The sequence below is a fragment of the Streptomyces hiroshimensis genome, from assembly GCF_014650335.1.
GTDB lineage: Bacteria > Actinomycetota > Actinomycetes > Streptomycetales > Streptomycetaceae > Streptomyces > Streptomyces hiroshimensis.
The window spans coordinates 700219-757889 of record NZ_BMUT01000002.1 but is presented as its reverse complement, the minus strand read 5'-3'; the positions used below and the strand labels follow the sequence as shown (position 1 = coordinate 757889).

Annotated in this window: 42 protein-coding genes and 2 pseudogenes (1 of these 44 running past the window's edge); 31 read left to right on the top strand and 13 right to left on the bottom strand. The window is 70.7% G+C overall.

The genetic code is table 11. From position 1 onward, the window contains the following. A protein-coding gene (locus IE241_RS08755) for a DUF4191 domain-containing protein (protein WP_190021025.1) crosses the window boundary here: on the top strand, nt 1–623 show its 3' portion. It extends 73 nt beyond the left edge of the window; only the last 623 of its 696 coding nucleotides appear in the window; its start codon lies off the left edge, out of view; the stop codon is at nt 621–623. A 101-nt stretch (nt 624–724) separates the two neighbouring features. Here the strand turns inward: IE241_RS08755 and IE241_RS08750 are convergent, their stop codons facing one another. Further along, nucleotides 725–1192: an RDD family protein gene (locus IE241_RS08750; RefSeq protein ID WP_190021024.1), complete on the bottom strand. Its 468-nt coding sequence runs from the start codon at nt 1190–1192 to the stop codon at nt 725–727. A 254-nt stretch (nt 1193–1446) separates the two neighbouring features. On the opposite strand from IE241_RS08750, the gene glnA reads away from it, so the two are divergent. The 3 genes from glnA (at nt 1447) to IE241_RS08735 (ending at nt 5292) form a co-directional block, all read left to right on the top strand. Next, complete coding sequence (gene glnA / locus IE241_RS08745) at nt 1447–2856, top strand: type I glutamate--ammonia ligase (protein ID WP_190021023.1); 1410 nt, start codon at nt 1447–1449, stop codon at nt 2854–2856. 458 nt (nt 2857–3314) lie between these two features. Next, complete coding sequence (locus tag IE241_RS08740) at nt 3315–4814, top strand: RNA-directed DNA polymerase (protein WP_190021022.1); 1500 nt, start codon at nt 3315–3317, stop codon at nt 4812–4814. Then, nucleotides 4801–5292, top strand: coding sequence for an SLATT domain-containing protein (locus IE241_RS08735; RefSeq protein ID WP_190021021.1), 492 nt, complete (start codon nt 4801–4803; stop codon nt 5290–5292). Before IE241_RS08740 ends, IE241_RS08735 begins: the two co-directional genes overlap by 14 nt. A 95-nt stretch (nt 5293–5387) precedes the next feature. Here IE241_RS08735 and IE241_RS08730 read toward each other — a convergent pair whose 3' ends face one another. Then, nucleotides 5388–5921, bottom strand: a complete 534-nt coding sequence (locus IE241_RS08730; protein WP_190021020.1) for an NUDIX domain-containing protein — start codon at nt 5919–5921, stop codon at nt 5388–5390. 1 nt (nt 5922) lies between these two features. Next, entirely contained in the window at nt 5923–7278 is a 1356-nt protein-coding gene (locus IE241_RS08725) for an NsdA family TPR-like regulatory protein (RefSeq protein ID WP_058044734.1), read from the bottom strand. 252 nt (nt 7279–7530) lie between these two features. On the opposite strand from IE241_RS08725, the gene IE241_RS08720 reads away from it, so the two are divergent. The 4 genes from IE241_RS08720 (at nt 7531) to IE241_RS08705 (ending at nt 11581) form a co-directional block, all read left to right on the top strand. Next, nucleotides 7531–7716: a hypothetical protein gene (locus tag IE241_RS08720; protein WP_058044733.1), complete on the top strand. Its 186-nt coding sequence runs from the start codon at nt 7531–7533 to the stop codon at nt 7714–7716. 1 nt (nt 7717) lies between these two features. Beyond that, the gene (locus IE241_RS08715; protein WP_190021019.1) at nt 7718–8884 is read left to right on the top strand and encodes a hypothetical protein; all 1167 of its coding nucleotides are present in this window, start codon (nt 7718–7720) and stop codon (nt 8882–8884) included. Beyond that, the gene (locus tag IE241_RS34780; protein ID WP_308433651.1) at nt 8881–10932 is read left to right on the top strand and encodes a lactate/malate family dehydrogenase; all 2052 of its coding nucleotides are present in this window, start codon (nt 8881–8883) and stop codon (nt 10930–10932) included. The genes IE241_RS08715 and IE241_RS34780 overlap by 4 nt, the downstream gene beginning before the upstream one ends. A 259-nt stretch (nt 10933–11191) precedes the next feature. Further along, on the top strand, nt 11192–11581 hold the full coding sequence (locus IE241_RS08705) for a hypothetical protein (RefSeq protein ID WP_190021018.1): 390 nt from the start codon (nt 11192–11194) through the stop codon (nt 11579–11581). Between the two features lie 60 nt (nt 11582–11641). Here the strand turns inward: IE241_RS08705 and IE241_RS08700 are convergent, their stop codons facing one another. After that, nucleotides 11642–14875, bottom strand: coding sequence for a type ISP restriction/modification enzyme (locus IE241_RS08700; RefSeq protein ID WP_229898928.1), 3234 nt, complete (start codon nt 14873–14875; stop codon nt 11642–11644). Nucleotides 14876–15088: 213 nt separating this feature from the next. Here IE241_RS08700 and IE241_RS08695 point away from each other — a divergent pair, with 213 nt between their 5' ends. The 3 genes from IE241_RS08695 to IE241_RS08685 all read left to right on the top strand — a co-directional run bounded on the left by IE241_RS08695 (nt 15089) and on the right by IE241_RS08685 (nt 17146). Beyond that, complete coding sequence (locus tag IE241_RS08695) at nt 15089–15421, top strand: site-specific integrase (RefSeq protein ID WP_190021016.1); 333 nt, start codon at nt 15089–15091, stop codon at nt 15419–15421. Next, nucleotides 15418–15660, top strand: a complete 243-nt coding sequence (locus tag IE241_RS08690) for a tyrosine-type recombinase/integrase (protein ID WP_190021015.1) — start codon at nt 15418–15420, stop codon at nt 15658–15660. The genes IE241_RS08695 and IE241_RS08690 overlap by 4 nt, the downstream gene beginning before the upstream one ends. Nucleotides 15661–16984: 1324 nt before the next feature. Next, nucleotides 16985–17146 (top strand): hypothetical protein, encoded by a 162-nt coding sequence (locus tag IE241_RS08685; protein ID WP_190021014.1) that lies wholly within the window; start codon nt 16985–16987, stop codon nt 17144–17146. A gap of 417 nt (nt 17147–17563) precedes the next feature. On the opposite strand, the gene IE241_RS08680 is transcribed toward IE241_RS08685, so the two are convergent. From IE241_RS08680 to IE241_RS08670, 3 genes are all read right to left on the bottom strand, one after another. Further along, complete coding sequence (locus tag IE241_RS08680; RefSeq protein ID WP_308433650.1) at nt 17564–18445, bottom strand: DUF8017 domain-containing protein; 882 nt, start codon at nt 18443–18445, stop codon at nt 17564–17566. Nucleotides 18446–18574: 129 nt separating this feature from the next. Beyond that, on the bottom strand, nt 18575–19330 hold the full coding sequence (locus IE241_RS08675) for an SDR family oxidoreductase (RefSeq protein WP_190021012.1): 756 nt from the start codon (nt 19328–19330) through the stop codon (nt 18575–18577). A gap of 98 nt (nt 19331–19428) precedes the next feature. After that, the gene (locus IE241_RS08670; RefSeq protein WP_190021011.1) at nt 19429–19710 is read right to left on the bottom strand and encodes a hypothetical protein; all 282 of its coding nucleotides are present in this window, start codon (nt 19708–19710) and stop codon (nt 19429–19431) included. Nucleotides 19711–19829: 119 nt separating this feature from the next. Between IE241_RS08670 and IE241_RS08665 the strand changes: the two genes are divergently transcribed. Continuing rightward, on the top strand, nt 19830–20204 hold the full coding sequence (locus IE241_RS08665) for an arsenate reductase family protein (protein WP_190021010.1): 375 nt from the start codon (nt 19830–19832) through the stop codon (nt 20202–20204). A 112-nt stretch (nt 20205–20316) separates the two neighbouring features. Beyond that, nucleotides 20317–22236, top strand: coding sequence for a glycoside hydrolase family 15 protein (locus IE241_RS08660; RefSeq protein WP_229898926.1), 1920 nt, complete (start codon nt 20317–20319; stop codon nt 22234–22236). A gap of 61 nt (nt 22237–22297) precedes the next feature. On the opposite strand, the gene IE241_RS08655 is transcribed toward IE241_RS08660, so the two are convergent. Further along, nucleotides 22298–22924, bottom strand: coding sequence for an HAD-IA family hydrolase (locus IE241_RS08655; protein WP_190021009.1), 627 nt, complete (start codon nt 22922–22924; stop codon nt 22298–22300). A 294-nt stretch (nt 22925–23218) separates the two neighbouring features. On the opposite strand from IE241_RS08655, the gene sph reads away from it, so the two are divergent. The 11 genes from sph (at nt 23219) to IE241_RS08600 (ending at nt 37466) form a co-directional block, all read left to right on the top strand. Beyond that, complete coding sequence (gene sph / locus IE241_RS08650; RefSeq protein WP_190021107.1) at nt 23219–24223, top strand: sphingomyelin phosphodiesterase; 1005 nt, start codon at nt 23219–23221, stop codon at nt 24221–24223. Nucleotides 24224–24256: 33 nt separating this feature from the next. Further along, nucleotides 24257–25300 carry a S66 family peptidase gene (locus IE241_RS08645; RefSeq protein WP_190021008.1) on the top strand — a complete coding sequence of 348 codons (1044 nt, stop codon included), beginning with the start codon at nt 24257–24259 and terminating at the stop codon, nt 25298–25300. 124 nt (nt 25301–25424) lie between these two features. Next, complete coding sequence (locus IE241_RS08640; protein ID WP_190021007.1) at nt 25425–26408, top strand: DUF6891 domain-containing protein; 984 nt, start codon at nt 25425–25427, stop codon at nt 26406–26408. Nucleotides 26409–26772: 364 nt separating this feature from the next. Continuing rightward, nucleotides 26773–27375: a winged helix-turn-helix domain-containing protein gene (locus IE241_RS08635; protein WP_190021006.1), complete on the top strand. Its 603-nt coding sequence runs from the start codon at nt 26773–26775 to the stop codon at nt 27373–27375. A gap of 154 nt (nt 27376–27529) precedes the next feature. After that, the gene (locus IE241_RS08630; RefSeq protein ID WP_190021005.1) at nt 27530–28834 is read left to right on the top strand and encodes a sensor histidine kinase; all 1305 of its coding nucleotides are present in this window, start codon (nt 27530–27532) and stop codon (nt 28832–28834) included. Nucleotides 28835–28971: 137 nt separating this feature from the next. Further along, complete coding sequence (locus IE241_RS08625) at nt 28972–29634, top strand: LuxR C-terminal-related transcriptional regulator (RefSeq protein ID WP_190021004.1); 663 nt, start codon at nt 28972–28974, stop codon at nt 29632–29634. Between the two features lie 151 nt (nt 29635–29785). Then, entirely contained in the window at nt 29786–32962 is a 3177-nt protein-coding gene (locus IE241_RS08620) for an alpha-N-acetylglucosaminidase (RefSeq protein ID WP_190021003.1), read from the top strand. Nucleotides 32963–33192: 230 nt separating this feature from the next. Then, nucleotides 33193–33789, top strand: coding sequence for a rhomboid-like protein (locus tag IE241_RS08615; RefSeq protein WP_229898978.1), 597 nt, complete (start codon nt 33193–33195; stop codon nt 33787–33789). A gap of 70 nt (nt 33790–33859) precedes the next feature. Further along, nucleotides 33860–34663 (top strand): tyrosine-protein phosphatase, encoded by an 804-nt coding sequence (locus tag IE241_RS08610; protein WP_190021002.1) that lies wholly within the window; start codon nt 33860–33862, stop codon nt 34661–34663. Between the two features lie 67 nt (nt 34664–34730). Further along, complete coding sequence (locus IE241_RS08605; protein WP_190021001.1) at nt 34731–36677, top strand: hypothetical protein; 1947 nt, start codon at nt 34731–34733, stop codon at nt 36675–36677. Nucleotides 36678–36761: 84 nt separating this feature from the next. Beyond that, nucleotides 36762–37466 carry a TetR/AcrR family transcriptional regulator gene (locus IE241_RS08600; RefSeq protein WP_190021000.1) on the top strand — a complete coding sequence of 235 codons (705 nt, stop codon included), beginning with the start codon at nt 36762–36764 and terminating at the stop codon, nt 37464–37466. An 11-nt stretch (nt 37467–37477) separates the two neighbouring features. Here IE241_RS08600 and pulA read toward each other — a convergent pair. Together pulA and IE241_RS08590 are read right to left on the bottom strand one after the other, a co-directional pair. Further along, nucleotides 37478–40051 (bottom strand): annotated as a pseudogene (gene pulA, locus IE241_RS08595) (pullulanase-type alpha-1,6-glucosidase); the annotation flags it as partial. A gap of 295 nt (nt 40052–40346) precedes the next feature. After that, nucleotides 40347–41723 (bottom strand): annotated as a pseudogene (locus IE241_RS08590) (alpha-amylase); the annotation flags it as partial. A 259-nt stretch (nt 41724–41982) separates the two neighbouring features. Between IE241_RS08590 and IE241_RS08585 the strand changes: the two are divergent. The 6 genes from IE241_RS08585 (at nt 41983) to IE241_RS08560 (ending at nt 48830) form a co-directional block, all read left to right on the top strand. Beyond that, nucleotides 41983–43284 (top strand): extracellular solute-binding protein, encoded by a 1302-nt coding sequence (locus IE241_RS08585; protein WP_190020997.1) that lies wholly within the window; start codon nt 41983–41985, stop codon nt 43282–43284. Nucleotides 43285–43290: 6 nt separating this feature from the next. Beyond that, the gene (locus IE241_RS08580; protein WP_190020996.1) at nt 43291–44232 is read left to right on the top strand and encodes a carbohydrate ABC transporter permease; all 942 of its coding nucleotides are present in this window, start codon (nt 43291–43293) and stop codon (nt 44230–44232) included. Further along, on the top strand, nt 44229–45095 hold the full coding sequence (locus IE241_RS08575) for a sugar ABC transporter permease (RefSeq protein WP_190020995.1): 867 nt from the start codon (nt 44229–44231) through the stop codon (nt 45093–45095). The genes IE241_RS08580 and IE241_RS08575 overlap by 4 nt, the downstream gene beginning before the upstream one ends. Before the next feature lie 140 nt (nt 45096–45235). Next, on the top strand, nt 45236–46867 hold the full coding sequence (locus IE241_RS08570; protein WP_190020994.1) for a glycoside hydrolase family 13 protein: 1632 nt from the start codon (nt 45236–45238) through the stop codon (nt 46865–46867). A 25-nt stretch (nt 46868–46892) separates the two neighbouring features. After that, complete coding sequence (locus IE241_RS08565) at nt 46893–47945, top strand: LacI family DNA-binding transcriptional regulator (protein ID WP_190020993.1); 1053 nt, start codon at nt 46893–46895, stop codon at nt 47943–47945. Nucleotides 47946–47981: 36 nt separating this feature from the next. Further along, on the top strand, nt 47982–48830 hold the full coding sequence (locus IE241_RS08560) for a phosphatase PAP2 family protein (RefSeq protein WP_190020992.1): 849 nt from the start codon (nt 47982–47984) through the stop codon (nt 48828–48830). A gap of 46 nt (nt 48831–48876) precedes the next feature. On the opposite strand, the gene IE241_RS08555 is transcribed toward IE241_RS08560, so the two are convergent. Continuing rightward, complete coding sequence (locus IE241_RS08555; RefSeq protein WP_190020991.1) at nt 48877–51942, bottom strand: bifunctional [glutamine synthetase] adenylyltransferase/[glutamine synthetase]-adenylyl-L-tyrosine phosphorylase; 3066 nt, start codon at nt 51940–51942, stop codon at nt 48877–48879. A 189-nt stretch (nt 51943–52131) separates the two neighbouring features. On the opposite strand from IE241_RS08555, the gene IE241_RS08550 reads away from it, so the two are divergent. Beyond that, nucleotides 52132–54330, top strand: coding sequence for a hypothetical protein (locus IE241_RS08550; protein WP_190020990.1), 2199 nt, complete (start codon nt 52132–52134; stop codon nt 54328–54330). Nucleotides 54331–54392: 62 nt separating this feature from the next. Here IE241_RS08550 and glnA2 read toward each other — a convergent pair whose 3' ends face one another. Further along, nucleotides 54393–55754: a gamma-glutamylpolyamine synthetase GlnA2 gene (gene glnA2 / locus IE241_RS08545; RefSeq protein WP_058044708.1), complete on the bottom strand. Its 1362-nt coding sequence runs from the start codon at nt 55752–55754 to the stop codon at nt 54393–54395. A gap of 232 nt (nt 55755–55986) precedes the next feature. Next, the gene (locus tag IE241_RS08540) at nt 55987–57339 is read right to left on the bottom strand and encodes a cytochrome P450 (RefSeq protein ID WP_190020989.1); all 1353 of its coding nucleotides are present in this window, start codon (nt 57337–57339) and stop codon (nt 55987–55989) included. Nucleotides 57340–57671: the final 332 nt, after the last annotated feature.

Here is a 57671-nt window from a genome sequence, read left to right as displayed (position 1 = left end):
AGCTGACGCGAGAGGCCGACCCTAAGGTCGGTCTGGTCGTCGCCGGCGTGGGCATCGTGACCCTTGGTGTCCTGCTCGCCGTGGGCTTCGCGATCGGCCACCCGGTCTACCTGGGCATTCTCGGCGTCCTGCTGGCGTTCCTCGCGATGGCGATCGTCTTCGGACAGCGTGCCCAGCGCGCCTACAACAGCAAGATCGAGGGCATGCCGGGCGCCGCCGCCTCCATCCTGGAGCAGCAGATGGGCCGGCAGTGGACGACCACGCCCGCCGTCGCCTTCAACCGCGACGAGGACATGGTCCACCGCGCCGTCGGCAAGGCCGGCATCGTCCTCATCGGCGAGGGCAACCCCGGGCGGGTCAAGGGCCTGCTGGCGGCCGAGAAGCGCAAGATGGCGCGCATCGTGACGGACGTCCCCGTGCACGACTTCATCATCGGCAACGGCGAGGGCCAGCTGCCGCTGAAGAAGCTGCGCACGACGCTGGCCAAGCTGCCGCGCGTGGTCCCCGGCGACAAGGTCACGGCGACCACCGACCGGCTGCGGGCCATGGGCGACCCCATGAAGAACATGCCGATCCCGAAGGGTCCGATGCCCAAGGGCATGCGGATGCCGAAGGGCCGCTGAGGCACCGACGGGAGCAGACGCGTACGAAGAGGGCGGGGCGGATCCTTCGAAGGATCCGCCCCGCCCTCTTCGTACGTCTGCGTGCTTCCTACGCCTGCGGGCTAGATCCGCACCTGCACGGCGCGGGAGAGGCGGTCGTGGAGGCCGCGGGTGTCGCGGTCCCAGATGACGGCCGGGATGACGAGGACGAGGAGTACGCTGCGGAGCAGGACGCGGGGCAGCGAGAGGCGTCCGCCGCCCTCGCCGATGACGCGCAGCCCGAGGAGGCGCTTGCCGGGGGTGCAGCCGACCGTACCGACAGTGACGACACTGAGTACGAAGAAGATCAGCAGAGCCCAGTTCCCCGCCCGCTGGGGCTCGCCGTCCGCGAGGAGGGCGTAGGCGATGAGCATGCACAGCGCCCAGTCGATGAAAACGGCGCCGAAGCGCCGTCCGAGCGGGGCGATGGAGCCGGGACCCTCCGCCGGGAGCCCGAGGCGCTCGCCCCGGTGCCCGAAGTCGACGCCCATCTCCTCGGCGGCCGCGCGCGGGCCGGAGAGCCATGAGCCGATTGCTTGCCTGTTGTCCACCCGTCCACGGTACTGCGCCCGCATTCGTTCCCTTCGGCCCGGGGTCGCACCGTGTTTCACGGCACGTCCCGGCCGCATCCCGGTTAACCTCGGCGAAACAAATGGGTCATGCCCGGGAAATCCCGTCTCTCTAGGGTCGGCCCCAGCGCGCACCACTGCATGGGAACTGCATCTGCGGAGCCTGCACGAATCCGCACAGGGACCGCGCCACCGAAACAACCCCGGCCGCTCGCGGACGGGCTAGGAGGAGTTGGATGTTCCAGAACGGCGACGACGCCAAGAAGTTCATCGCGGACGAGGACGTCAAGTTCGTCGACGTCCGGTTCTGCGACCTGCCCGGCGTGATGCAGCACTTCACGATCCCGGCTGCGGCGTTCGACCCGGCCGAGGAGCTGGCCTTCGACGGCTCCTCGATCCGCGGTTTCCAGGCCATCCACGAGTCCGACATGGCGCTGCGCGCGGACCTGTCGACGGCCCGTCTCGACCCCTTCCGCCGGGACAAGACGCTCAACATCAACTTCTTTATCCACGACCCGATCACGGGCGAGCAGTACAGCCGTGACCCGCGCAACATCGCGAAGAAGGCCGAGGCCTACCTCGCCTCCACCGGCATCGCGGACACCGCGTACTTCGGCCCGGAGGCGGAGTTCTACGTCTTCGACAGCGTGCGCTTCAACACCGCGGCGAACGAGTCCTTCTACCACATCGACTCCGAGGCCGGCGCCTGGAACACCGGTGCGGTCGAGGACAACCGCGGTTACAAGGTCCGCTACAAGGGCGGTTACTTCCCGGCCCCGCCGGTCGACCACTTCGCCGACCTGCGCGCCGAGATCTCCCTGGAGCTGGACAAGGCCGGCCTGCAGGTCGAGCGCCAGCACCACGAGGTCGGCACCGCCGGCCAGGCGGAGATCAACTACAAGTTCAACACCCTGCTCGCCGCCGCCGACGACCTGATGCTCTTCAAGTACATCGTGAAGAACGTCGCCTGGCGCAACGGCAAGACCGCCACCTTCATGCCGAAGCCGATCTTCGGCGACAACGGCTCGGGCATGCACGTCCACCAGTCCCTGTGGAGCAACGGCGACCCGCTCTTCTACGACGAGCAGGGCTACGCGGGCCTCTCGGACACCGCCCGCTACTACATCGGCGGCATCCTCAAGCACGCCCCGTCGCTGCTGGCCTTCACCAACCCGACGGTGAACTCCTACCACCGCCTGGTCCCCGGCTTCGAGGCCCCGGTCAACCTGGTCTACTCCCAGCGCAACCGCTCCGCCGCGATGCGCATCCCGATCACGGGCTCCAACCCGAAGGCCAAGCGCGTCGAGTTCCGCGCCCCGGACCCGTCCTCGAACCCCTACCTCGCCTTCTCGGCCCTCCTCCTGGCCGGCCTCGACGGCGTCAAGAACAAGATCGAGCCCGCCGAGCCGATCGACAAGGACCTCTACGAGCTCGCCCCCGACGAGCACGCGAACGTCCCCCAGGTCCCGACCTCCCTGCCGGCCGTCCTCGACGCCCTGGAGCAGGACAACGAGTACCTCCAGGCCGGCGGCGTCTTCACCTCCGACCTGATCGAGACCTGGATCGACTACAAGCGCACCAACGAGATCGCCCCGATCCAGCTGCGCCCGCACCCGCACGAGTTCGAGATGTACTTCGACATCTAAAGGGCGGGGTCGGGTGACCTTGACTGGAGGTCCGGAAACTTGATGTGACCTGCGGAAACACTCTCCAGTGTTTCTCATTGGTACCGTTCGATTTCCAGGCTGTTGTGCACCGGGTGTGCACCGGTCCGGCAGTTCCCTGGCTGTGCATCAGAGCTATCGGTGGGGGCTGCTTCCCTGGTACCAGGGAAGCAGCCCCCACCGTTTTGAAGACGTCCGCGATGGACTCACAGTCATGTCGCGTTTGCCATTTGCCACCCGAGCCCGGAGACGACAACGGCGGCCACGTCCCCAGCGGGACGCCATCACAACGGCAACCGGTGGGCCATGCGCTTCATCGCCCGCGCCTCCGCCATCACTGGCTGGTGGGAGACCAGTCACACGGTCTCAGACCGCAGGCCAGTTCACGCCCCGCCCCGGTAGCATCCCGGCGGGGCGACTTCATTCGGCAAAGGGGGACGGTGGATCTTTCCGGCAGGCTCACCAAGGCCAAAGATCTGCTGCTAGCTGGAGAAGACGAATCGGAGGTGCCCGATGTCATCGGGTACCAGGACGTCCGGCACCAGTGGGAACGCGGCTACCGTGAGACGCTGGAGCAGGCCATTGCAGACGGCGCATGCGGCCCAGACAGCACCAACATCATCGACTTCCCCAAGACAGACCTGACTGTGCGCCCCTTGGCTCGTTTCTCCACACGAGACCGGCTTATCTACGACGCTCTTGTCTTCACGGTCGCCGATGAGATCGACCGCCAGCTTCACCCCGGCGTCTCCAGTTACCGATGGAACCGCTTCAGGGGCGAGCCCATCCGATGGTGGTCCAACTGGACGTCCTACCGGGCAAAGTCGCTACAGGCCATCCGCTCCGACACTTCGCTCAGGGTCGCCTACCTCGACATCGCGGCCTTCTACGAGCACATCGACGTGGCCATCCTCGGAGACGATCTAGAAGCCCTCGGCGGCGACCAACGAGCTGCCGGTCACATCACCAACTTCCTCAGCCGGTTTCAGACCATCAATCATGCTTGGGGCCTGCCTCAAGGACCGGACGCCTCCGGCATACTTGCCAATCTCTACCTCACTCCTGTCGATTCCTACCTGGCCCGGAAAAGTGCCCGGTTCCTGCGCTACTCCGACGACATCAAGGTTTTCCACCCCGACTGGAGCGAGCTGCGCGATCTCTTCCTCGGCGTGAACAGTCAACTGCGCTCCAGAAGACTCTCTATCTCCTCCAGTAAGACCGTCATCCTCGACCCCCAGGACGCCCGGGAACGCGAAACCGATATCCGGCATGACTCCCTGGCTGGCGCCATCAGGTATGGCCGTCCGCGCGCTCGGGAGGATCTCGTGAACTACTTCGAGAGGATCGCCAAAGAGGGAGCGTTCAACGGTAACCAGGTTCGTTTCGTCCTCGGGCAGCTCAGCAGGATCAGAGATGATCGCGCGGTCGGCTGGTGCCTGGATAATCTCACCCGCCTCCCCCACGCCATCACTCATGTGTTCAAGTACCTCAACGCGGCCCAGAGTAGAACCCCCGAGGTAAAGAGCGCCTTGGTCCACTTTCTGCACTCCACCCAAAGCGCCGCCCACCCGTTGATCGAGCAGCGCGTCCTGCGCTACTTCATCGCCATGGGCATCAAGGACGAACGAGTGAAAGAAGCAGCGTGGAACATTCTCGAAGACCGTAACCGGGTCGACTACGCTCGCGAGTTCGCCGCCCGCTACATCGGAGAGAACGCGTCCATTGCCGAGGCTCAGATGCTCCGCCACCGCTTCGAGGGGGAAACTAACACTGCCGTCCGACGCGCCGTACTCGTCGCGCTGTACGAGGCGGGCTACCTCACCACCCGCTATCGCAACGAGATCAGAGCCTCCGTCCCTGGTATGGAATGGCTCTGTAACTTCCTTGCCACTACCCCTCGCATAAGCCGACCCCGGATTGGACCCTATGCCTACTTCTGACACGCAGTTCGAGAGCACTAAGACCGAGCTGAAGCGCATCCAGAGCAATTGCCTTTACACCGCTCAAGGCTACTTCGAAGCGGCCAAGAGCGCCGCGATGTGGGGGCGACTGATGGTGTTCATCCCCGCCTGCGCGACCGCCATATGTAGCCTCCTGGTCGCGGTCAAGGTCGGCCCCGAAGTGTTCTTCAGCGGGCTCGGTGCCGTCGCCGGAGCCATCGCTGCCACCGCGGCCTTCTTGGGCTCCCCAAAGACGGCTGCTGACCACCTCGCGTCCGCCCGCGCCTACACCGCGCTTAAGCACCGCGCGGACACTGAGATCAGCCTCATGAACGAGGCATCCGACCCGGCGGCCCTCGAAGCCCGAACCCGAGAGCTGAGCGCCGAATACGTACGCATCACCTCCACCGACACCCCAATGGCGAACAAGTTCTACGAGAAGGCCCGCCAGCGGATACAACGGGGCTCGGCCGAGTAACACGCCAAGCCTCTGTGTTTGTGGCCGCGCGGTCGGTCTCAGCCATGTCCACTCAGAGGCTTCCCTCGCCGTCGTACGCCATGGCCTACCCCCTTTTAACGCCAGCCGTCGAGAGAGACCTGCGGTCCGCCGTCGAGATAGCGGTGAAGGGCACTGGCTGTGGTATCCACGAACTCCTCGGGGATGGCGTCGGCGGCGACCCAGCAGACCTGGGCGTGCTTGCGCGGCTCGCGGTTCTCGGGCTCGCCGGTCCACTCGTGGGCTGCGAAGACTACGGTGAGGAAGCCATTCGGGGCTTCAACCCCCCAGGCGCCGTGGATGACGTGGGCGACCTTGAGCGCGTCCGGCTTCACGACCAAGCCGGTCTCTTCGTACAGCTCGCGGACGGCCGTTTCGGTGATCGGCTCGCCGGGCTCGCTCTTGCCGACGGGGAGGTCCCACTTGCCCTTTGCGAATTTGGCCTGGTCGCTGCGCTGGAGGAGGACCACGCGATTGGTGGCCTTGTCGTGGACGATGACGGCGGCGACCAGCAGGGTCATGGATTCCAGGGCGGGCTTGAGCGCCTTGGGCTGGTCATCGGTTGTCGGCTGAGCCACGGGGGTCCCTTCGTCGGCCGGGTTGGTGGGCATGTTAGGCGAGCGCCTCCCGGGCGCGGCGGGCGAGATCGGCTGCGCCGGGCACTTTGCGCCGTTGGTAGATCACCAGGGTCGATCGGATGGAGGTGATCGCCTTGCGGGTGCGGTCGGAGGTCATGCCCTCCATCAGCGTGAGGGCCTGGTTCCAGGCGGCGACGGCCTCATCGGCACGGGCCTGGGCGGCGAGGCTGTCGCCGAGGTCGGCATAGGTGAGGGCGTGGACGCGCTTGTACTTCTCGGGATCCCAGCGGACGAGCGCATCGCGGTGCTGTTGCTCGGTACCGAGGTGATCGGCGAGGTCGGTGAGCGTACGGGCCGTGTGGCTTGCGACGGTGCCGGCGGCCGGCCCGCTGACGAGGGAGAAGCTGGGTTGGGGGCAGTCGTCGCGGAGCAGGGCGTCCTCGGCTGCGAGCAGGGCGCGGGCCGCTGCGGACCTCGCGTCGACTGCGGCGAAGGCGCGGGCGTGAGTGATGTGGAGCAGTGCCTCGGTCTGGCCGTCGACGTGGCCGAGGCCGCGGCTGAGGGCTCCTTCGACGAGGTCGACGCAGTGGTGGGGCTGCTTGAGGCTGAGGGCCTGGTGAGCGAGGGCGCGCATCATCCAGGCGGCGTGGCCGTGCGGGTCGGCTTCGCAGGCGAGCTGGTAGCCGACCTGGTAGTAGCGCTGGGCGGCGCCTTCCTGGCCGAGGTCGTGGTGCTTCCAGCCCGCGAGGTATGCCAGCTCTGCGACGGCGCCGAAGGCGGCACGGCGTAAGGCATCAGAGGGGAAGCGGGCGCGGAGCATGGGGGAGGCGGTGTCGGCGAGGTAGGCGGTGACGGTGGTGAGCCCGTGGCCACCGCCCAGGCGTTCGTCGGCCGCGCTGAACGCGGCGGTGATCTGGCGGACCACCTCGACGTCCTCCGACCCGACCAGGGACCTACCGGTGCGTGCGCGAAGCATGCGGGATGCCGCCTCGTGGTCGTAGGCCAGGGGCATCGCCACGCCTGCGGTGGTAAAGGCGGCCACAGCCAGGAAGCGGCGTCGCTCGACGTCGGCGCGGCCGAGGTCGGTCGCTGTGACGACGGGATCGGGGTCGTCGGGGACAGTGACTTCGGGGTCGCGCAGGCCGATCTCGGTGAGGGTGATGGTGCGGCCGGCCCTGCGCGAGAGAGCTTCCGCCAGGTAGTGACCGGTCTGACCAGTGGGCTGCCGGGTGCCGTTCACCCAGTGGGAGATCGCCGACTTGTTGGTTTGGATGATCTCGCCGTTCTCCGCAGCGATCCGGCGCACATCCCTGGCCAGTGCTTCGTACGTGCAGCCGATCGCGTCGATGACCTCGCGCAGACGGATATTGGGTCTGTTGGGTGCCGCCATGACCTCCTCCGTCCTGGGGCTGTAAACCGCGTATACCGCTTGGCCTCGCCTTCACCGTACCCACTGTGCGTGACCGCCGGTTCACTTAATCGCAGCCGCCTGGAACTGCCCGAACGCATCCTGGCTCTCCCCTCGGCAGCTCCCTGCCCGACTGACTGGCGGCCTATGAAGCCGCAGCGGGCCCCCGGCGCCCACCAGTTGTCTCCTCGCCGTGCCGGCGGCCCGCTGCATCCATTCCCGAAGGAGACGACGGTGACGTACAAGTCCCGTACAACCAGCGACAGGAAGCCCCGTGGCGACTGGCTGGGCGTGACGCTCGGCTGGATCTGGGCTCTCGGCACGCTCGCGGCGGCGAGCGGCCTGACCACCATCGTGGGCCATGACCTGACCCATCGTGCGGATGGTGTCGCGGCGGTGTCGTGGCCGGAGGTCCACTGAGATGGCGGAAACATCGAGCGCCTCCCTGGCGGCCGCGGATGTCTTCGCCTACGCGGACCGGCAGATCGAGCAGGCCGCGGCCAGGCTGTGGCCGGGGGCCGCGGTGCGGCTCGGGGTGCACACGCCGAGCGTGACGGCCTACGTCCGTCGAGTTCAGGTGGATGAGCGGGACCTGTTCGCCAAGGTCTCACTGCTGGGCCTGTCGCTGGTGTCGGTGCTGCGAGGTACGGCCGGGGACTGGGCCCAGGTCCGGGCCGCCCAGGCGGCTTACCAGGGCTCGCCGGGCACTCTGCTGGAGCGGGAAGCCCGGGGACTGGACATCCTGCGCGAGGAGGCCGGAGTGCTGGCCTGCCGCGTCGCCGGGCTCCAGAGTGGCGTGCTGTTCACCGAGCAAGTGACGGGCCCGACGCTGGCCGACCTGCTGGCCAAGGAGCCCCACCGCAGTGGCGAGCTGATGACCCGCGTCCTGGTGGAGCTAGCGGGTCTGCAGCGGCCCGCGATCGCCAAGTCCGTGGACGAAGTGGCGATCGTCGAACGGGGCATTGGGCCAACCTTTCACCGCAAGTTCAACGGCATCAGCGGCCCGACCTACCTGCGTAAAGCGGGGCAGACGGGTGAAGTGCTGGCGGGCATGGTGGGCAGACTGCGACGGCTGCGACCGGCTCCGGCGGCCGGGCGGCGGCCGGTGGTCTACGGCGACCTCAAGCCGGACCACGCGGTCTTCCCCGGTGGCCCCGAGGACCGTCCGGTCTTCCTCGACCCGGCCCTCGCCCGCGGCCGGCCCCAGACAGATGCGGCGAAGCTGGTCTCGCGGACGGTGCTGAACCTGGTCGCCTCACCTCCGGACCGGGCAGCGGCCAAAGCGGTTGTTGGCGGCATCGAGGTCTTCGTCGACGTGATGACCGCCGACCTCGGGCCCGACGAGCGAGCCGCATGGATCAAGCACCTGGTGGTGTTGTGGCTGATGGACACCACCAACATCCTCAGCACCTACCTGACCTGCCCAGCCGACCTGCCCTTGCCCGAGCACGCCGTCAAAATCACCCATCAGGCCATGTCGGTGTGCACCCTGCTCGACCGCACCACCGCGAACCTGCTCGCCGGGGCAGACCCGCGGGCGGTGTGGCGGCTCGCCCTGGCTGACGTGGCGAAGGCGGCCGACCGGTGACGCCACCGCTGACGCCACCGCCGGTCGGCGCGGTCGGAGTAATCGGCGCCGGAGCCGTCGGCCAGAGCGTGGCCATGCTGTTGGCCGCCGGAGGCTGGTGCGAGTCCGTCCGCATCGTCTCCCGCACCGGGCTCTCGGCCCGGGCCCTGGTGACCGATCTGGAGGACATGTGCCAGGTCACCGCCTCCTCCGTCCGGGCGGTCCACGTCACCGACGCCGGACAGCTCGCCTCCTGCGAAGCGGTGGTCGTCTGCCCGCGGGGCGATTTCACCAACACCACCCGCACCGACATCCGGATGGCCGGCCTGAACGCCAATGCCCCCGTCATCGCCGACCTCGCGCGGAAACTGGACCAGTACCAGGGACTCGTGGTCATGGTGACCAACCCCGTCGACGTCCTCACCCGCCTGTTCGCCGAGGTCTCCGGCTGCCCCCACGTGTACGGGGTCGGCTCGAACACCGACACCGCCCGCTACCGCCTCGCCCTTGCCCGCCTCCTGGACGTGCCCCCGCAGGCCGTGGTCGGCCACGTGATCGGCGAGCACGGCGACCAGGCCGTGGTGTGCGCGTCGGCTACCCGCGTCGGTGACCTGCCCGTGCCGGTGCCCCTGCGGCACGTCCGCGACGAGCTGAGCGACCGGCCCCGGCGGATCAACGCAGGGCTGGGCCGTACCCGCTGCGGCCCGGCCGGGGCGGTGATCGCTGCCCTCCGCGCAGGCCTGGGCCTGGACGACGCGGTTACGGAGTTGTGCGTCAACCACGAGGGGAGGTGGAGGGGAATTCCGTTGCGCTTCACCGCCGGAACCCCGACCGTGTGCCTCCCCCGGCTGGACGCCGCCGAGGCCCGTCAGCTGATAGCCGCCGACGCCAAGCTCCGTGATGCCTACGAGCCCCTGGCCCGCCTGTACCTCCCTGCGCACCCCCGACAGAAGGAGAAGACCGCAGTGCCTCAGACCGCTGTCCGTATCGCCACGGCCACCCAGGCCGCGACCGTCACCAGCAACAGCCCGGTGGTCACAGACTGGGCCCTTCGCTACTTCGGCCCCTGGTGGAATGCCACCAGCACCGCCCCGGACACCAACGCAGCAGTGATCACCGACGTCAACGCCGGCCGGGTCACCGAGATCGCCCAGCGCGTGGCCGACCACCCCCACGAGAAGACCGTCTACGCGAACTCGAACATGCTCTTCGACCAGGACGACGACGGCACCGTGGCCGCTTCCCAGCCCGACGAAAAGCTCGTCTACCGGGCCGAGCCCGGCGGGCCCCTGCGCATCTACGGGTGTGAAGACATTCCTGTCGCCCTGGCCACCGCACGGCTCACCCGCGAGGTCGTCCGCGGGCAGCTCCTGGCGGACGGCTGGTCGATCCTGCACGCCTCCGCCGTCGTCCGCGACGGGCAGACCGTGCTGACCCTGGGCGACAAGGGCGCAGGGAAGACCACCACCGCCCTCCTCCTGGCCCGTGCCGGCTGGCAGCTGCTGGCCAACGACCGCGTCTTCATCCGTCGCGAGGACGACCGACTGCGGGTCCTGCCCTGGCCCTCGGCCGCCGCCATCGGCCTGGGCCTCGTGGACGCCCTCGACTGGTACGAGACCGTCCGCGAACGTCTCCTCGGCGGCGAACAGCTCCACCCCACCCAGCACCAGAAGGTCACCGGTGCCCTCCACTCCGGCAACTGCACACCCTTGTGGAACGAGTCCGGCAAGGAGCTCAAGCCCCAGTTCTTCCCCGACCAGCTCCACTCCTGGCTCGGCCTGACCCTGGCCACCGAAGGACACGCCGCCCGCATCCTCTTCCCCGAGATCACCCCCGGCACCAAGCCCGCCCTCCTCGACGAGGACCGAAGCGTAGGGGCCGGCGACTTCTTCACCGCCGGTACCGAAGACCGCTACCCCGACGTCTTCGGCCTCCTGCCCGCCGACCTCCCCAGCACTCAGCCTCTGCTCGAACTCCTTGGCGAACTTCCCCGGAACGCCCTGACCCTGGGGCACGACGTGAAGGCGAACACCGACTTCCTCGCGCAGGTCACAGGCCCGACCACATGAACGAACGATGGCGGGGATGCCCCACGGCATCCCCGCCATCGTCGCCATCCGAGAGATCAACTGCCTGGACGCCATCCCCGGATCCCCGTGTGATGTCGTTGGGCGCACATGTGCCGCTAGCGACGTCCTCGGCGTTCCTCAGCCCTCGCATTCGCCGCGGCGGGCGGCGGGACGCACATGCCCTTCGACCCGCTTATGGGATACTTGAGCATCTTGGGGGGGGAGAACTGCCCGCTTCACCCGTCCGAGGACCGCCACCATGCCAGTCCCCATCCCCGCTCTCACGTCTTCCGAGAGACAGATACTTGGGCATCTTGCTCTCGCAGACTTCCCGCACCCGGACGTCGAGCCCAAGTCGGCTGCCGCACGGGGCCTGGACGAGCGCCAGCTGCGTTCGGACATCGAGGAACTGCGCAGGACCGGGCAGGTGACGGTGACCGAGGGGCGACTGTCGATCACCGAGCTCGGGATGGTCGCGTACCTGGCTGCCGAGCGGGACGAGCTTAAAGCGACCCTGACCGATGTGTCTGCGCTCGCCGATGAGCTGCAACACCGAGACCCGGTCAGCCCGGTGCCGCACAGTCTGCGCCAGCTCGCGCAAGGCGCTTGGGCCGTGGACCAAGCGCTCGCTCACCTCGACCGGACCTGACCGGGCAGACAGAGGGACGGTACATCCGGGACGCGCCGACGGCCAGGGCCGCCGACTCCATCACTCCTCGGCAGGATCGGCCTGGCGATCGGCGTCATCCGTTGCCTCGAAGATGTCGAAGGTCACCGAAAGACGCGGTTTGCGGGCCTTGTCGGTGACCGGAAGAACTCCCTCAGCTTTGAGAGCTTCCTCAGTGATCAGCGGTGCGGCGAGAATCCGCTCCAGCAGGGACCCCTGGGCGGGAGCCAGCTCGACCAGACGGCGCAACACCGTGAGCAACTCGATGAGTTCGGTGCTCCATTCGCTCGGCCACTGCTCGGCGTGGATATCGTCCAGCGGGCTGGACCTTTTGCTGTCCGGGCGCGCCTTGCGATAACCGAACCATTTCTTGAGGATGCCCATCCCGCCTACGTCGTAGGTCCACACCTCCTCGGGTACCGGTCCGAAGGATCCGGTGCCAAGGTGGAGGGTCTGCGTGGCAGCCTCGTAGCGCATTTCATGAGGGACTTCGTTGCCGATGGGAGTCAGGTAGCGGACCTGCCGGGGGTCATCGGGCGCGTAGGTGATGGAGCCAGGCATACGTCCGACTCCCGGGTCGGCGAACGCTTCGCCGTATGTGGAGGCCCACAGCACCTCCTCGCCAAGCCCCACCGCTTCCTTCCAAAGTACGGAATCACCGCTCAGCGGCATCCGTACTCCGGGGGTGAGGAGTTCCTCCTTAAAGCGCTTCGTGAATCCCGGGTGGCCGGCCACGGCCATAACGTACGCGGTGAGATCTTGGACGGTCACTTTGGCGAGTCCCAACCGGGAGGCCAGGGTGGCGAGCAGTCCTGTAGGCACGTTGCCGGTGCCGTCCGGGTGCAGCATAGGCATCACCCGGCCCGCGCGCCCATTGAAATGGTTCGTGTCCGGCAGGAGGCCGGTGGCGACGACGGCCGGGCCGGACTCGATGGGGCGGGCGGACTGCTGATTGAGGAAGACCTGCCCGGGCAGCAGTGCCTCCCACAGTTCGGGGCGCGGGAAGTCGATCACCCTCCGGTCCGCGATCAGCCACTGCCGGTCAAAACTCCGAAAGCTGATGCGCAGGAGGTCAGGGCGCTGGGCTGTCTCCTGCCCGATCGGCACATCGTGTGGGCTACGGCCCGGCAGAGCGTCGAGCTTCTTGCCCAGGGTCCGGTCGCGGGTTTCCTTGAACAGTTCCGCCTTCCGCTCGGGGTCCTCCTCGCCGATCAGCCCGTTCCAACGCCGTTCGAGGATCTGCCGTCCGGACGAGTGCACCCAGCCCCGGTTCGTCTTGACACTGGGGCTGCCCCAGGGGAAGAGGTCGTTAAGCAGCGGGTATGCATCCCAATCCAACTGTGCGGGGGTGAAGGGGGCATCACTGTCCGTGCGGGCCACCTGCCAGGCGTCGTCGTCCAGGCGGATGTTCTTGAGTTGCTGGTACTTCTCGGCTTGGCGGCCGTGTACCTCGCGGTAGTGGATGACGGCCGGGCGGGTGTGGTCGGCGTCCGCGCAGCGCAGGAAGATGCAGATCGCCAAGGGCTGGGCAACGCCGGGGAAAATACGGGTCGGCACATCGGGCCGGTGGCCCTCCGGGGAGACGTTAATGATCCAGCCTTCATCGCAGGTGTCGCGCAGGTAGGCGCGCATGCCCCGTCCTCCGGGCCCACTGACGAAGGCGTTGGGGGTGATGAAGCAGACCACTCCGTGCTGGTCCTCGGGATGTGCGTCGAAAACCTTCCACGCGGCCCAGCGCCAGAAGTAGATGTAGAGGTTCTTCAAGAGGTGCTCGTGCCGGCCGTTTCCCGCGAGGCGGAAGTCGTCCAGCAGCGGCCTCCCCTTGCCTTCCGCACCGTGTTCCACCCAGCCGCCCCGTCCCTCGGCCTTGCCGCCGTAGGGCGGATTGCCGATGACAGCGTTAACGGGCACCCGGGCCTTGACCTTGTTGGCACGGTCCCGGGACTCCGAGATTGCCCCGTAAGTGGAGGCGATCGCCTCCTCCTTGACGTACGGGTTGTCCAGTGTGTCCGTCACATAGAGATTCGCCCCGCCCTCCGGCAGCGCCGCACCGTATTTCTTCAGCAGGTCCGACGTACGCAGTTCGGCGACCGCGGAAGGCCCCATTTGCAATTCGAAGCCGACGAGGCGGGCCGCGAGGTCGCTGATGGCCTGGGGGGCCATGCCCGGGCCATACCGCTCGGCAGCCCGCTGGGCCACGCGCTCGATGATCGCATGTAGGTACGTGCCCGTCCCCATGGCCGGGTCGACGGTGAAGACAGTCCGGTCGGCAAACCCCTCCACCTTGCCCAGCTGGGTACGCAGCACGTCCTCTGTAAGCCGGACCATCTCTTCCACGACTTCGCGCGGCGTGTAGTACGAGCCGCTTCTCTGTCGCAGCTCGTCGTCGTAGACCTCCAGGAAAGACTCGTACAAGTGCAGGTAGGCGTCCTTGCGGTCTTTGCGGATCGGATCCCAGTCGACGGAGGCCACGATCCGGACGAGAAGGTCGAGGGTCACCTCGAACCGGTCGTCGACGTTGTCGGTGAACAGCTGAAGCGCCTTGCCCATCAAGGAGTGTCCGGCATGCAGCTTCCTGCCTATCTCGTGGAGCGAGGTGCCCGTCAGGGCGATGTCCTCGGTACGGGCGAGCAGGAGCGCGAACGTGACGGCCTGCGCGTATCCGTCGGCGAAGGTGGCATCGTCCGCGGTGGGGAACAGCAGCTTGCGCCAGTCCCGGGCCAGACCGGTGAACGGCAGCTTGCTCAGGCTGGCGCCATCCTTCACGGCCTTCTTTTCGGCGGCAAGCTGTTCCAGGACTGCGGCGCGCAGCAGCCGGCACAATGGCGCGATCCGCTGGACGAGGGCCGACACGGACCGGATGGGCTCCGGCTCCCAACCAAGGAAAGTGCGCAGCAGGCTGTCCAGATTGGTGGGCGTCGGTACAGACAGCTTGCCGCCCGCGTTCTTGAGGGAGCCCTCAAAGTGGACTGGCTCCCGAGCTTCCTTGCCTCCGCGGAAAAGCCGCCAGGTGGTCCCGTTGGTGTAGAGAAGGTTCGGCAGATCGCGCAGCCGTTCCCACTGGCGCTTGTTCTGCCCGGTGAAGGACTCTGGGTCAATGTTCAACCCGGGCTTCTTCACCTCAATGTAGCCGATGATCGCCCCGTCGACCTGTACCGCGTAGTCGGGGCGTACGCCGAGCTCGTCAAGCCGGGTCTCGTCATGCCACAGGACCTCTTTCAGCCCATAGCGGCGACCAGCAGTCTGGAGGAGGTCCTCGATGGGGCGGCGTATCACTGCCTCGGGCCCGCCCGGGCCACTCAGCCTGTCCTTACACGCCTTCCCGAAGTCTGATACGGCCTCAGCCAGCCAGCCATACTCCGATCCCCTCACAACGTCCCCCCAGCAACCGGCACTTGAAAGTCAAATGATCACTTATGACTACTCTCGCATGCAAGTGGCTCCGATTCTCATCCGTGACTCAGAGGGGCGCGCATCAGCCCGGACGGCATGGACTGGTCGGAGGAGGACAAGACCCTCCGCATCTGTCGCCAGATCACGCATCATCGCGGCACCCTCGTCTTCGCTCCGCCCAAGGGCGGCACCAAGGACGACCCGAAGGACCGGTACGTGCCCCTCGACGAGGACTTGGCGACACGGTTGCGCGAGCACATGCGCGTGTTCCCACCGGTCGAGGTCACTCTGCCGTGGCTGGAGAAGGACGGAGAGCTGGTCACCGTACGTCTCATGTTCACCACGCGTGAGCGCAAGGCGCTCAACGGGAACTATTCAACTACCTCTGGAAGGCGGCCCTGGAGGCCATCGGCGTCATCAAGGCGGTGAACGACAAGCCGGTCGGCAAGGGCCGCAAGTGGGAGGCATGCCGCGACAAGATGATGCATGCCCTACGACACCTGTTCGCCTCGGAGGCGATCAACGAGGGCGTTGACGTCTACACCCTCGCCGACCTGCTCGGCCACGAGGATCCTGCCTTCACCCTCCGGCGGTACGTGCACCGAGTAACCGACGCGGCGGAGAAGGCGAGGAAGGCAATCGGTAGGCGCTACCGAACCGCCGCGTGAGAGCCACTGACGCAAAATCCCCTCTGTACTGCAACACTTGCGTCCGGCGCTCACCCTCCCCCACACTTGGCTGTGGCCTTCAGGAGGCCACCCCCGGTCCTGCGTCGCCTCTTTGCCGGACCACATAGGGGGTCAAGGAGCCATAGCCCCACCTGTACATTCCTCGACGCTGTCCACCCATGCCCTCAAGCAGGGCTCGCAGATCAGTTGTCGGATGCCCAGGGGCGACGGTATTCGGGGACGGGTCGCACATGACCAGCGGTGGGCGTCTCATCAAGCTCGCGCGAACGCGGCAGCTCTACACGGGTGAGCCCTTCCACGTAGCGAAAGAGACAGTGCGCGGCGGGAACAATCGCTCTCCTCTTCCTGTCGCCTCCGTGCGGCAGGCCCGTCTCGAAGCCGAGACCTTCGCCAAACTCTGCGGCGGGGGTCAATGGTGGGCCCATCCTTTCGGGATCGCCTCTGTACAAGCGGAGGCCAAGTCAGCAGTGGTATACCTTGACAGCCACACCACGTTCCGCAGTGGCGACCCGTACCCTCGCAGCGCCCATGCCCTCGACGATCTCCTACCCGGGGCCGAGCTTGGCGTTCAAGTGAACGGCATCGTTGGCCTTCGCGTTGCAGGCATCGAGGGCCCAGATCTCCACCTCACCCTCGCTGGCGGCGAATGCCACCTGATACTGCGTGGCACGGCTGGGACGGATTGGGCCGAGGAGCTCGATGAACGGTGGCACCGCCTGGAGAAGGCAGGGTCCCCACCACTGTGGCAAGAGCCGCAGCTAACTTCCCACGAAGAGACACACATTCGGGACTATCCCCGGGTCTGGCGCGCTCACCGAGGTCTCGACTGGCTCGGATCCGCGCTGTTGCGCCGCATCGCCGTCTTCCACACGTCCAGCACCGCATACTCAAGCCGGTCATGGATCCATGACGATGAATGGATCTTCGAGCTGGACACAGTGCGCGGCATCAAGCTCGACCACGATGCTTTTCTGAGTCGACTCATGGACCCGCTATGGGGAATCCCGCTCCGGATTCACAGCCAGCACTGTTCCTGCGATCCCGATCATCAGCTGGGCCACAGCACCTACACGCTCCAGTGCACATACCACCTTGCGCATCCTGATACCAACGGGCGCGGTGGCTTACAGCTACGCTTCCGCCATGGGCCAGGCGCCTACTCAGGAGGTACACGTTCCACGCTCGAGCGTCTGGGCAGCCCCGCAAAGTGGCTCGACCGTGTTCTCCCAAAGAGCAGCCCAGACGTTTCCTCATCCCCCGACCATGAGAGAACATCGCGGTCCTCGCGTGAGGAGGGCGGCTCATGAACTGGGACGCCATCCTGCTATTCGTCCTGGCGACGTTCGGAGTCGTCGTACTGATTCTCTCGCAGCTTCACGAGGTGCTGGAGAGACTGCCGGCGGTCATCCGCGCATGGCATGAGGTCCGCCGCAGCTGGCACGAGGCACGAGATGACCAGCCCTAGTCGGGCTCAGAGCGGCCGCGTACCCGACCTCGATGGCCTGGGCGATCATCAGCTGCATCTGGCCCGGCACGGCCGTGAACCCTGCCCCTGAGCAGAGATTGGCCGCAGCATGGCCTGCAGCACGGGAATCCTCAGCTGGGGGACAGGCCGCCTGGCCGGAACACCGCGCCAGGAGAGATACCTCGTCGCCCCTGACCCTGGATGTGCGCCGATTGTGCACCGCCCATGTCGATCAGAAGGAATCTCCGCAAGTCAGAGCGTTTCCCTAGCTCTACTTCGACATCTAAGAACCCCGCAGATCAGAGCAGGTTTTTCCGGCGGCCGTGCCGTCCCCTTCGGGGGAGGGCACGGCCGCCGGCCTTTTCGGCTTGTCAGCGTGCCGGCTTTTCGGCGTGCCGGCGTGTCCGGGGGCCGTTGTTATTTCGGGGGCTCGGTGAGGCGGACCGTGCTGAGGATTTTTCGGACGGTCTCGTCCGGCACCTCGTCCTTCACGCCCTTGGCGCCGTAGAAGGTCCAGGAGACGAGCTCGTTCTTGGCGTTCTTGAAGACGAAGGCGGTGGCCTTGCCGTCGGAGTCGCACTTGTTCTTCTTCCGCACGCCGCTGGACCCGGACGTCGCCACGGAGCCGGTGAGGCCGGACTTCGTGGTGTAGGGCTCCGCCGGGCCGGTCTCGACCTTCTTCTTGTCCGGCTGGGCGTAGCGGCCGTAGACCCAGAGCCCGGCGTTGGTCCGGGCCGCCTCTCCGGCGTCCGGGGTGGAGCCCTCGTTGCGGGAGCCGACGGAGGCGAGCGACACGTCGTCCTCCTTGCCGTCGCCGTCGGCGTCGGCACGGCACCACTGTTCGTTGAGCACCGCCGGTCCCGTGATGGCGACGAGGGGCTTGTCGTCGGAGTCCTCGGTGACGAAGGTGACCCAGTCGCTCTCCTTGCGGTCCCATTCGGGGGGCACGTCGAAGGCGATGCCGCGCTTGGGGTTCACGAGGGTCTTCCAGCCGGGGACGACCGGCTTGGGGTCGTGGCCGGCGCGGGGGTTGTCGTCGCTCTCCGCGGCGGTGGGGTCCGCGCCCTTGGCCGGCGCCGAGGAGCCGGTGGCCGGCTGCGGGTCCTTCGCCTTGGCGTCCTTGCCGCCTCCCAGCACCAGGAATCCGGTGACGCCCGCGGCCACGACCACCGCCGCGGCCGCGGTGACGGCGATCACCGCGGTCTTCTTCCTGCCGCCCTCCGGAGGCCGGGGCGCTTCCCCGGAGCCGGCGCTCCACTGCGCCTGCCCGTAGGGGGCCGTCTGCTGATACGGATTCACCTGCCGGCCCTGCGGGTCCTGCTCATTCCCCGGAGGCTGCTGCCCTTGCCACATGGGAGGCAACCCTAAGCGCATGCACAGGGCCGCGATGCGGCAGGTGGCGGCAGGCCCGGGCCCCCGCCCGGCAGGTCAGCGGGTGGTGTAGCCGCCGTTGATGAAGAGGGTCTGGCCGTTGAGCCACCAGCCGTCGGTGAGCAGGAACTTCACGTAGGGGACGATGTCCTCGATCTTGGTGAGCTCGCCGTTCATGGACGAGGACTTGTGGTACGCGACGGAGTCGTCCGTCTCGGCCGGGTAGAAGAACGAGGTGTCCATCGGGCCGGGGGCGATGTTGTTCACCGAGATGTTCCGGCCGAACAGCTCCTTGGACAGGGCCCGGGTGAAGTGCTCGACGGGGGCCTTGCTGCCGGCGTAGACGGAGTAGAGGCCGGTGTAGGCGGCGAGCAGGGACGTCACGATGGTCACGATGGCGCCGTCGCGCTCGATGCGCTTGGCGGCCTCGCGCATCATGAAGTACGCCGCCTTGGTGTTGACGGCGAACATCTTGTCGAACTCCTCCTCCGAGGTCTCGGTCATGGGCTTCTTGACGACCATGCCGGCCGTGTTGACCATGCAGTCGACCTTGCCGAACGTCCGCACCGCGGCGTCGAAGAGCCGCTCGACCTCGGCGACCTTCGTGAGGTCGCCCTGGTGGGCGAAGGCGTCGCCGCCGGCCTTCTTCACGTCCGCGACGGTCTGCTCGGCCTTGTCGCGGGAGGAGTCGCTGTTGTAGTGGACGACGACCTTGGCGCCGTCCGGGGCGATCTCGCGGGCGATGAGGCCGCCGAGGTTCCTCGACGCGCCACCGATGACGACGACCTTGTCCTTGAGCGTACGAGCGGGCATGAGCCTCTCCCAGTGACGGCATGACGACCCTCTTGCCACGTTATGGGCAAGTCCGGCGGTTCGCATGCGGGCCGGGAGAGGCCCTTCCCCTGTCAGTGTCAGTAGTTGGCGGCCTCGTGGATGAGGGAGCGCACGGCCCGGCACGTCGTGTCGGAGGGCGAGTGGACGCCGATGCGGACGGCGGTCGCCCGTATCCGGCGGTTGCTCGCCTGCTCCGGGCGGTAGACCCCGGTGTGCAGCAGGGCGATGGCCAGGCGCATGGCCTTCAGCTGGCGGTTGTGCGCCTCGTACCAGCCGCGCGGGCGGCCCGCGGGCATCGGCTTCTTCGGCAGGGTGGCAAGGCTCGGAAGATCGGGAAGAGTAGGTGCTGCTACGGCCATCGGCGTTCCTCCTGAGGGGTTCGTAACCTCTCTCGTCTACCTTCGATTTTACTGCCCCCCACTGACAATCGCCCCAGCTCAGACGGGATTTGACGGTGGCAGACGGTACGGTGTGGGGCATGGAGATCTGGATCAATCCCGCCTGTTCGAAGTGCCGCAGCGCCGTCGGCCTGCTCGACGCCGAGGGCGCGGGCTACACCGTCCGCCGCTACCTCGAGGACGTCCCCGGGGAGGACGAGATCCGCACGCTGCTCGACCGCCTCGGCCTGGAGCCGTGGGACATCACGCGGACCCAGGAGGCCGCGGCGAAGGAGCTCGGCCTCAAGGACTGGCCGCGCGAGGAGGCCGCACGGGAGCGGTGGATCGCCGCCCTCGCCGGGCACCCCAAGCTCATCCAGCGGCCGATCATCACGGCCGACGACGGCACGGCGGTGGTGGCCCGTACGGAGGAGGCCGTACGGGAAGCCCTGTCCCGGTCGCAGACGGCTCACTGACGGCCCGCTGATCATTAGCGGCCCGCTGACCGCTCGCTGACGGCCTCACCGGGCACCGGCCCGGCAGCGGCGGTATAACGGGTGGTGTGGCGTGCCCCGCCGAGGAGGGGCCATGAAGCACATATCCGGGATGCAGCAGCGCCCGCAGGACAGCGGCTATCTGCCCGTCGAGGACCACGGGATCATCGGCGATCTGCACACCGTGGCGCTCGTCGGCGTCGACGGCACGATCGACTGGTGCTGCCTGCCGCGCTTCGACGCGCCCTCCGTCTTCGGCTCCCTGCTCGACGCCGAGCGCGGCGGCTCGTTCTCCGTCACCGTCCGCGACGCGGAGCGCACCAAGCAGATGTACATGCCGGATTCGAACGTGCTGCTGACGCGCTTCCTGGGCCAGGAGTCCGTGGCCGAGCTCTACGACTTCATGGTGCCCGATCACCCGTCCTGCCCGGCCTCGGGCATCCGCCAGATCGTGCGCCAGGTCAGGGTGCTGCGCGGCCGGGCCACGATCGACGTGTACTGCCGGCCCGCCTTCGACTACGGCCGGGCCCCGCACGAGGTCCATGCGGTGGGCAACGCCGGGGTGACCTTCACCGGGCCGGCCGGTTTCCTCGTGCTGCGCTCCTCCGTGCCCCTGACGCCCGACGGCGCGGCGGCCCGTACGACGGTGACCCTGGAGCCCGGCCAGTCGTTGGAGCTCGCCGCGCAGTGGGACGGGGACGGGGCCGTACGGGAGGGCGTGCTGTGCCCGCTCGACGGCGCGGAGGCCGCCCGGCTGCTGGACAAGACGCTGCAGTACTGGGACGGCTGGCTGCGGCAGTCGCAGTACCGGGGCCGCTACCGCGAGGTGGTCGAGCGCTCGGCGCTGGCCCTGAAGCTGCTGGTCTACCAGCCGACCGGCGCCCTGGTCGCCGCCGCGACCACCTCCCTGCCCGAGTCCCCGGGCGGCGGCCGCAACTGGGACTACCGCTACACCTGGATCCGGGACGCCGCCTTCACCCTCTACGCCCTGATGCGGCTGGGCTTCACCGAGGAGGCCGCCGCCTTCATCGACTGGCTCCACCAGCGCTGCGCGCAGGTCCCGCCGGGCGCCGGGCTGCAGGTGCTGTACGGCGTCGACGGCCGCGCCGACCTGCCGGAGACCGTCCTGGACCACCTCTGCGGCTACCGCGGCGCGCGCCCGGTCCGCATCGGCAACGCCGCGGCCCGCCAGACCCAGCTCGACATCCACGGCGAGCTCATGGACTCCGTCTACCTGTACAACAAGCACGCCGAGCCCATCTCCTACGAGCTGTGGGAGGCGCTCGCCCGCCAGCTGGACTGGCTGCAGAAGAACTGGGAGGAGCCCGACGACGGGATCTGGGAGACCCGCGGCGGCCGACGGCGCTTCACGTACTCCGCGCTGATGACGTGGGTCGCCTTCGAGCGGGCCATGCGCATCGCGCGGCACCGCGGCATGCCTGCCCCCGTCGAACAGTGGCGGGACACCGCCGCGGCCGCCTACCGGTTCGTCCAGGACCACTGCTGGTCGCCGGAGCTCGGCGCCTACTGCCAGTACCCGGACAGCGCGACGCTCGACGCCTCGCTGCTGGTGATGCCGCTGGTGAAGTTCGCCGGGCCCAGGGACCCGCGGTTCCTGTCCACGGTGCGGCGGATCGAGGAGGAGCTGGTCAGCGACAGCCTCGTGCACCGCTACCGGACCGACGGCGGCGGCCGCGGTGACCGCGGCGACGGGAGCGGGGGCGGCGACGGGCTGGACGGCCAGGAGGGGACGTTCAACCTCTGCTCGTTCTGGTACGTCGAGGCGCTGGCCCGCTCGGGCCGGATCGGCGAGGCCCGCTATGTCTTCGAGAAGATGATCACGCACGCCAACCACCTCGGCCTCTACGCCGAGGAGATCGGGCCGGCGGGCGAGGCGCTCGGGAACTTCCCGCAGGCGTTCACCCACCTCGCCCTGATCAGCGCCGCCACGAACCTGGACCGCGCCATCGCGGCCCACCACGGTCCGGCGTCCCGGCACTGGCACGTGGGCTGAACGGGATCGCCTCAGCGGGATCACCTGAGCGGAATCACCCCAGCGGGATCACCTCAGGGGATCACCTCAGCGGGATCCCGAAGATCTCCTCCAGGCGCTTGACCGTCTCCGCCGGATCGCCGTCCAGGACGGTGGTCATGCCGAGGTCCTGGGCGGGCGGCAGATTCCGGGCGGAGTCGTCCACGAAGACGCAGGACTCGGCCGGGAGTTGCAGCTGTTTCAGGACGAGCGGGTAGATCCCCGGCTCCGGCTTGCGGATCCCGTGCCGCCCGGACAGCACCACGGCGTCGTACAGGGTGTCGAAGCCGTAGCCCCGGTAGGGGTCGTACGGCCCGGAGCCGAGGCTGTTGGAGAGGATCCCCGCCTTGACGCCCGCGCGGCGGGCCGCCTGGGCCGCGGCGAGCATCAGAGGTTCCGGTCTGAGGTCGGCCAGGACGCGGCCGATCAGGTCCGTGGGATCGACTCCGAGCAGGGTGGCGGTGCGCTCGTTCCACTCGGCCTGGGCGATTTCGCCGCGCTCCAGCCGGGCGTAGATCTCGCTCCCCTCCGGGTCCGCCGAGATGATCCGGAGAAAGGCATCCGGAGCGAGGCCCTCGCGCAGGCAGAAGGCCCGGGTGCACTCGGCGACCGGAGTGGTCAGGACCCCGCCGAAATCGAGAACGAGGCCCTGTCGCAGGGGCAGGGGCATGGGAACTCCTCACGGTGGGCCGGACACCACACCTCTTCCGGACATATCTCTTCCAACGGACTCAACGACTTATGCGCGCCCACGACACGAAGTCCCGGCACGAAGCTCGGTACAAAGTCCCGGCACGAAGTCGTCGTCCCGCGTAGGGGAATTGATCACCCGGAGGCTGTCCGGAAGTAACGCGGGCTGATTTGATGTGGGCGGCTCGTTCCCCAGCTCGCACTGGGGCACCTTCCGTCCCGGTGCCCCCGCCCCCCTCAGGGAGTTGCAGTGCCGATCCTCAAGCCCGCCCGAATGGCCTCCGCGCTCGCGACCGCGCTCGCCGCCGTCGCCCTCACGGCCGCCCTGCCGCAAACGGCCGCCCAGGCCACACCGGCCGGTTCCGCCGATTCCGCCGCTTCAGGCGCCGGCGCCGCCGTGCCGGAATTGAAGGTTCTGACATACAACGTGTTTCTCATGAGCAAGAACCTCTATCCCAACTGGGGGCAGGACCACCGCGCCGAGGCGATACCCGCAGCAGGCTTCTTCCAGGGCAATGACGTCGTCGTCCTGCAGGAGGCGTTCGACAACGGCGCCTCCGAGGCCCTGAAGGCGAATGCGGCCGGCCGGGGGTATCCGTACCAGACGCCGGTCGTCGGGCGCAGCAAGGACGGCTGGGACGCCACCGGCGGGAACTACTCGTCCACCACCCCGGAGGACGGCGGGGTGACGGTGCTCAGCAAGTGGCCGATCGTCCGCAAGGAGCAGGTGATCTACCAGGACGCGTGCGGTGCGGACTGGTGGTCCAACAAGGGCTTCGCCTACGTGGTGCTGAATGTGAACGGTACGAAGGTGCACGTGGTCGGCACGCACGCGCAGTCGACCGACAGCGGCTGCAAGGCGGGCGAGGCGGCGGCGGACCGGGCCAAGCAGTTCCGGCAGATCGACGCCTTCCTCGATGCGAAGAACATTCCTGCGAACGAGCAGGTCATGGTCGCCGGCGACCTGAATGTGGACTCGCACAGCAGCGAATACGCCGCCATGCTCGCGAACGCCGATCTCGCCCCGGCGGCGGAGCGCACCGGGCACCCCTACTCCTTCGACACGAAGGAGAACTCCATCGCGGCCTATCGCTATCCGGCGGACGGGCGCGAGGATCTGGACTACGTCCTGCACCGCAATGGCCACGCCCGCCCGGGGAACTGGAAGAACACGGTGGTCAAGGAGGCCTCCGCGCCCTGGACCGTCTCCAGCTGGGGCAAGGAGTACACCTACACCGACCTCAGTGACCACTATCCGGTAATCGCCGGAAACTCCTGACCGCAGCGGCCCGGGGCGTCCTAGGGTGACCGCATGGACGCACCCGAGTACCCGCCCAAACCCCGGCCCGGCGACCGCGTCGCGGTGATCTCACCGTCCTCGGGGCTGCCGGGCCTCTTCCCCCGCCCGTTCGAACTCGGGCTGCGGCGGCTGGAGTCGGAATTCGGGCTGCGTCCGGTGGAATATCCGACGACCCGGAAAATGGGGTCGAGCCCCGCCGAGCGGGCCGCGGATCTGCACGCGGCCTTCGCCGACCCGGGCATCACGGCCGTGTTCGCCGCCATCGGCGGGGACGACCAGATCACGGTACTGCCGCTGCTGGACCGCGAACTCGTCCGTGCTCACCCCAAACCGTTCTTCGGATACAGCGACAACACCGCCCTGCTGGCCTGGCTGAGCACCACGGGAGTCGTCGGATATCACGGCTGCAGCGTGATGGCGGAGCTCGGCCGGCCCGGTTCCCTGCACCCGCGGACGGCGGCCTCCCTGCGAGCCGCGCTCTTCACCCCCGGGCCGTACGAGCTCACGGCGCCCGGCGCGTCGAACGACGTGGACCGCCCCTGGGACGACCCGAAGACCTTCGCGAGCGAGCCGGTGCTCGCGCCCTGCGACGACTGGTCGTGGCGGAACGCCGGCCGTGTGGTGGAGGGCATCGCGTGGGGCGGCAATATCGAGGTGCTGTCGTGGCTGCTGATGGCGGACCGGGAGATCGGGGCTCCTGAGGCGTACGAGGGCCGTGTGCTGTTCCTGGAGACCTCGGAGGAGCTGCCGTCCGCCGAGGAGGTCTTCCGCATTCTGCGCAGCATGGGCGAGCGGGGGTTGCTGCAGCGGTTCTCCGCGCTGCTGATGGGGCGGGCGAAGGCATGGTCCTTCGGCCGGCCGCTGGGCCGCGAGGACGGTGCGGCGTACCGGCGGGCGCAGCGGGAGGCGGTGGAGCGCGCGCTGGACGCGTACGCCCCCGGGGCGACGGCGGTGTTCGACGTGGACCTGGGGCACACCGATCCGCAGCTGGTGATCCCGTACGGGGGCCTGGTGCGGGTGGACGGGCCGGCGCGGCGGATCACCGTCACGTACTGAGGGCCGCCCCACGGACTCCCCCACCGTCTCTCGACGGTCTCCCGACGGGATTGTCAGTGGTGGGTGCCAGGATTCTGCTACGCGGGCCGCCGATCGCGGGCGGGCCATCAGCGAGGGGGATTCCATGCTGCCCATCACCGTCAACACCGAGTCCGGAGAAGTCCGTTCGCACGTCACGGCCGGGGAGCTGACCGCACTCGTCGCCCGGCTGGGCGGGGAGGGCGACCACTTCGCGGTGGTCGAGCGCGCGGAGCCCGCGGCGGGCACGGAGGCCGGCGGCGATCACTACATCCAGACCTGGCGCGAGGGCGACGGGCCGTACGAGGTGGAGTACCGCGAGGGCACCGCCGAGCGGCACTTCGGGGTGCGGATGGACGGCGCCGGCGAGGTGGTGGCCGTGTTCCTGGCGTGGGCCCGGTGCGAGGAGGGGTGGGCGGACGGCCACGCCTGGGAGCAGGTCCGGTTTCCGGCGGACGAAGGCGAAGCAGAGGAAGAGGGCGAGGGAGGGGACGTAGGCCTTGATCCGGAGCTGCTGGCGGAGGCCGAGACGCTGGCGGGGCTGCTGATCCGGTGCGGGTTCGACACGGCCGGGGAGATCACCGAGGCCGTCTCCGACCACTTCCACGTGGACGGCGGCACGCCGCTCTCCGTGCCGGCCGCAGGCCGGATCGTGCGCCGCCTGTGGCGCGAGCGTCTGGCGGAGCAGGAGGGCTGGCCCGAGGTCACCGACGCCGACCGGGTGGCGGCGGCGTTCGCCGCGCTGAACGGCAGCGATGTCACGGCCCGGATGCACTTCGCCTGCTGCGGCACCTGCGCCTTCGCGGAGATCGGCGGCGAGGCGGCCGAGGGCGATCACGGCTACGTCTTCTTCCAGTACGAGGACACCCGGCACGCCGCGGACGGCGGCGCCCTCCTGCTGTCCTACGGGGCCCACGCCGCCGCCGGGGCGGAGCCGGGGACGGGGGACGGGGAGACCGCCGTCGCCGTCGGGCGCGAGGTGGTGGCCGCCCTCACGTCGGCGGGCCTGACCGTGCGCTGGGACGGCGACCCGGACCGGGCGATACGGGTCGAGCCGCTGGACTGGCGCAGGCGGCTGCCCGCGGCCTGAGGGGAAGAACAATCCGGAGTTGATTACTCCGCATTCGTCGGGGCGTTCACGGTGGTCCGCATCACGCCAAGATTGCGTATCCGCCTGCCCTCCGAGTCTGCTGTCCCGTCGCAGGTCATGCTTCAATAGGGGCATGGCCAGCTTCCAGAACACCGCGACGGGTCGCAGCGACCTCGAGCCCTTCTGGCCTTCCCGTCAGCACGACGACTTCGACCGAGTGTGTTGCCGCGCGACTTCCGCGCAGGCCCTCTCCTCCCGCTGACCCCCACGTCGAAGTCAGCTGCCGGTCCCCGGTCCCGGCCAACGGCCCCGCGCACACGCACGACCCCTCGACGGTCTCTCGCGCGAAAGAGCTGAGCTCTCCATGACGAATCTCCGTACCCTCACCGTGCCCGCCCCCTCCGCTGCGGCCATCGCCACGGCCACGGCCTCGTCCACCGCCACGCACCCCGTCCACCCCTCCCATACCGCGCAGCGCCACCGACTGCGGGCCGTCTCCCCGGACGACGTGCCGCCGGTCGCCGAGCTGCTGCACTCCGGTGCGGCCACGTGGATGCCGGCGCCGCAGCACACCGTGCCCTCCCTGCCGGGCCAGCCGCCGATGATCGGCTACCTGGTGCTGGTGCCGGCCGAGCAGCAGGCCCCCGAGTCCGCGTCCGCCGCCACCCACGGGGACGCGCTGGTGAGCATCGACCCCGAGCAGCGCACGGCCAGCGTGGCCGGGCGCCCGCTCGACCTCACGTACCTGGAGTTCGAGCTGCTGGCCCACCTGGTCGCGCACCCCCACCGGGTGCACACCCGCGACCAGTTGGTGACCACGGTGTGGGGCTACGGGCACGTGGGCGACGGCCGGACCGTGGACGTGCACGTGGCCCGCCTGCGCCGCAAGATGGGCGCCGAGCACCGCGCCTCGATCGTCACCGTCCGCCGCGTCGGCTACAAGTACGCGCCTCCGGCCGGCTTCTGATCTTCCTCCCTCGCGGCCGGAGACCGAGGTCAGAGGGGGGTTAGGTACACCCCCGGCCGGGGCGGTGCCCCCCGTGACGATCTTGCCCGCGGTGGTCGAGACTGGTTCCCGGGCCCGAGGGACGGGCTCGGGAACGTACTCGGGGGGACACCGGATGAAGGTCAGCAACGCACTACTGGCCGCTGCCCGCGGTCTGTGGCTGGCGATCTTCGGCATGGCGACATCGATCCTGCTGCTCACACTCACGCTGGTGTCGCTGGTCCTCACGGTGCTGGGGATCGGCCTGTTCACCACCCCGGTGATGCTGGCGGGCGTACGGGCCTACGCGGCCCTGCGGCGCCGCCAGGCACAGGCGTGGGCGGACGTGGGGATCCCCGATCCGTACCGGGCGCTGCCCGCCCGGCGCCCCGGTCTCGCGGGTCAGGTGGAGTACTGCACGGCCCTGCTCAAGGACCCCGCCACCTGGCGCGATCTGATGTGGCTGCCGGTGGATGCGGTGGCGGGCTCGTTCCTGGCCCTCCTGCCGGCCACCCTCTTCCTCTATCTGCCCTGGGGCTTCGTGCTGGCCCTCGGCGTCTGGAAGCCGATCGTCCGGGCGGACGGCGCCCAGTGGTACGCGTTCATCCCGGTCACCGACCAGTTCACCGCGAACCTGGCGGCCGGCCTCGGCTGTGCCCTGGCCGTCCTGGCCGTCTTCGTCGCGCGGCCGCTGCTGCGCCTGGACTTCCTGCTGGCCAGGCAGCTGCTGGCGCCCGGGTGGGCCACCCTCCGCGAGCGCGAGCTGGCGCAGCGCGTCGACCGGCTCACCGAGACGCGGCACGACGCCGTGGACGGCTCCGCCGCCGAGCTGCGCCGGATCGAGCGCGACCTGCACGACGGGGCGCAGGCCCGCCTGGTGGCGATGGGGATGAGCCTCGGCGCCATCGAGGCCCTGATCGAGTCGGATCCGGAGCGGGCCAAGAAGCTCGTCGCCGCGACCCGCGCCGACTCCGCCGAGGCCCTCACCGAGCTGCGCGACCTGGTGCGCGGCATCCATCCGCCGGTGCTCGCGGAGCGCGGCCTGGGCGACGCCTTGCGGGCCCTCGCGCTGCGGATGCGGATGCCCGTCGAGGTGGACGTCGAGCTGGCGGGCAGGGCCGCGGAGCCCGTCGAGACGGCCGCGTACTTCGCGGTGAGCGAGGTGCTCACCAACGCCGCCAAGCACTCGGGCGCCCGGCAGGTGTGGCTCGACGTGCACCACGCCGAGGGCATGCTGCGGATAGCGGTCACCGACGACGGCCGCGGCGGGGCCGTCGTTCCGGGCGGCCAGGGTGGCCCGGGCAGCCCGGCCGGGGCCACGGGCTCCGGGCTCGCCGGCATCGAGCGCCGCCTCGGCACGCTGGACGGCGTCCTGGCCGTCAGCAGCCCGGCCGGAGGCCCCACGATGGTGACGATGGAGATCCCCTGCGCCCTGCGCTGACGCGCCGCCGCGGCCCGCCGCCGCCTGCACCGGCGCCCGGTCCCCGCGGCCCCTGCGGGATCGGCGACGATGGGGGCGAACCGCCCCTGCCCGCCGGGCTGTCGTGGGGCGCCGCCCCTGCTCACGATGGAGTGCCCGTGCGCGTTGTGCTCGCCGAAGACCTGTTCCTGCTGAGGGACGGTCTGGTCCGGCTGCTGGAGGCGTACGGCTTCGAGATCGCCGCGGCCGTGGAGAGCGGCCCGGAGCTGTCGCGGGCCCTCGCCGAGCTGCGGCCGGACGTGGCGGTGGTGGACGTACGCCTGCCGCCGTCGTTCACCGACGAGGGCCTGCAGTGCGCCCTCGCGGCGCGGCGGGAGACGCCGGGCCTGCCGGTGCTGGTGCTGTCGCAGCACGTGGAGCAGCTGTACGCGCGGGAGCTGCTCGCCGACGGCAGCGGCGGGGTCGGCTATCTGCTCAAGGACCGGGTCTTCGACGCCGGGCAGTTCGTGGACGCGGTCCGCAGGGTCGCGGCGGGCGGCACGGCCATGGACCCGCAGGTGATCTCGCAGCTGCTGTCCCGGCGGGAGCAGGACCGGCCGATGGGCCGGCTGACGCCGCGCGAGCGCGAGGTGATCGAGCTGATGGCGCAGGGCCGGTCCAACGCGGCGATCGCCGCGCAGCTGCAGGTGACCGAGCGGGCGGTCGCGAAGCACACGTCGAACATCTTCGGCAAGCTCGGCCTGCCGCCGTCCGACGACGACAACCGCCGCGTCCTCGCGGTGCTGGCCTATCTCGACCGGGGCGATCCCGGCCGGGTCTGACCGGCCCGGGCTGACCCGCCACGGCCGACCGGCCCACCGGCACCCCGGCCGGGGCTGAACGCCGAGCGCGTCCCATTGCCCCCACCAGTGACGGCGGTTAACGTGCGCCGCGCACGCGTCCGTTGTCGCCTTCAGCACAGTGGGGAGCGCCATGACCGATCAGCCGGCCGTCCGGTCGACCGTTCAGCCGACCGATCAGCCGAACCCGTCGAGACGCCTGCTGCTGGGAGCCGCCGGTGCGGTCGGGGCCGGAGCCGCGCTCGCCGCCCACGCACCCGCCCGTGCCGCCGCCCGGGCCACCCACCGGGCCACCGACCGCGCGCCCTTCGACACCGCCCCCGCGAAAGCGGCGCTCGTACGGCTGCTGGGCGGGCACGCGGAGCAGTTCCGGCTCACTCCGCTCGCGGCGGCCGGGGGCGGGGACCGCTTCGAGGTCACCGGCCGCACGGGCCGGATCGAGGTGGCCGGGACGAGCCCGGCGGTGCTGCTGACGGGGGTGCACTGGTACCTCAAGTACGTGTGCGGCGCGCACATCACCTGGAGCGCCCGCCACGTCGATCTGCCGCGCATCCTGCCGGCCCCGGCCCGCCCGCTGAAACGTTCCACCGGGCTCCGGCACCGCTTCGCCCTCAACGACACCAACGACGGCTACACCTTCCCGTACGCCGACTGGGCCTACTGGGAGCGGATGATCGACGTCCTGGCCCTGCACGGCTGCAACGAGGTCCTGGTGATAAGCGGGCACGAGGCGGTCTACGAGCGCGTCCTGCGCGACTTCGGCTACACCGACGCCGAGGCCCGCGGCTGGCTGCCCGCCCCCTCCCACCAGCCGTGGTGGCTGCTGCAGAACCTCAGCGGCTACGGCGGCCCGCTCAGCCGGAAGCTCATCGACGCCCGCGCCGCCCTCGGGGCCCGGATCACCGCCCGGCTGCGCGAGCTGGGCATGGCGCCCGTCCTGCCCGGCTACTACGGGTCGGTGCCCGAGGGCTTCGCCGCGCGCAACGCGGACGCGCGCGTCGTCCCGCAGGGCGTCTGGCACGGCTTCCGGCGCCCGGACTGGCTCGACCCGCGCTGCGGCGCGTTCGCCCCCGTCGCCGCGTCCTTCTACCGCCACCAGGCCCGCCTCCTCGGCCCCGCGCAGCACTTCAAGATGGACCTGCTGCACGAGGGCGGCGCCGCGGGCGACGTGCCCGTCGCGGCCGCCGCCCGCGCCGTCGAGCAGGCCCTGCGCACCGCGCACCCGGAGGCGACCTGGGTGATCCTCGGTTGGGAGGACAACCCGCTGCCCGAGCTGCTCGGCGCGGTCGACCGGAAGCGGATGCTGATCGTCGACGGCATCTCCGACCGCTTCAAGGGCGTCACCGACCGCGAGAAGGACTGGGGCGGCACCCCGTACGCCTTCGGCAGCATCCCGAACTTCGGCGGGCGGACCACGCTCGGCGCCAAGACGCACGTGTGGGACGAGAAGTTCTTCGCGTGGCGCGACAAGCCCGGCAGCGCCCTGGCCGGCACGGCGTTCATGCCGGAGGGCGCCGACCGCGACCCCGCCGCCTTCGAGTACTTCTCCGAACTGGCCTGGCTGGAGCGCGCGCCGGACCGGGCGCAGTGGTTCGGCACGTACGCCGGATTCCGCTACGGCCGTGCGGACAAGGCGGCGCGGGAGGCGTGGACCGTGCTGGGCGAGACCGCCTACCGGCAGAGCGCGCCCGAGCGCAGCGACCCGCACGACAGCCTCTTCGCCGCGCGCCCGTCCCTCGGTGCCGACCGGGCCGCCGAGTACGCGCCGAGCGCCCCGTCCTACGACCCGGCCCGCTTCGACACCGTCCTCGCCTCGCTGCTCGGCGCCGCCGCCGGGCTGCGCGGCGCCGACACCTACCGCTACGACCTGGTCGACGTGGCCCGGCAGGCCGTCGCCCACCGCAGCCGGCAGCTGCTCCCCCAGCTCAAGGAGGCGTACGCGCGCAAGGACCTGGCCGCCTTCCGCGCCCTGTCCGCGCTGTGGCTGAAGCTGATGCGGCTCGCCGACGACATCGCGGGGACGCACAAGGCGTTCATGCTCGGCCCCTGGACCGCGGCCGCCCGGGCCATGGGCACCGACCCCGACGAGGCCGCCGAGCTGGAGCGCACCGCGCGCGCCCTCGTCACCGTGTGGGGCGGGCGGAGCACCTCCGACGGCGGGAAGCTGCACGACTACGCGAGCCGCGACTGGCACGGCCTCGTCGGCGACTTCTACCTGCCGCGGTGGCGCCGCGGGCTGGAGGAGCTGGAAGACGCGCTGCGGGCGGGGCGGGCGCCGCGGGCCGTGGACTGGTTCGCCATAGAGGAGTTCTGGACGCGCGAGCGCACCGAGCACGCGCAGCGGCCGGTGGGCGACCCGTACCGCACGGCGGTGCGCGTACGGGACACGCTGGCGGCCGCGCCCTACCAGGGGGCGCTCGCCGCCGCCCTGGAACCGGCGGCCGTCGCACCGGGCGGCACGGCGGCGCTCACCGTCTCCCTCACCAACGTCAACGGCTTCCGCGCCACCGGCCCCGTCGACCTCGCCGTCTCCGGCCTCGCGGCCGCCCGGCAGGGCCCGGTGTCCCTGCCGCGCCTGGCCCCCGGGGCCACGGGCTCGGCCCGCTGGCGCGTCACCACCCCCGCCGGCCCGCTGGAGCGGCCGCTGCAGCCCCTGCCGTACGAGGTGAGCGCCCGCTACGGGCCGCAGGGCGAGGCGCCCGTGCGGGCGGTGCGCGGCGGGACGCTGTTCCTGGCCGGCCCGCTGGCCCCCGAATGGCGGACGTTCACCAACAACGGCGCCGTCTTCGGCCAGTTGGGCGCGGACCGCTTCGCGATCGACGGCTCGGGCGACGACCTGTGGAGGCGGACCGAGGAGTTCGGCACGGTGTACCGGGCGGGCGCGCTCGCGGCCGGTGCGGGCGCGCATGTGCGCGTCCTCAGCCAGACGGACACGGGAAGCTGGGCGCGTACGGGCATCATCGTGCGCAACGCGCTCGGCACGCCGTGGTCGGCCGGAGCCGTGAACCTGGCGGTGACGCCGGGGCAGGGCGTGGTGCTGTCCTACGACGCGAACGGCGACGGCACGTTCGACGCCTACCGCCGGGTGACGGGCGTCCGGGCCCCTGTTTCCCTGCGCCTGACGCGCACCGGCGCCGAGACGTTCACCGCGGAGTACTCGACGGACGGCGAGGCGTGGCTCCCGGTCGCCACGGCGACGGTGCGGGGCGCTGCCGCGTGGCAGGACGCGGGGTTGTTCCTGACGGCGGGCAACGACGGCAGCGGGGTGCGGGGGACCGCGCAGTTCGCGGCTTGGGCCGTGGACGTGTAGGCCGGTTCGGCACCGCCGGATTCCACCGTCGTGGTCGCGCGCCGTTGCGGCGGGATTTTCCTTGCCTGCGGCAAGGGGCTGGTGGAAGGCTGCGCGCCGCCGCGACGGCGTCAAGCCCCCGCGGCGCAGCCCGGCGGTGCCGGACTGCCTCAAGGATCGGCCCTATACCCCTGCGGCAAGCAGCTCCGCTCTGGTCCGGGGCCGGTGGTCCGGGTGACCATAGGCCCGTGATGTCCCTGCCCCGGATTCCCCGGATCGCGCCCGTCTACGTCGGCGGGCTCCTCGCCGGCTCGTACGCCGTGCACCGCATGCTCTCCCCCGCCGCCCGCGACCGGATCCTGCGCCGCTGCTCGACCAATGTCGACAATCTCGACGCCGGTCGCTGGGACACCCTGGCGACCAGCGCGCTCCTCACCGAGGGGCCCCTGGAACTGCCCTACGCGCTGCTGCTCCTGGCCGTGCTCGGGTACGCGGAATACGCGTACGGCGCCTGGTGGGCGGCGGGCGCGTTCGTCCTCGGGCACGTGGGCGCATCGCTCCTGGTCTACCGGGGTCTGCGCGCCGTGCACGCCCCCGCGCACACGCGGTCCGCGACCGACGTCGGCCCGAGCTACGGGTATTACGCCGCCCTCGGCGCGCTCGGTGCGCTCCTCCCGCGCGGAGCGGCCCGCACGGGCGCGTACACCGCCCTCCTGGCCCTCTGCGCACGCCCCCTCCTGCACCGGCGCCCGGCCTTCACGGACGCGGGGCACCTGACCGCCCTGGGCCTCGGAATCGGCCTGGGGCAGGGGTGCGAGCGCGGGCTCGGTCTCCGTTCGGCACAATAACGGTAGATAAACGGCAGATATCTGAGCAATATCAGACACGCTGTGCGCTACAGACACAGGAGACGCCCGCATGCCGCAGTTCGACGCCTCGACGATCATCAACCTCCGCGACCTCGGAGGCATCGCGCTGACCGGCGACTCCGCCGTCCGCCCCGGCCTGCTGCTGCGCTCCGGCCAGCTCGACCGGCTCGACCCCGCCGCCGACCCCGCGGTCGCCGCCCTCGGCATCCACACGGTCGTGGACCTGCGTACCGAGCACGAGCGGGAGGAGCGGCCCGACCAGGTGCCGGACGGCGCCCGGCTGATCGTCGCGGACGTGATGGCCGACAGTGCGGCGGCCCGCGCGGCCGCCGGCGACGACGTGCCGGCCAGGCTCGACTCCGTGCTCGGCAACCCCGCCGTCGCCGAGGAGTACCTGGGCAACGGCAAGGCCGAGAAGCTGCTGTGCGAGTCGTACCGGGCCTTCGTCTCCTCCGAGTCCGCCTGTTCCGCCTACGGCCGCCTGCTGTCCGCACTCGCCGAGCCGGACTGCGGCCCGCTGCTCTTCCACTGCACGGCCGGCAAGGACCGCACCGGCTGGGCCGCCGCCGTGATCCTGCTGCTCCTGGGCGCGGACGAGGAGACGGTCCGCGCCGAGTACCTCGCGGTGAACCCGGCCGTGCGGAGCGCCTTCGCCCCCCTCATCGACCGCTTCACGACGGCGGGCGGCGACCCGGAGATCGCCGACGCGATCCTCGGGGTGCGCTCCGCCTACCTCACGGCGGCGCTGGAGGAGATGGACCGCGCCTACGGCGGGGTGGAGGCCTACGTCCGCGACGGCCTCGGCCTCCCGGACGACGCCGTCGACCGCATCCGCGCGCGCTGCATCGCCTGACGCACCCCGGGGGCCGCCGCACGCAAGGGTGAGGTGACCATCTCACCATTCACTCGTTCTACGGATCGTGGAGCAGCAAGCAACAGCCCCCCGCCCCCTCCCCTCCCCCGTCGACGTCGAGCAGGCCGAGGCCGCGCTCATCGAGCACTACCCGCGCCTGGTGCGCCTCGGGTATCTCGTCCTGCCGCCGTCGCTGGGCCGCAACCGCCGTGTGCTGACCGCGCACGCCCTCGCCCAGCGGGCGCTGCCGCGCAACCGCGTCGTGGCGGGCGAGCAGTCGGGCCTTCCGGTGCCGGCGCCGCGCGGTCCCGACGGCTCCCCCGCCGACCCCGGCTATGCCTATGTGCGGCTGCGGGTCCTGCGGGCGGCGCTGGAGGCCGGCCGGCCGCGCGGGCGCTGGCAGTTGCCGCGCCCCGGCCAGCTGCCCCCGCTGCTGCCGCAGGTGTGGGGGCTGCGGCTGTTCCCCCGCTCGGGCGGCGCCGACGAGCTCGCGCTGGACCAGGCGCTGGCCTCCCTGTCGGGCCCCGGCCGTGCGGCGTACGTCCTGCGCGCCCTGGAGCTGCCCGCCGACCGTGACGTGCGCCAGGTGCTGGCCGCGGCGGGGGTCGAGGACCCCGGGGCCGCGGTCCTCGAAGCGGACGGGCTGCGCGCGCCCGCCGGCAGCCGGGACGCCTCGCTGCTGGAGTCGATGGAGTTCGACCCCTGTTCCCTGCAGGCCCGGCCGACGGACCTGATGCGCCGCCGCCAGCACACCCGGGCGGCCCTCGCGGCCCTGGCGGCGGCCGTGGTGTGCGGGATACTCCTCGGCCTGCCGGGCGACGGCTGGGGGCCCGACGGCGCGGCCGCCCCGCCCTACGCGGAGAACGCCGCGGCGCAACAGGCCCTCGACCCCGCCAAGTTGACGAAGGCGGCGCCCGGCGCCTGGAAGACCGCCGACCGCCCCGGCTTCGCCTCCTGGCCCGCCCGCGGCGACCGCCTCGGCGACCGCGAGCTGCTGCACCGCGCCCTCGCCGTGTGGGCGCGGCCCGGCCGCTCGGTCCAGGTGACGGCCACGCCCGGCACCCCGTCCGGGCCCGCCGCGGGCCCGCCCCAGCTGCTGTACGCGGGCGAGGTCGGCCAGGCGGCGGTCGTCCTGCTCCACGACGGGCTGCGCGTCGTGCGCTACGCCGAGTCGAAGAGCGGCGACGCCGGGGCCGCCGCGCTGGACTTCGCCCGGACCGACGCCGCGGACGCCGACACCGCGACGGCCGTCGTCGTGGGCCGCGCCGACAACAACGTCCGCTACCTGACCGCCCCTTGGGTCGACGGGGTCTCCGTGCGCGACCTCCTCAAGCCGGGCGAGGCGCCGATCCCGCTGCGCCGAGGCGCCGACGGCGTCACCGACCCGACGCCCAGCCCCGCCCCCACCAGCGACTGCCACGGCTGGCCCGCCCTGCAGATGGGCGACCGGCTCGTCACGGACCTGGGCGAGCTGACGCCCGCGCGCCTGACCACGGGCGCCCCCGCCGCCCCGCGCGACGTGAGCGGCGACCGGGCCCGGGCCGGCTGGGCGCACACCGCCTGCCACCTGCAGACCATGCGCGGCCAGGGCGTGCGCGCGGTCAACGCCTGGCCGTACGCGGCGCAGCAGCTGCCCGGCGGGGCCGGCAGCGCCGAGTGGACGTGCGCCCGCGCCGAGACGTGGCGGGGTGCGGGCAGCCGGGTGCTGGGCCTGTTCCAGGTGTCGGGCGCGCGGGCCGCCGCGCCGAGCACCGTCGTCGCCCGCGCCGAGGACGCCGCCGCCTGCGGAAGCCGCGACCCCCACGTCCTCGCGGGCGTGCTGTGGAAGTCGGCCGCCGGCACGTGGTACGCCCTGGCGGCGGCGGGCGGCGGCGACGTCCGCTCGGTCACGGCCTCGGGCGGGGTCCGCGGCAGCGCGCCCGGCGACCGGCTGGCCGTTCCGGCCGAGGCCGGGGCCCAGGCCGAGCTGAGCGCGCTCCTCGCCGACGGGCGGCGGCTTTCCACTCTGCGATAGCGGCGCTCCAGAAGCTGAAATAGAGTCAGCAGGCCGGAAACCAGGGGCGAATGACGGTTTCCGGTCTGCCCTAAGATGACCGCCATGAGGACCGGGATACGTCGCAGGATGGGTGTCGAGCAGCGCCGTGAGCAGCTGATCTCGGTCGCGCTCGAGCTGTTCGGCCACCGCTCCCCGGACGATGTCTCCATCGACGAGATAGCAGCCGCGGCCGGGATATCCCGGCCGCTCGTCTATCACTACTTCCCCGGCAAGCAGAGCCTCTACGAGGCCGCGCTCAGCCGCGCCGCGCAGGAGCTGTCGGCCCTCTTCGAAGAGCCCCGCGAAGGCCCGCTCGGCGCCCGCCTGCTGCGGGTGATGGGCCGCTTCTTCGACTACGTGGAGGACCACGGCACGGGCTTCGCCGCCCTCATGCGCGGCGGCCCCGCGGCGGGTTCCGGCAAGACCTGCGCCATGATCGACGGCGTGCGGCGCGCCGCGTACGCCGAGATGCTCGACCACCTGGGCATCCCCGCCCCCGGCCCGCGCCTGGACCTCGCCCTCCGGTCCTGGATCTCGCTCACGGAGACCACGGCCCTGCTCTGGCTCGACGGCCGCCGCATCCCGCGCGGCGAGCTGGAGCTGCAGCTCGTCCACGCCTTCGCGGCGCTCGCCGCCGTCAGCGCCGCCTACGACGACGGCATGGCGGCCGTCCTGCACCGCATCCTTGAGGACGAGCCGGTCCACGGGCCGTTCGCCGACCTCGTGAACCGGCTCGGCGCGGTGGCACCGCAGCCTCAGCCGACCTGACCGGCTGACCGCTAGCCGGCCTTGAAGACGGCGACGGTCCGGGCCGGGACGGTGAAGGTGCCCGTCGCGGGCGCGCATGCGGCGGTCTTGACGGCCTCGTCCGCTCCGGCCGCCTGCACCGGGTGCAGGGCGCAGGGCCGGCCGGCGAGGGCCGCGATGCGCTGGTCCTGCCGCTGCGGGGTGGCGTTGAGGACGACGACCAGGCCGCCCAGGCGCATCGTGACGACGCCGGGCGTCTCGTCCGGGCCGGACAGCGGGAAGGACAGCGCCTCCTGCACGGACGCGGTGGTCGCGAGGCCGAACGCCTTCTCGGTCGTACGGATCCGCAGCAGGTCGCGGTAGGCGGCGGAGGCCGCCTCGACGGGGCCGCAGCCGGCCTTCAGCGCCGGGTCCGCGAGGAGCGGCCGGGCGTAGTCCCACTTGGCGGCGTTGTCGCGCGCCGGGGGCAGTCCGCGGCCGAAGCCGTTGCCGGCGGCGCAGTCCCACTGGATCGCGTTGAACCAGTCGCCGCTGTCGTAGGAGTTGCGGTCCAGTGACTTCGAGCGCAGCCGGTCCGTACCGGCCTGGGAGAGCGCCGGGCCCTGGGACAGGGCGGCCGTGGCCATGGCGAGGACCTGCATGCGGGCCCGGTCGGCGGGCGACGTGGCCTGCGGGAGCTTGAAGGCGAGCGCGTCGTAGAGGGTCTCGTTGTCGTGGGCGTCGGCGTAGGCGAGGGCGTCCCCGGGGGCGGCGGCGTAGCCGGCCGGCGAGCCGTTGTAGTCGACGTCGGCACCGCGCACGCTGCGGCCTGCGGAGTCGGTGAAGCGGTAGCCGGCGAGGTTGCCCGTCAGGCCGACCTTGACGAGGTCCTGGGCGTGCAGGAGCCGGGCGCGCTGATCGGCCGGAGTGCCCTGCGGGGCGCCGTTGGGGTCGGTGAACAGCCCGGAGGCGAAGCCCTGCAGGCGGGGGTCGGCGTCGAAGGGGCCGCCGCCGCGGACGGCGTCGCGGGCGCGGTCGGAGAAGGTGGCGATGCCGGTGCCCGCCATGTTCTTCTGCGTGGCCTGGACGAAGCGGGCGTCGTTGGCGGCCTCGCCGAAGTTCCAGCCCTCGCCGTAGAGGATCACCGACTTGCCGTCGACTCCGTCCCGGGCCGGGGTCAGGGCGTCGAGGGCCTTGCGCACCGCCAGGATGTTCGCCTTGGGGTGGTGGCCCATGAGGTCGAACCGGAAGCCGTCGACCTTGTACTCCTTCGCCCACGTGACGACGGAGTCCACGACGAGCTTGCCCATCATGGCGTGCTCGGGGGCGGTGCCGGAGCAGCAGGTGGACGTGGCGACGCTCCCGTCGTCCAGGAGGCGCTGGTAGTAGCCGGGCACGATGCGGTCGAGGACGGACTTGTCGTCCTGCCCGGAGGCGGCGGTGTGGTTGTAGACGACGTCCATGACGGTCCGCAGCCCGGCACCGGCCAGCCCCTGGACCATCCGCCGGAACTCGAGGGTGCGGCCGGGGCCGTCCGGGTCGGAGGCGTACGAGCCCTCGGGGACGGTGTAGTGCAGCGGGTCGTAGCCCCAGTTGTACGCGTCGCGGGCGGCGGTCCTGCCCGTGCAGTCCTGCTGGCGGTCGGAGTCGGCCGGGAGGGCGGCGAGGTCGCAGGGCGGGGTGGCCTGGTCGGCGCGCTTCTCGGGGACGGTGGCGAAGTCGAAGGCGGGCAGGAGGTGGACGTAGGAGGTGCCGGCGTCGGCCAGCGACTTCAGGTGCCGCATGCCGGACGAGGAGGGGTCGGTGAAGGCGAGGTAGCCGCCCTTGCCGCTGCCACCGCTTCCGCTGGAGAAGTCCCGGATGTGCAGTTCCTGTATCTGCGCGTTGCGCAGCGGGACGGCCTTCGGCTTGCGGAGGGTGCGCCAGCCCGCCGGGGCCAGGGCCGGGGCGGCGAGGTCGGTGACGATGCTGCGGGCCGAGTCGGCGGTCAGGGCCGTGGAGTACGGGTCCGTGACGTGGTTGGTGACCACCTTGCCGGCGGCCGGGGCGTGGACGGTGACGGCGTAGCGGTACGGCTTGCCGGTCCAGGCGCGGGTGCCTGTGGCTCGCCAGATGCCGCTGGCGTCGTCGCGGTGCATCGGCACGGTGCGGCCGTCGAGTTCGAGCGCGACGTTGCGGGCCGTGGGGGCCCAGAGGGAGAGGGTGGGACGGCCCTCGCGGAAGGACGGGCCGAGGGCCGCCTTGGCGGCGGTGGCCGCGTACAGGTCGTCGAGGACGCCGGGGATCTGGACGCCGGTCGCGACGTCGCCGGTGACGGCGGTCAGGGCGCCTCTGAGCGCGGCGCGCTCCTGATCGGGGGTCGCGGTGACGCGGTAGGCGTCGTATCCGGCGAGGTGGGGGTATTTCGTGCGTTGGGCGGGGGTGAGGCCGCCGGGGGTCGGTGTGAGGGTGAATCTGCCGCCGTCGTGGAGGAGGTGGTGGGGGTGGGCCGGGTCGCCCAGGCCCTTGGGCCAGGCGACCGTGGTGCGGTCGATCCACTGGACGCTTGCCCCTGCGGGGGGCGGGGGTTCGGCGTGGGCGACGCCGGTCCCGGCCAGGGGGAGGGCGAGGCCTATGGCTGCCGCGAGGGTGGCTAGTCGTTTCACGTAAGGGCGCTCCTTGAGCTGAGGTCAAAGACAGGTCTTCTCCCCTGACCCGCCCCTTCCCGTAACCGGGGGCAAGCCCCCGGACCCCCGATCCGCGCTGGACGCGCGTCGTCCTCAAACGCCGGACGGGCTGAAATTTCGGCGGGCCTTGGCATGCGTGTGGCCTCGGCATTCCGGTTCGGCCTCACACAATCCAGGCCGGCCGGCGTTTGAGGCCAACGGGGTCCGGGGCGAAGCCCCGGGTTCGGGAAGGGGCGGGTCAGGGGAGAAATCAACCGCACGTACGCGCGCCGACATGCAGCGCCAGGGCCGTGTTCGGCGCCACGGTCGCCGTGAAGCGCCCGTCGGAACCCACCGTCACCCGACGTCCGCTCTGCACGTCGCAGTAGTCACCCCCGGGCAGCCCGGTCTCGAAGGTGCGCGTCAGCGCAGAGCCCTCGTGGTTGACCACCACATAGCCCTTGTCGCCGCGCCCGAACGCAACCGCCTGGTAGCCGTTGTCCCACCAGTGGGAGACCGCCGCCCCCCGCACCGCATTGCGGAACCCCACCATGCTCCGGATCTCCGGCCACTGGTGCTGGCACTTCCAGCCGTCCCGCCAGCACGCCCCCACCGCCCCGCCGTTCGGCGGCCCCGCGTCGCGGTCGGTGAATTCGTAGCCGGAATGGACGTCCGGTGAGCCGTAGGGCCAGGCGAGCATGAAGACGTTGGCCAGGGTGTAGTCGGCGCCGTCCTTGTAGGTGAGGGTGTCGCCGCCGCGTTCGGTGTCGTGGTTGTCGACGAAGACGGACGCCTGGCCGCTGGGCAGGTAGCCCCAGCCTTCGGCGTAGTTCTTGAGGTACGCGAGCCGCTCGCCCTGGAACACCCGCTTGAGGTCGCGCGCGTAGCGGAACTCCTGGACGTCGCCGGTGCCGGTGTACTCCTCGGGCTGCACGGCCTCGCCGGCGCCGTAGATCGTCTCCTGCTTCCAGTAGACGCCGCTGCGGCTCAGCCGCGCCTTGACGGCCGCGAGGTCGGCCGCCGGGATGTGCTTGGCGGCGTCGATGCGGAAGCCGTCGGCACCCAGCGACAAAAGGTCGTTCAGGTACTGGGCGAGGCGCGCGCGGACGTGCTCCTCGCCGGTGTCCAGGTCGGCGAGGCCGACGAGTTCGCAGTCCTGGACGTTGCGGCGGTCGCGGTAGTCGCTGACGACGGCCGTGCAGTCGTCCATGTCCTGCCGCTGGTAGGTGCCGGGGTAGTCGTACTTCGTATACGCGGAGCCGCCGGTTCCGGTGCCGGATCCGGCGGCCATGTGGTTGACGACGGCGTCGACGACGACCTTGACGCCCGCGCTATGACATGAATTCACCATGTTCGCGAAGGACGACCTGTCCCCCAGCCGTCCCGCTATCGCGTAGCCCACCGGCTGGTACGAGGTCCACCACTGCGGGCCCTGCACGTGTTCCTGCGGCGGGGAGACCTGGACGTAGCCGTAACCGGCCGGTCCGAGCGCATCCTTGCACTCCTTCGCGACCGCGTCGTACTTCCACTCGAAGAGGACGGCGGTGACGTCCTTGTCGCCGGGCGCGGCGGCCTCCGCCCGGGGGGCGCAGACCGTGGCGGCGGCCGCCAGGGCAAAAGCCGCTGAAAGGATTCTTCGGGCTGTCGCAGGCATGCGGAGCTCCTGGAGGTGGGGGATGTGCAGCAATGAAGGTTCTTGCGCAAGCCGTTCGCAAGCCAACCGGAACCTGCCGCGCACGAGACCGTACGAGCCGGGAAACGGCCGGTCAACCCCTTGGACACGAGACGGTTACCACCGAGAAATCTCGCCGTTTCGTTCTTGCAAACCCTTTCGCAAGAGATTGCAGCCTGTTACCTTCCTCCACAGCTCGGGGCCGCCCGCGACGGTCGGCCTCCTTCATGAGGAGATCCATATGCGAAGAGGCATATCGGTCGCTGCCGTCGTCGGTGTGCTGGCACTCACCGCGACCGCGTGCGGCGGTGACGGCGGGGGCGGGAACGACGGCGCCAAGGCGGCGAGCGACCCGGGCAGTGTGAGCGGCACGGTGACCTGGTGGGACACCTCGGACGCCACCAACGAGGCGCCCGCGTTCAAGAAGCTGGTCTCGGCGTTCGAGCAGAAGTACCCGAAGATCAAGGTCGAGTACGTCAACGTGCCGTTCGACCAGGCCCAGCAGAAGTTCAAGACGGCCGCCGCCACCGGCAAGGGCGCCCCGGACGTGCTGCGTTCCGACGTCGGCTGGACGCCCGGCTTCGCCCAGCTCGGCTACCTCAAGGACCTCACCGGCACGCCGGCCCTCGACAAGCCCGAGGACTTCCTCGAAGGCCCGCTGAAGAACGCGGCGTACCAGGGCAAGACGTACGGCGTCCCGCAGGTCACCGACACCCTCGGACTGCTCTACAACAAGGAGCTGTTCCAGAAGGCGGGCGTCGACAAGCCCCCGGCCACCTGGCAGGAGGTCAAGGACGCCGCCCTGAAGATCAAGGACAAGACGGGCGCGGAGGGCATCGGCCTCAGCCCCGACAGCTACTACTCGCTGCCCTTCCTCTACGGCGAGAAGAGCGACATGGTCGACGTCGCCAAGAAGAAGATCACCATCTCCTCGGCCGCGTCCCGCAAGGGCGTCGAGACGGCCGTCGACCTGGTGAAGTCCGGCGCCGCGCCCAAGCCGGCCGGCACCGACGGCTACAACGCCCTCAAGACGGACTTCAAGAACGGCAAGCTGGCGATGCTGATCGACGGTCCCTGGGCGACCAAGGAGATCTTCGGCGGCGACGCGTACAAGTCCAAGGACAACCTGGGCATCTCGGCCATCCCGGCCGGTTCCACGGGCACCGCGGGCGCGCCGGTCGGCGGCCACAACCTGGTGATCTACGCCGGCTCGAAGAACTTCGACGCCTCCTACCTGTTCACGCGCTTCATGACCGACGCCGCGCAGCAGGAGCAGGCCTCGACCGGCGTGGGCGTGCTGCCGACGCGCAAGTCCGCCTACACCAAGGACGTCCTGGCCGACCCGGTGCGCAGCGCGTACTACCAGGCGCTGTCGAAGGCCCACCCGCGGCCCGCGATCCCGCAGGGCGGCGACCTGTTCACGGACTGGCTCCAGCACTACACGAAGATCCTCACGCTCAAGGAGGAGCCGAAGGAAGGGCTGGACGCCACGGCCAAGGCCTGGCAGTCCGCGCTCCTCAAGGACTACGGCATCGAGGAGTAGGGCCTGATGGCCACAGTCGTCACCAGGGTCCGGCGCTCCTTCAGCACCCATTGGTACGCGTGGGCGATGGTGCTGCCCGTCGTCATCGTCCTCGCGGTCCTCGTCGGATACCCGCTGGGCAAGGGCGTCTACCTGTCCTTCACCGACGCCAACGAGGCGAACGTCGGGCGCACCATCGGGGTCAACCACATCGAGGCGACCTACAAGTCGGTGGGCCTGGACAACTACTGGAAGGTGCTCTCCGGGCAGGAGGGTCACTTCTACTCCCGCCTCGGCTGGACGGTCGTGTGGACGGGGTCGTGCGTGTTCCTGCACTACACGCTCGGCCTCGGGCTCGCCCTCCTGCTCAACCGGCCGATGCGGTTCCGGGCGGTGTACCGGGTGCTGCTGATCCTGCCGTGGGCGGTGCCGGCCTTCGTCGCCACCTTCTCCTGGCGGCTGATGTTCAACGAGAAGTACGGCGTGCTCAACGCCTTCCTGACGAAGCTGGGCATGGACCCGGTGGACTGGCTGGGCGACGCGACGCTGCAGAAGGTGTCGGCGGTGGCGGTGAACGTCTGGCTGGGCGTGCCGTTCATGATGGTCGCGATCCTGGGCGGGCTGCAGTCCATCCCGCGGGAGCTGCACGAGGCCGCGGAGATGGACGGCGCCACCCCCTGGCAGCGCTTCCGGTACGTGACGCTGCCGGGGCTGAAGACCGTGAGCGGGACGGTGATCCTGCTCGGCGTGATCTGGACGTTCAACATGTTCCAGGTCATCTACCTGCTGATCGGGCAGGGCGCGAGCTCCGAGAGCGAGATCCTCGTGACGTACGCCTACCGGCTCGCCTTCCAGGGCGTCCGCGACTACGCGGGCTCGGCCACGTACGGCATCCTCATCCTCTCGCTGCTGCTGGTCTTCGCCGTCTTCTACCGCCGGATGCTCTCCCGACAGGAGGCCGTGCGATGAGCACCGCCCGGCCCGCAGGGGCCCCCAAGCACCGCCCGCGCGAGCAGCGTTCGCGCACGGCGTCGGCCGCGCTGCACACGGCGCTGGTCGCCGCGAGCCTGGTGTCGGTCTTCCCCGTCGCCTTCATCGTCTTCGTGTCGCTGCGGGGGCGCGACGGCTGGCAGGAGCCCACGCGGCCGGCCGGCTTCGACGTCTCGAACTACAGCCACATCCTCGGCGAGACCAAGTTCCTGACGTGGTTCGGCAATTCGGTGATCGTGGCGCTGGGGGCGACGGTGCTCGGCGTGCTGATCGCGGCGACGGCCGGCTACGCCGTCTCGCGGATGCGCTTCCCCGGTCACCGGCCGCTGATGTGGACCTTCCTGGTCGTTCAGATGTTCCCGATGGCGGTGCTGATCGTGCCGCTGTACAACATTCTCGGCGACCTGGAACTCCTGGACTCCTACACCGGGCTGATCGTGACGTACTGCTCGATCTCCGTGCCGTTCTGCGCGTGGATGCTCAAGGGGTACTTCGACACCGTCCCCGTCGAGATCGACGAGGCGGGGCGGGTGGACGGGCTGACCCCCTTCGGGACGTTCTGGCGGCTCATCGTGCCCCTCGCCCGCCCGGGCCTGGCCGTGACCGGCTTCTACTCCTTCATCACCGCCTGGGGCGAGGTCGCCTTCGCCACCCAGTTCATGAGCAGCGAGGAGCACTACACCCTCGCCGTCGGCCTGCAGACGTTCGTCGGCCAGCAGAAGGCCGAGTGGGGCCTGATGACGGCCGCCGCCGTGCTGATCACCATTCCGGCGGCCCTGGTGTTCTTCATCGCCCAGCGGCACCTGGTGGCCGGCCTGACCGCGGGCGGCACCAAGGGCTGACCACCACCGGCACCCGCTGACCTTGTCCGCCCGCCGTCGTTGACCCGTTGAGATCCGCACGATCCGCACGATCCACGAGATCCACGCGCTCCACGAGATCCACTGCTTCCCGCCTCCGCAACCGATTCGATAGGACGTACATGACCCAGGACCTCGCGCCCTCCGTCCGCCCGGCCGCCGCCTCCCCGTCCGAAACGGGCGGCTGGTGGCGCAGCGCCGTCATCTACCAGGTGTACGTGCGCTCGTTCGCCGACAGCGACGGCGACGGCATCGGCGACCTGCGCGGGATCCGCGACCGCCTGCCGTACCTGGCCGAGCTGGGCGTGGACGCGGTGTGGCTCACGCCGTTCTACGCCTCGCCGCAGGCGGACGGCGGCTACGACGTCGCGGACTACCGGGCCGTGGACCCGCTGTTCGGGGAGCTGTCCGACGCGGACGACCTGGTGCGGGAGGCGCACCGGCTGGGCCTGCGGGTGATCGTCGACATCGTGCCCAACCACACCTCCGACCAGCACGCCTGGTTCCGTGCGGCCCTAGCCGACGCGGAGGGCGGTCCGGCCCGGGAGCGCTACCACTTCCGTCCGGGCCGCGGCGATGCCGGGGAACTGCCGCCGAACGACTGGGAGTCGGTCTTCGGCGGCCCGGCGTGGACGCGCACGGCGCGCGCGGACGGCACGCCCGGCGAGTGGTACCTGCACCTGTTCGCGCCGGAGCAGCCGGACCTCAACTGGGAGAACCAGGAGGTCCGCGAGGAGTTCGAGTCCGTGCTGCGGTTCTGGCTGGACCTGGGCGTGGACGGCTTCCGTATCGACGTGGCGCACGGCATGGTCAAGGCGGAGGGCCTGCCGGACATCGGGCTGAGCGAGCAGGCGAAGCTCATCGGCGCGCAGGTGCTGCCGTTCTTCGACCAGGACGGGGTGCACGAGATCCACCGCGCCTGGCGGCGGCTGCTGGACTCCTACCCGGGCGAGCGGGTGGGCGTTGCGGAGGCGTGGGCGCCGACCTCGGAGCGGCTCGCGCTCTACGTGCGCCCGGACGAGCTGCACCAGGCGTTCAACTTCCAGTTCCTGACGTGCGACTGGGACGCCGGCGCGATGCGCACGGTGATCGACGAGTCGCTGGAGGCGACCCTGTCGGTGGGCGCGCCCACGACCTGGGTGCTCTCCAACCACGACGTGGTGCGGCACACCACGCGCTACGGCGGCGGCGGGCGGGGGCTGGCGCGGGCCCGGGCGGCGGCGCTGCTGATGCTGGCGCTGCCCGGCTCGGCGTACGTCTACCAGGGCGAGGAGCTGGGCCTGCCGGAGGTCGTGGACCTGCCGGACGAGGTACGCCAGGACCCGGCGTTCTTCCGCGGCGACGGGCAGGACGGCACGCGCGACGGCTGCCGGGTGCCGATCCCGTGGTCGGGCGAGGAGGCCCCGTACGGCTTCGGGCCGGGCGGCAGCTGGCTGCCGCAGCCCGAGCAGTGGGCGGAGCTGTCGGTGGCGGCGCAGTCCGGCGATCCGCGCTCGACGCTGGAGCTCTACCGCTCGGCGCTCGCCCTGCGCCACGAGCTGGCGGGGCTGGGCGACGGCGGGATGACGTGGCTGGAGGCGCCCGAGGGCGTGCTGGCCTTCGCCCGGCAGGGCCTGGTGTGCACGCTCAACACGCGCGAGGAGGAGGTCGGGATGCCGGTGCCGGGCCGCCCGGTGCTGGCCACGGCCGCCTTGGAATTCACCGGTGGTACGGTCCGTATCCCCTCTGATTCATGTGTTTGGTGGGCAGTCTGAAATGCGACCGGTAAGGTCCAGTCCTGTGACCGCACGGCTGGCCGATATCGCAGCCCAAGCGGGTGTCAGCGAAGCAACCGTCAGCCGGGTACTCAACGGGAAGCCGGGGGTCGCCGCCTCCACCCGCGAGTCCGTGCTGGCCGCGCTCGACGTCCTGGGCTACGAGCGCCCCGTGCGGCTGCGGCAGCGCAGCGCGGGCCTGGTCGGGCTGATCACGCCCGAGCTGGACAACCCCATATTCCCGGCCTTCGCCCAGGTGATAGGCCAGGCCCTGACGCGCCAGGGCTACACCCCGGTGCTGGCCACGCAGACGCCCGGCGGCTCCACGGAGGACGAGCTCACGGAGATGCTCGTCGACCGCGGGGTCTCCGGCATCATCTTCGTCTCCGGGCTGCACGCCGACACCTCGGCGGACATGGGGCGCTACGAGCGGCTGCGGGCCCAGGGCGTGCCGTTCGTGCTGATCAACGGCTTCTCGTCGAAGGTGCGGGCGCCTTTCGTCTCGCCGGACGACCGGGCGGCGGTACGGCTGGCCGTCACCCATCTGGCCGCACTGGGGCACCGGAGGATCGGCCTGGCGCTGGGCCCGCGGCGGTACGTGCCGGTGCAGCGCAAGATCGAGGGCTTCCTGCGCAGCATGCGCGAGGAGCTGGGCATGGCGGAGGCCGAGGCCGAGCAGCTGGTGCAGCACTCGCTGTTCACGCTGGAGGGCGGCCAGGCGGCGGCATCGGCGCTCATCGAGCGGGGCTGCACGGCCGTGGTGTGCGCGAGCGACATGATGGCGCTGGGCGTGATCCGGGCGGCCCGCCGGCACGGCCTGGAGGTCCCGCGCGACGTCTCGGTCGTCGGCTTCGACGACTCGCCGCTCATCGCCTTCACGGACCCGCCGCTGACCACGATCCGGCAGCCGGTGCAGTCGATGGGTCAGGCCGCCGTGCGCGCCCTGCTGGAGGAGATCGGCGGCACCCCGGCGCCGCACAGCGAGTTCGTCTTCCTGCCCGAACTGGTGGTTCGTGGTTCAACCGCATCGGTGCCGGAATCCCGGCCGAAAGCGGGCGAAGACCAGACTTGGGGATGATCTGCCGCAGGCCGGTTTCTGGCAGACTGTTTCCCTATGGGTGAAGCGACGGCAAGGACACTGGAAGGCCGGACGGCCGCCCCGCCACCCACCGAGGAGCGAGCGGACCGGCCGCCGGCGGATCGTGCCACCCGGCAGCGGACCGGCCTGCGGAGGCTCAGGTCTCCGCGCAGGCCGCGTCTGTGGTTCGAGGTGCTGCTGATCGCGGTGAGTTACTGGACGTACTCCCTGGTGCGCAACGCCGTTCCCGAGCAGCGGGCGGCCGCCCTCCGCAACGCCGACTGGATATGGCGGGCGGAGCACACCTTGCACATCGCCGTGGAGAACTCCGTCAACCACGCCGTGAATTCGGTGACGTGGCTGGTCGTGGGCATGAACTACTACTACGCCACCTTGCATTTCGTCCTGACGATCGGTGTGCTGGTGTGGCTCTACCGATGGCATCCCGGCCGCTATTCCGCCGCCCGGCTGGCCCTCTTCGCCACCACGGCCGTGGCGTTGCTCGGTTATTACCTCTTCCCCCTCGCGCCGCCCCGCCTGATGTCCGGCGAGCACTTCATCGACACCGTCGTGGTGCACCACACCTGGGGCTCGATGGCCTCCGGCAACCTGGCCGACATGTCCAACCAGTACGCGGCGATGCCGTCGATGCACATCGGCTGGTCCACCTGGTGCGGCGTCGTCGTCGCGATGGTGGCGCGCCCGGTGTGGGCGAAGGTCCTCGGCCTGCTCTATCCCGTCGCCACGCTGATGGTCATCGTGGCGACGGCCAACCACTTCTGGCTCGATGCCGTGGGGGGCCTGCTCTGCCTCTCGTTCGGCTTCGCCGCCTCCTTCGTGTGGTTCGGGGCGACGCCGGGCCGGCTCGCCCGGCACGTGGCGTAGCGAGCGCGGCTCCGGCCGCGGCTCAAGCCCCGATTCCCGTCCCGGCTCACGCCCCGTAGAACAGCTCGTCCACGACGGCGCGGGCCCGCCGCGTCGTCCGCCGGTAGTCGTCGAGCATGTCCCCCACGTGGCCCGGCTCGTAGCCGAGGTAGCGGCCCACGGCCGCGAGCTCGCGCGGCTCCGTGGGGAAGGTGTCCCCGGACCGGCCGCGCACGAGCATGACCGCATTGCGCACGCTCGTCGCGAGAACCCACGCATCGTCCAGTATGGCCGCGGCCTCCGCGCTCAGCAGCCCGGCGGCACAGGCCGCGGCGAGCGCCTCGCGGGTACGGGTCGTGCGCAGCCCGGGCTCCGCCCAGGCGTGCCGCAGCTGCAGCAGCTGTACGGTCCACTCCACGTCCGACAGTCCGCCGCGCCCGAGCTTGGTGTGGGTCGCCGGGTCCGCGCCGCGCGGCAGGCGCTCGCTCTCCATGCGCGCCTTGAGCCGCCGGATCTCGCGCACGGCGTCCTCGCCGAGGCCCTCGGCGGGATAGCGCAGCGGGTCGATCAGGTCGATGAACCGCCGCCCCAGCTCGGCGTCGCCCGCGACCGGCTTGGCGCGCAGCAGCGCCTGGCTCTCCCACACCAGCGACCAGCGCCGGTAGTAGGCGGCGTACGAGGCGAGGCTGCGCACGATGGGGCCCGACTTGCCCTCGGGCCGCAGGTCGGCGTCGATGTGCAGGGGCGGATCGGTCGTGGGAAGTTGGAGGAGGCGTCGCATCTCGCCCGCGACGGCGGCGGCCGCCTTGGCCGCGTCCTCGTCGGAGACGCCTTCGCGCGGCTCGTGCACGAAGAGCACGTCGGCGTCGGAGCCGTAGCCCTGCTCGTGGCCGCCGAAGCGGCCCATGCCGATGACGGCGAAGCGCGTGGGCAGGGTGTCGCCCCACTCGGCGCGCACGGCGGCGCGCAGGGCGCCCGCGACGGCCGCGGCGTTGAGGTCGGAGACGGCGTCGCCGGCGGCGTCCACGCGCACGTGGGGGTCGCGCGCGGCGGCGGCCTCCTCCCGGGCGGCCTGGGAGCCGTTGCGCCCGTACGCCCCGATGATGTCCGCCGCGGCGGTACGGAACAGCTCGCGGCGGCGGACGCCGCGGACGGCGACGATCGCGGCCTCGGCGCCCTCGGAGCGGTTGACCGCCGCCAGCGTCTCCTGTTCGAGGGCCTCCCGGTCGCGCGGGCGCAGCCCCTCGGGGTCGCCGAGCAGGGCCACGGCCTCGGGGGCGCGCAGCAGCAGGTCGGGGGCGAGGCGGCCGGCGGAGAGCACGCGCGCGAGGTTCTCGGCGGCGGCGCCCTCGTCGCGCAGCAGCCGCAGGTACCAGGGGGTGCGGCCGAGGGCGTCGGAGACCTTGTGGAAGTTGAGCAGGCCGGCGTCGGGGTCGGCGGAGTCGGCGAACCAGCCGAGCAGGACGGGCAGCAGGGTGCGCTGGATGGCGGCCTTGCGGGAGACGCCCGAGGCGAGCGCCTCCAGGTGGCGCAGGGCGGCGGCGGGGTCGGCGTAGCCGAGGGCCTGCAGGCGGTTTCCGGCCTCTTTCGCGCTGAGCCGGATCTCGCCCGGCTCCAGCTGGGCGACGGCGTCCAGCAGCGGCCGGTAGAAGAGCTTCTCGTGCAGGCGGCGCACCTCGCGCGCGTGCCGCTTCCACTCGCGGCCGAGCCCGTCGACCGGCTCCGTACCGGGCGGCCACTGCAGGACGCGGGCCAGGGAGCGGCCGAGGCGCCGCTGGTCGGCCTCCGCCTCCGGCATCAGGTGGGTGCGGCGCAGGCGGTGGAGCTGGATGTGGTGTTCCATGGTGCGCAGGAAGCGGTAGGCGGCGTCGAGCGCGGCGGCGTCGGAGCGGCCCACGTAGCCGCCTGCGGCCAGGTTCGTCAGGGCGTCGAGGGTGCCGGAGGCGCGCAGCGTGGCATCGCCGCGGCCGTGGACGAGCTGCAGCAGCTGCACGGCGAACTCGACGTCGCGCAGGCCGCCCGGGCCCAGCTTGAGCTCGCGGTCGACCTGGCCGGCCGGGATGGAGGCGATGACGCGGCGGCGCATCTGCTGCACGTCGGGCACGAAGTTCTCGCGCTCGGCGGCCTGCCACACCAGGGGGGAGACGGCGTCCACGTAGGCCCGGCCCAGGGCGAGGTCCCCGGCGACCGGGCGGGCCTTGAGCAGGGCCTGGAACTCCCAGGTCTTGGCCCAGCGTTGGTAGTAGGCGAGGTGGCTGGAGAGGGTGCGCACGAGGGGGCCGTTGCGGCCCTCCGGCCGCAGGTTGGCGTCCACGGGCCAGATGGTGCCCTCGGGCGTGACGTCGGAGCAGACGCGCATCATCCGGGAGGCCAGCCGCGTGGCGGCCTGCAGGGCGGGGCCCTCGCCCGTCCCGTCCTTCGCCTCCGCCACGAAGACGACGTCCACGTCCGAGACGTAATTGAGCTCGCCGCCCCCGCACTTGCCCATGCCGATGACCGCGAGCTTGCAGGCCGCCTCGTCCTCGGGCTGCTCCTCGGCGGCGATGGCGAGGGCGGCGCGCAGGGTGGCGGTGGCCAGGTCGGCGAGCTCGGCGGCGGTCTGGGCCACGTCGGTGGTGCCGCACACGTCCCGCGCGGCGATGGTCAGCAGGCAGCGGCGGTAGGCGGCGCGCAGGGCGTCGGCCGCGCCCAGCCCGGCCTCCCGCCCGCCGTGCACGCCGTCGGCGAGCGCCTTCTCGAACTCGGGGACGCCGGGGTTGAGGTCGGCCGCCTCGTAGGCGACGAGCGCGTGCCAGTCGCCGGGGTGGCGGGCGAGGTGGTCGCCGAGCGCCTCGGAGGCGCCGAGCACGCCGAGCAGCCGGTCGCGCAGCGGCTTGGCGGTGACGAGCGTGTCCATCAGGGCCTGCCGGTCGCCGCCGTCCCGGGCGTCCAGCGCCTCGGCGAGCCGCAGGAGGCCGTGCAGCGCGAGGTCGGGATCGGCGGTGGCGCCGAGGGCGTCGAGCAGGACGGGGTCGGTGCGTCTCGCCGCGAGCGCCGGAGTCTCCAGCCGCCGCTCGGCGGCCGCCGGGTCGGTGAAGCCGAACTTCAGCAGCCGGGTGTACCCGCTGCTGCGGCGCCCCTGCGGTGCGGACATGCCACCGCCTCCTGTCCCCTATGCCGACCGGCCCTCTGCAGAGCTTAGGACCTGCGGCAGGCGGGCGCCCGGCCGGGCCGGGACCGGCCGCACCGGATCAAACGCTCATATCGCTTTCCCGGCCCCTGCCCGCCTCCGGAGTGCTGTCCATATCCGCACACAGATCACCCCTGCGGAAGGGCGCTCGTCATGCTCCTGTCGGATCTCTGTTCCTATCTCGGCACGCAGTCCCAGTGGTGCGGGCTCAAGCGCACCGACGCCGGATTACGCGAGGTCCGCACGGAGAACCCCGACTACGAGATTCCCGAGGTCCGGCTGATCGAACCGCGCGGAGCCCTTGAACCTTCGGTGCTCCTCATCACGGCTCCCGCCGCAGTGGGGAAGAGCACGGCGGCGCAGTACATGAGCCATGTCCTGCGCGCGCCGATCCAGGACCTCGCGGCACTGCAGGTGGGCAGCGGGACGCTGTCCGGCCGGGTCAGCGACGCCCTGGGGATGCGTGAGGCCGCCGACTTCTTCGACGCCGTGACGGCGGGCGAGGCGACACTGATCATCGACGCGCTCGACGAGGCGGAGGTCAGGTCGGGCCAGGCCAACTTCCGGGCCTTCATCCTGGACCTCACCCAACGGGCGGCCGAGGTCACCGGCGGCCCCTCGTTCGTCGTGTTCTCCCGGGCCGAGAGCTCCCGCGGCCTGCGGGAGACGTTCGCGGAGAACAAGCTCCCCTACCTCCATTACGAGATCCAGCCCTTCACCGAGGACCAGGCCAAGAGTTACCTCGACCGGCGCATCTGCCAGGTGTTCGGGAAGCTCGGCAAGGAATTCACCCACCACAAGCACATCCGGCCCTACGAGGAGGCCCGGGACCGGCTCTTCGCCACGCTCGCCTCCGCCGTCGACCCGACCGGGAAGCTCTGGGAGAACGCCGCGGTCCGCGATCTCCTGGGGTACGCCCCGGTGCTCGACGTCGTCGCCGAATACCTGGCCGTGGACAACTTCGCCACGGTCACCAAGGACCTCTCCAGCTCGGTGGGGGACGACTTCGCGCACTGGAACATCGTGGCCGAGGTCATCGACAAGCTCCTCCACCGGGAACAGGGCAAATTCGTCGCCCAGTTCAAGGAGACGCCCGGCTTCCGGCAGCACGGCAGCGAGGCGCTGCTGCCCAACCTCTACTCCCCCGAGGAGCAGTGCGCACGCCTGCTCGACTACGTCGAGGGCTTCGCCCTGCCGCTGGAGGTGCCCGCCGTCCTGCCGGTGGGGATGCGTGACGCCTACGAGGAGTCCGTCGAGGCGCAGCTGATCAACCACCCGTTCCTGCGCAACGACGCCTGGTTCAACGTGATCTTCCGGGACTATGTGACGGCCCGGTCCCTGAACAGCCCCATCACCTCCGGTGCGGCCGCACAGACCATCCGGACCCAGATCCTCAGCTCGGCCTGGAAGCACTCGCCCATGTACGGCTACTTCTCGTACAGCCTGGGCCGGGCCGCCGGGGCCGCCGTCTCGTCCTGTCACTCCGAGGAGATCGGCGCCCTCTACGAGTCGTTCAAGTCCATGTGCGAGGCCAAGGACGACCTCGTCGTCGCGGTCGGCAGGGAGGGCGACCGCCTGCTGGCCACCTTCGCCGTCTCCCGGGCCGACGGGACTGAGGGGACCAACGATGCCGACGGTGCCGACGTCAAGGTGATCCTCGGCCCGCTGGCCTTCGCCTCGCACCCCGGCACCAAGAGCGTCACCTTCCCCCGGGAGCTGAGCCGGGCGAACATCTGGGACGTCCCGGAAGTCATCCTCGGCGGCGACCAGCGGTCCTTCAAGTTCGGCGCCCACGTCTCCGTCTCCTGCGGGGAGCTGATGGTCGCGTCGAGCGACGTACGCGTCTTCCCCGGGGAGGAGGAGGTGCCCGTCACCCTCCGCGTCAGCGCGCTGGTGAGCGACCACGTCAAGGTGCAGGCGGACGCCGACGACCTGATCATCATGAGTGACGAGCTGGCCTACCCCTGGTCGAAGTACCAGCGGAAGGTCGAGGTGCGGACCGAGGACAACGACTCCTGGGAGACCGACCAGCTGTACCTGGAGTTCCGCCGGATCGTCCTGCGGTTCAAGGACGCCAAGAACGGCGAGGCCGCCGTCTACCAGCCCATGATGGACAACCTGGTGATCGGCACCAACCAGCGGGCCCGGTACGTCCTGGACTTCCTGCAGCACATCGGGTGCGTGTCCCTGTCCACCAAGAGCATGTACCTGCTGGACTTCGGCGAGTTCTCCCGGCTCAACATCTCCCGGTCCCAGCTGCGCGACCTGGAGAAGACCCCGGCCGCCGCGGAGATCGCGCAGCGGCTGCTCGGCTACGCCAAGGACCGCAGGTCCGGCGGCAGCCCGCGCTAGCGCCGGCGGCGAACGCGGCGGGGCAGGGCGGGGCGGGCGGCCCGGGGCCGCCCGTCTCCGCGTCAGAGCACCGGCAGCATCTTGCGCAGCTCGAACGCCGTGACCTCCGAGCGGTACTCCTCCCACTCCTGCTTCTTGTTGCGCAGGAAGAAGTCGAAGACGTGCTCGCCGAGGGTCTCGGCGACCAGCTCGCTGCGCTCCATCAGCTCGATGGCCTCGCCGAGGTTCTGCGGCAGGGGCTCGATGCCCATGGCGCGGCGCTCGGAGTCGGACAGGGCCCACACGTCGTCGTCGGCGCCGGCCGGGAGCTCGTAGCCCTCCTCGATGCCCTTGAGGCCGGCGGCCAGCAGGACCGCGTAGGTCAGGTAGGGGTTGGCGCCGGAGTCGATGGAGCGGACCTCGACGCGCGTCGACCCCGTCTTGCCGGGCTTGTACATGGGGACGCGGATGAGCGCGGAGCGGTTGTTGTGGCCCCAGCAGATGTACGAGGGGGCCTCGCCGCCGGCGCCGGCGGTGCGCTGGGAGCCGCCCCAGATCCGCTTGTAGGAGTTGACCCACTGGTTGGTGACGGCGGAGGTCTCGGCGGCGTGCCGGAGCAGGCCGGCGATGAAGGAGCGGCCGACCTTGGAGAGCTGGTACTCGGCGCCGGACTCGTAGAAGGCGTTGCGGTCGCCCTCGAAGAGGGAGAGGTGGGTGTGCATGCCGGAGCCGGGGTACTCGGAGAACGGCTTGGGCATGAACGTGGCCTGGACACCCTGCTCCAGCGCCACCTGCTTCATCACGAGCCGGAAGGTCATGATGTTGTCGGCGGTGGAGAGCGCGTCGGCGTAGCGCAGGTCGATCTCCTGCTGGCCCGGGGCGCCCTCGTGGTGGCTGAACTCGACCGAGATGCCCATGGATTCGAGCATGGTGATGGCCTGGCGGCGGAAGTCCATGCCCACGTTCTGCGGGGTGTGGTCGAAGTAGCCGGAGGAGTCGGCGGGCACCGGGCGGGTGCCGTCCACCGGCTTGTCCTTGAGCAGGAAGAACTCGATCTCGGGGTGGGTGTAGAAGGTGAAGCCGAGGTCGGAGGTCTTGGCCAGGATGCGCTTGAGGACGTAGCGCGGGTCCGCGTAGGAGGGCGAGCCGTCGGGCATGAGGATGTCGCAGAACATCCGGGCGGTGCCCGGGGCCTCCGCGCGCCAGGGCAGGATCTGGAAGGTGCCCGGATCCGGCTTGGCGATCATGTCGGACTCGTAGACCCGCGCGAAGCCCTCGATCGCGGAGCCGTCGAAGCCGATGCCCTCGTCGAAGGCCTGTTCAAGCTCGGCGGGAGCGACGGCCACGGACTTCAGATAGCCCAGCACATCGGTGAACCACAGCCGCACGAAGCGGATGTCGCGCTCTTCCAGAGTGCGGAGCACGAACTCCTGCTGCTTATCCATAGCTACCCATCCTCGCTGGTCAGGCCGCCCCTTCCCTAGCCGCGGGGCACGTCCGGGGGCATAGAGCATCCCACCACATGATGTCGGGTGCGTTGCATCGTCGAGTCCGAATGCGACGTCCGGACTCCCCACCCCCCATATTGCCTGCTGACCTGCCCGCCCTGCACGGCCGGGCCGCCCCTCGCTCTCCCGCCGGGCTCCTCGCTCCCCCGTCGGGCCCGCCGCTCTCCCGTCAGGCCGCGGCCCGCCTGCGCTCGGAGAGCCGCATCAGCAGCCGGCGGGGGTAGTGCACGGTGGCCAGGGCGGGCGGACGGGTGTCCGCTCCGGGCGCGAAGTCCATCCGCCAGCGGTGGCAGAGGGTGGCCAGGGCGAGGGTGGCCTCGGTCATGGCGTAGACGTCGCCGATGCACTTGCGCGCGCCGGCGCCGAAGATCGCGAAGCCTTCGCGGGGCGGCCGGCCGGGCTGCTCCGCGGCCCAGCGGGCGGGGCGGAACTCGCCCGGGCGCAGGTGCACGGCGGGGCTGTGGTGGACGACCGGGGGGCTGACGACCATCGTGGTGCCGGACGGCAGCCGGCGGCCGGCCATCTCCACCGGGGCCGTGGTGACGCGGGTGAACAGCCATGCGGGCGGGTAAAGGCGCAGCGATTCGGTGACGGTCTGCCCGGTGCGGGGCAGGTGCGGGAGGTCGGCGGGGGTCACGGCCCGCCCGCCCAGGACGGCGTCGAGTTCGGCGTGCAGGTCGCGGGCCGCCTCCGGGTGCCGGGCCAGTGCGTACAGCGACCAGGTCAGGGTCGCGGCCATGGTCTCCGATCCGCCGAAGACCATCGTCATCACCTGGTCGTGGACCTCGGCGTCGGTCAGTCCCCCGCGGCCGTCGTCCTCCCGGGCGGCGATCAGGGTGGACAGCAGGTCGCCGTGGTCCTGCCCGCCGCGCCGGTACGCGGCGACGAGGCGGTCCACCGTGTCGTGCAGGCCGGCGAGGGCCCTCTCGTAGCGGCGGTTGGCGGGCAGGGGCAGGCGCTGCACCGGCGCAGGGACGAACATCCGCCGGAAGAGGCCGCTGAGCGCGATGCCGAAGGAGTCCTGCAGGCGGGCCACGTCGTCCTCGGCGAGGTGGGCCGAGAAGAGGGTGCGGGTGACGGTGCGCAGGGTGAGCCCGAACATGGCGGGGAAGACGTCGACGACCAGGCCGTCGTGCCAGGAGGCGGAGAGCCGGGCCGCCTCGTCCGCCATCACCGCCGCGTAACCCTCCAGGCGGGCGCGGTGGAAGGACGGCTGGACCAGGCGCCGCTGCCGGCGGTGGTCACGGTGCTCGCAGCTGCCCAGGCCGTTGCCGACGATGTCGCGGAGCCGGGTGAAGAACGGTCCTCCCTTGTCGAAGGTCCGGTCGTCGAAGAGCACTTGCCGCAGGAGCCCGGGATGGCAGGGGACGTAGGCCGGGACGGAACCCAGGCGGATCTCCACCAGGTCGCCGTGTGCGGGCAGGGAACGGAGGAAGTCGAGGGGCCTGCGCATCAGCGGCCAGGCATGGCCTACGAGCGGCAGGGCCCCGGGAGCGGTTCCGGACACGTACGTGGCGGGCATGGCGACCCTTCAGTCGGCGGCGTACCGAACGCGCCACGAGGTTTTCCGCCGCCATGGGGGCCAAAACCCCGGGATTCTCCGGTTTGACGGGATCCGAACGCGGGGCGGGGGGCGCGTGAACGCGGGTTGGAGGGGCCGGTTCCGTGCGCTTACGCCTGCCGGCGGGGGGTGCCGTACGGGGGCGGGGGGCCAGGTGGGTCCCGGCGGGTCCGGGCGGGTCCGGGCGGGTCCGGGCGGGTCCGGGCGGGTCCGGCACCGCCGGGATGCGCCGCGGTTGGTTGCTCACCGCTGCGGCGGAGGGAAATGCCCCAGCCCCGCCCCTTCCCGAAACC

What these genes read in the sequence shown, in the direction of transcription:
- glnA (WP_190021023.1), top strand. Translation starts at nt 1,447, where the DNA reads ATGTTCCAGAACGGCGACGACGCCAAGAAGTTCATCGCGGACGAGGAC.
- IE241_RS08735 (WP_190021021.1), top strand. Translation starts at nt 4,801, where the DNA reads ATGCCTACTTCTGACACGCAGTTCGAGAGCACTAAGACCGAGCTGAAG.
- IE241_RS08730 (WP_190021020.1), bottom strand. Translation starts at nt 5,921, where the DNA reads ATGCCCACCAACCCGGCCGACGAAGGGACCCCCGTGGCTCAGCCGACA.
- IE241_RS08725 (WP_058044734.1), bottom strand. Translation starts at nt 7,278, where the DNA reads ATGGCGGCACCCAACAGACCCAATATCCGTCTGCGCGAGGTCATCGAC.
- IE241_RS08715 (WP_190021019.1), top strand. Translation starts at nt 7,718, where the DNA reads ATGGCGGAAACATCGAGCGCCTCCCTGGCGGCCGCGGATGTCTTCGCC.
- IE241_RS08705 (WP_190021018.1), top strand. Translation starts at nt 11,192, where the DNA reads ATGCCAGTCCCCATCCCCGCTCTCACGTCTTCCGAGAGACAGATACTT.
- IE241_RS08695 (WP_190021016.1), top strand. Translation starts at nt 15,089, where the DNA reads ATGGACTGGTCGGAGGAGGACAAGACCCTCCGCATCTGTCGCCAGATC.
- IE241_RS08685 (WP_190021014.1), top strand. Translation starts at nt 16,985, where the DNA reads ATGAACTGGGACGCCATCCTGCTATTCGTCCTGGCGACGTTCGGAGTC.
- IE241_RS08675 (WP_190021012.1), bottom strand. Translation starts at nt 19,330, where the DNA reads ATGCCCGCTCGTACGCTCAAGGACAAGGTCGTCGTCATCGGTGGCGCG.
- IE241_RS08670 (WP_190021011.1), bottom strand. Translation starts at nt 19,710, where the DNA reads ATGGCCGTAGCAGCACCTACTCTTCCCGATCTTCCGAGCCTTGCCACC.
- IE241_RS08665 (WP_190021010.1), top strand. Translation starts at nt 19,830, where the DNA reads ATGGAGATCTGGATCAATCCCGCCTGTTCGAAGTGCCGCAGCGCCGTC.
- IE241_RS08660 (WP_229898926.1), top strand. Translation starts at nt 20,317, where the DNA reads ATGAAGCACATATCCGGGATGCAGCAGCGCCCGCAGGACAGCGGCTAT.
- IE241_RS08655 (WP_190021009.1), bottom strand. Translation starts at nt 22,924, where the DNA reads ATGCCCCTGCCCCTGCGACAGGGCCTCGTTCTCGATTTCGGCGGGGTC.
- sph (WP_190021107.1), top strand. Translation starts at nt 23,219, where the DNA reads ATGGCCTCCGCGCTCGCGACCGCGCTCGCCGCCGTCGCCCTCACGGCC.
- IE241_RS08645 (WP_190021008.1), top strand. Translation starts at nt 24,257, where the DNA reads ATGGACGCACCCGAGTACCCGCCCAAACCCCGGCCCGGCGACCGCGTC.
- IE241_RS08640 (WP_190021007.1), top strand. Translation starts at nt 25,425, where the DNA reads ATGCTGCCCATCACCGTCAACACCGAGTCCGGAGAAGTCCGTTCGCAC.
- IE241_RS08635 (WP_190021006.1), top strand. Translation starts at nt 26,773, where the DNA reads ATGACGAATCTCCGTACCCTCACCGTGCCCGCCCCCTCCGCTGCGGCC.
- IE241_RS08630 (WP_190021005.1), top strand. Translation starts at nt 27,530, where the DNA reads ATGAAGGTCAGCAACGCACTACTGGCCGCTGCCCGCGGTCTGTGGCTG.
- IE241_RS08620 (WP_190021003.1), top strand. Translation starts at nt 29,786, where the DNA reads ATGACCGATCAGCCGGCCGTCCGGTCGACCGTTCAGCCGACCGATCAG.
- IE241_RS08615 (WP_229898978.1), top strand. Translation starts at nt 33,193, where the DNA reads ATGTCCCTGCCCCGGATTCCCCGGATCGCGCCCGTCTACGTCGGCGGG.
- IE241_RS08610 (WP_190021002.1), top strand. Translation starts at nt 33,860, where the DNA reads ATGCCGCAGTTCGACGCCTCGACGATCATCAACCTCCGCGACCTCGGA.
- IE241_RS08600 (WP_190021000.1), top strand. Translation starts at nt 36,762, where the DNA reads ATGAGGACCGGGATACGTCGCAGGATGGGTGTCGAGCAGCGCCGTGAG.
- IE241_RS08585 (WP_190020997.1), top strand. Translation starts at nt 41,983, where the DNA reads ATGCGAAGAGGCATATCGGTCGCTGCCGTCGTCGGTGTGCTGGCACTC.
- IE241_RS08580 (WP_190020996.1), top strand. Translation starts at nt 43,291, where the DNA reads ATGGCCACAGTCGTCACCAGGGTCCGGCGCTCCTTCAGCACCCATTGG.
- IE241_RS08575 (WP_190020995.1), top strand. Translation starts at nt 44,229, where the DNA reads ATGAGCACCGCCCGGCCCGCAGGGGCCCCCAAGCACCGCCCGCGCGAG.
- IE241_RS08570 (WP_190020994.1), top strand. Translation starts at nt 45,236, where the DNA reads ATGACCCAGGACCTCGCGCCCTCCGTCCGCCCGGCCGCCGCCTCCCCG.
- IE241_RS08560 (WP_190020992.1), top strand. Translation starts at nt 47,982, where the DNA reads ATGGGTGAAGCGACGGCAAGGACACTGGAAGGCCGGACGGCCGCCCCG.
- IE241_RS08555 (WP_190020991.1), bottom strand. Translation starts at nt 51,942, where the DNA reads ATGTCCGCACCGCAGGGGCGCCGCAGCAGCGGGTACACCCGGCTGCTG.
- IE241_RS08550 (WP_190020990.1), top strand. Translation starts at nt 52,132, where the DNA reads ATGCTCCTGTCGGATCTCTGTTCCTATCTCGGCACGCAGTCCCAGTGG.
- glnA2 (WP_058044708.1), bottom strand. Translation starts at nt 55,754, where the DNA reads ATGGATAAGCAGCAGGAGTTCGTGCTCCGCACTCTGGAAGAGCGCGAC.
- IE241_RS08540 (WP_190020989.1), bottom strand. Translation starts at nt 57,339, where the DNA reads ATGCCCGCCACGTACGTGTCCGGAACCGCTCCCGGGGCCCTGCCGCTC.